The 57671-nt window shown below is 55.7% G+C and carries 53 protein-coding genes and 1 riboswitch (2 of these 54 running past the window's edge); of the genes, 30 read left to right on the top strand and 23 right to left on the bottom strand.

Annotated features, from left to right (window positions below; all coding sequences use genetic code 11):
• From L463_RS04125 to mglC, 7 genes are all read left to right on the top strand, one after another.
• A protein-coding gene (locus L463_RS04125) for a YbfB/YjiJ family MFS transporter (RefSeq protein WP_017383385.1) crosses the window boundary here: on the top strand, window positions 1–630 show its 3' portion. The gene continues 519 nt to the left of window position 1, outside the view; the window shows 630 of its 1149 coding nt (coding positions 520–1149); its start codon lies off the left edge, out of view; it ends in the stop codon at window positions 628–630.
• A gap of 102 nt (window positions 631–732) precedes the next feature.
• Complete coding sequence (folE, locus tag L463_RS04130; RefSeq protein WP_015572317.1) at window positions 733–1401, top strand: GTP cyclohydrolase I FolE; 669 nt, start codon at window positions 733–735, stop codon at window positions 1399–1401.
• 18 nt (window positions 1402–1419) lie between these two features.
• A complete protein-coding gene (gene yeiB, locus L463_RS04135) occupies window positions 1420–2577 on the top strand; it encodes a DUF418 domain-containing protein YeiB (protein WP_015572318.1) in 1158 nt (385 codons plus the stop codon).
• A 155-nt stretch (window positions 2578–2732) separates the two neighbouring features.
• On the top strand, window positions 2733–3755 hold the full coding sequence (gene galS, locus L463_RS04140) for an HTH-type transcriptional regulator GalS (protein WP_003859324.1): 1023 nt from the start codon (window positions 2733–2735) through the stop codon (window positions 3753–3755).
• A 295-nt stretch (window positions 3756–4050) separates the two neighbouring features.
• Window positions 4051–5049 carry a galactose/glucose ABC transporter substrate-binding protein MglB gene (mglB, locus tag L463_RS04145; RefSeq protein WP_017383382.1) on the top strand — a complete coding sequence of 333 codons (999 nt, stop codon included), beginning with the start codon at window positions 4051–4053 and terminating at the stop codon, window positions 5047–5049.
• 79 nt (window positions 5050–5128) lie between these two features.
• Window positions 5129–6649, top strand: coding sequence for a galactose/methyl galactoside ABC transporter ATP-binding protein MglA (gene mglA / locus L463_RS04150; protein ID WP_032103250.1), 1521 nt, complete (start codon window positions 5129–5131; stop codon window positions 6647–6649).
• A gap of 15 nt (window positions 6650–6664) precedes the next feature.
• A complete protein-coding gene (gene mglC, locus L463_RS04155) occupies window positions 6665–7675 on the top strand; it encodes a galactose/methyl galactoside ABC transporter permease MglC (protein ID WP_003859318.1) in 1011 nt (336 codons plus the stop codon).
• Window positions 7676–7801: 126 nt separating this feature from the next.
• Here the strand turns inward: mglC and sanA are convergent, their stop codons facing one another.
• The 4 genes from sanA to L463_RS04175 all read right to left on the bottom strand — a co-directional run bounded on the left by sanA (window position 7802) and on the right by L463_RS04175 (window position 10740).
• Window positions 7802–8512 (bottom strand): outer membrane permeability protein SanA, encoded by a 711-nt coding sequence (gene sanA, locus L463_RS04160; protein ID WP_017383381.1) that lies wholly within the window; start codon window positions 8510–8512, stop codon window positions 7802–7804.
• A 127-nt stretch (window positions 8513–8639) separates the two neighbouring features.
• A complete protein-coding gene (gene cdd / locus L463_RS04165) occupies window positions 8640–9524 on the bottom strand; it encodes a cytidine deaminase (RefSeq protein ID WP_032103253.1) in 885 nt (294 codons plus the stop codon).
• Between the two features lie 128 nt (window positions 9525–9652).
• The gene (locus L463_RS04170) at window positions 9653–10348 is read right to left on the bottom strand and encodes a CidB/LrgB family autolysis modulator (protein WP_015572322.1); all 696 of its coding nucleotides are present in this window, start codon (window positions 10346–10348) and stop codon (window positions 9653–9655) included.
• Window positions 10345–10740: a CidA/LrgA family protein gene (locus tag L463_RS04175; protein WP_003859308.1), complete on the bottom strand. Its 396-nt coding sequence runs from the start codon at window positions 10738–10740 to the stop codon at window positions 10345–10347. Before L463_RS04175 ends, L463_RS04170 begins: the two co-directional genes overlap by 4 nt.
• Before the next feature lie 168 nt (window positions 10741–10908).
• On the opposite strand from L463_RS04175, the gene dusC reads away from it, so the two are divergent.
• The 3 genes from dusC to L463_RS04190 all read left to right on the top strand — a co-directional run bounded on the left by dusC (window position 10909) and on the right by L463_RS04190 (window position 14409).
• On the top strand, window positions 10909–11844 hold the full coding sequence (gene dusC / locus L463_RS04180) for a tRNA dihydrouridine(16) synthase DusC (protein ID WP_015572323.1): 936 nt from the start codon (window positions 10909–10911) through the stop codon (window positions 11842–11844).
• Window positions 11845–12175: 331 nt separating this feature from the next.
• Window positions 12176–13594: a multidrug resistance outer membrane protein MdtQ gene (gene mdtQ, locus L463_RS04185; RefSeq protein ID WP_032103255.1), complete on the top strand. Its 1419-nt coding sequence runs from the start codon at window positions 12176–12178 to the stop codon at window positions 13592–13594.
• A 50-nt stretch (window positions 13595–13644) separates the two neighbouring features.
• Window positions 13645–14409 (top strand): SDR family oxidoreductase, encoded by a 765-nt coding sequence (locus L463_RS04190; protein ID WP_023295053.1) that lies wholly within the window; start codon window positions 13645–13647, stop codon window positions 14407–14409.
• A 77-nt stretch (window positions 14410–14486) separates the two neighbouring features.
• Here L463_RS04190 and L463_RS04195 read toward each other — a convergent pair whose 3' ends face one another.
• Window positions 14487–15059, bottom strand: a complete 573-nt coding sequence (locus L463_RS04195; RefSeq protein ID WP_015572327.1) for a DedA family protein — start codon at window positions 15057–15059, stop codon at window positions 14487–14489.
• Between the two features lie 157 nt (window positions 15060–15216).
• Here L463_RS04195 and L463_RS04200 point away from each other — a divergent pair, with 157 nt between their 5' ends.
• Window positions 15217–15804: a Yip1 family protein gene (locus L463_RS04200; RefSeq protein ID WP_003859296.1), complete on the top strand. Its 588-nt coding sequence runs from the start codon at window positions 15217–15219 to the stop codon at window positions 15802–15804.
• Between the two features lie 167 nt (window positions 15805–15971).
• Window positions 15972–16895, top strand: a complete 924-nt coding sequence (gene pbpG, locus L463_RS04205; RefSeq protein ID WP_023304111.1) for a D-alanyl-D-alanine endopeptidase — start codon at window positions 15972–15974, stop codon at window positions 16893–16895.
• 101 nt (window positions 16896–16996) lie between these two features.
• Here pbpG and L463_RS04210 read toward each other — a convergent pair whose 3' ends face one another.
• Window positions 16997–17551, bottom strand: a complete 555-nt coding sequence (locus L463_RS04210) for a GNAT family N-acetyltransferase (protein ID WP_032103258.1) — start codon at window positions 17549–17551, stop codon at window positions 16997–16999.
• Between the two features lie 102 nt (window positions 17552–17653).
• Window positions 17654–19411, bottom strand: coding sequence for a D-lactate dehydrogenase (gene dld / locus L463_RS04215; protein WP_032103259.1), 1758 nt, complete (start codon window positions 19409–19411; stop codon window positions 17654–17656).
• Between the two features lie 189 nt (window positions 19412–19600).
• On the opposite strand from dld, the gene bglX reads away from it, so the two are divergent.
• The 5 genes from bglX to L463_RS04240 all read left to right on the top strand — a co-directional run bounded on the left by bglX (window position 19601) and on the right by L463_RS04240 (window position 25786).
• Window positions 19601–21898 carry a beta-glucosidase BglX gene (bglX, locus tag L463_RS04220; RefSeq protein WP_032103260.1) on the top strand — a complete coding sequence of 766 codons (2298 nt, stop codon included), beginning with the start codon at window positions 19601–19603 and terminating at the stop codon, window positions 21896–21898.
• Window positions 21899–22034: 136 nt separating this feature from the next.
• Window positions 22035–22952, top strand: coding sequence for a glycine betaine ABC transporter substrate-binding protein OsmF (locus tag L463_RS04225; protein WP_032103261.1), 918 nt, complete (start codon window positions 22035–22037; stop codon window positions 22950–22952).
• Window positions 22953–22964: 12 nt separating this feature from the next.
• On the top strand, window positions 22965–24122 hold the full coding sequence (locus L463_RS04230; RefSeq protein ID WP_032103263.1) for an ABC transporter permease: 1158 nt from the start codon (window positions 22965–22967) through the stop codon (window positions 24120–24122).
• Entirely contained in the window at window positions 24115–25065 is a 951-nt protein-coding gene (locus L463_RS04235) for an ABC transporter ATP-binding protein (RefSeq protein ID WP_015572334.1), read from the top strand. Before L463_RS04230 ends, L463_RS04235 begins: the two co-directional genes overlap by 8 nt.
• Window positions 25049–25786, top strand: a complete 738-nt coding sequence (locus tag L463_RS04240) for an ABC transporter permease (protein WP_017383373.1) — start codon at window positions 25049–25051, stop codon at window positions 25784–25786. Before L463_RS04235 ends, L463_RS04240 begins: the two co-directional genes overlap by 17 nt.
• On the opposite strand, the gene L463_RS23770 is transcribed toward L463_RS04240, so the two are convergent.
• Window positions 25761–25874, bottom strand: a complete 114-nt coding sequence (locus tag L463_RS23770; RefSeq protein WP_017383372.1) for a protein YohO — start codon at window positions 25872–25874, stop codon at window positions 25761–25763. The two genes, L463_RS04240 and L463_RS23770, sit on opposite strands and share 26 nt — an antisense overlap.
• Before the next feature lie 69 nt (window positions 25875–25943).
• The gene (gene mlrA / locus L463_RS04245; protein ID WP_017693055.1) at window positions 25944–26684 is read right to left on the bottom strand and encodes an HTH-type transcriptional regulator MlrA; all 741 of its coding nucleotides are present in this window, start codon (window positions 26682–26684) and stop codon (window positions 25944–25946) included.
• A 218-nt stretch (window positions 26685–26902) separates the two neighbouring features.
• Here mlrA and L463_RS04250 point away from each other — a divergent pair, with 218 nt between their 5' ends.
• Genes L463_RS04250 through L463_RS04260 form a run of 3 tightly spaced genes read left to right on the top strand, consistent with a single transcriptional unit; the run spans window position 26903 to window position 29818 of the window.
• Window positions 26903–28588 (top strand): sensor histidine kinase, encoded by a 1686-nt coding sequence (locus L463_RS04250; protein WP_017383370.1) that lies wholly within the window; start codon window positions 26903–26905, stop codon window positions 28586–28588.
• Window positions 28582–29301, top strand: a complete 720-nt coding sequence (gene btsR, locus L463_RS04255) for a two-component system response regulator BtsR (RefSeq protein ID WP_015572336.1) — start codon at window positions 28582–28584, stop codon at window positions 29299–29301. Before L463_RS04250 ends, btsR begins: the two co-directional genes overlap by 7 nt.
• A gap of 46 nt (window positions 29302–29347) precedes the next feature.
• Window positions 29348–29818 (top strand): YehS family protein, encoded by a 471-nt coding sequence (locus L463_RS04260; RefSeq protein ID WP_015572337.1) that lies wholly within the window; start codon window positions 29348–29350, stop codon window positions 29816–29818.
• Window positions 29819–29927: 109 nt separating this feature from the next.
• Here the strand turns inward: L463_RS04260 and metG are convergent, their stop codons facing one another.
• The gene (gene metG, locus L463_RS04265) at window positions 29928–31961 is read right to left on the bottom strand and encodes a methionine--tRNA ligase (protein ID WP_023304104.1); all 2034 of its coding nucleotides are present in this window, start codon (window positions 31959–31961) and stop codon (window positions 29928–29930) included.
• Between the two features lie 137 nt (window positions 31962–32098).
• Here metG and apbC point away from each other — a divergent pair, with 137 nt between their 5' ends.
• The gene (gene apbC / locus L463_RS04270) at window positions 32099–33208 is read left to right on the top strand and encodes an iron-sulfur cluster carrier protein ApbC (RefSeq protein ID WP_023295046.1); all 1110 of its coding nucleotides are present in this window, start codon (window positions 32099–32101) and stop codon (window positions 33206–33208) included.
• An 89-nt stretch (window positions 33209–33297) separates the two neighbouring features.
• On the opposite strand, the gene L463_RS04275 is transcribed toward apbC, so the two are convergent.
• Complete coding sequence (locus L463_RS04275) at window positions 33298–33777, bottom strand: GNAT family N-acetyltransferase (protein WP_032103267.1); 480 nt, start codon at window positions 33775–33777, stop codon at window positions 33298–33300.
• Window positions 33728–34060: an RcnB family protein gene (locus L463_RS04280; RefSeq protein WP_017383366.1), complete on the bottom strand. Its 333-nt coding sequence runs from the start codon at window positions 34058–34060 to the stop codon at window positions 33728–33730. The genes L463_RS04275 and L463_RS04280 overlap by 50 nt, the downstream gene beginning before the upstream one ends.
• A 482-nt stretch (window positions 34061–34542) precedes the next feature.
• Here L463_RS04280 and L463_RS04285 point away from each other — a divergent pair, with 482 nt between their 5' ends.
• The 3 genes from L463_RS04285 to L463_RS04295 are packed head-to-tail and all read left to right on the top strand — an operon-like array spanning window position 34543 to window position 38329.
• The gene (locus L463_RS04285) at window positions 34543–35682 is read left to right on the top strand and encodes a polysaccharide export protein (protein WP_017383365.1); all 1140 of its coding nucleotides are present in this window, start codon (window positions 34543–34545) and stop codon (window positions 35680–35682) included.
• Window positions 35682–36131 (top strand): arsenate reductase/protein-tyrosine-phosphatase family protein, encoded by a 450-nt coding sequence (locus L463_RS04290; protein WP_017383364.1) that lies wholly within the window; start codon window positions 35682–35684, stop codon window positions 36129–36131. Before L463_RS04285 ends, L463_RS04290 begins: the two co-directional genes overlap by 1 nt.
• Window positions 36131–38329, top strand: a complete 2199-nt coding sequence (locus L463_RS04295) for a polysaccharide biosynthesis tyrosine autokinase (RefSeq protein WP_032103268.1) — start codon at window positions 36131–36133, stop codon at window positions 38327–38329. The genes L463_RS04290 and L463_RS04295 overlap by 1 nt, the downstream gene beginning before the upstream one ends.
• A 44-nt stretch (window positions 38330–38373) precedes the next feature.
• On the opposite strand, the gene L463_RS04300 is transcribed toward L463_RS04295, so the two are convergent.
• From L463_RS04300 to L463_RS24695, 4 genes are all read right to left on the bottom strand, one after another.
• Window positions 38374–39840, bottom strand: a complete 1467-nt coding sequence (locus tag L463_RS04300) for a pyridoxal phosphate-dependent decarboxylase family protein (RefSeq protein WP_023304100.1) — start codon at window positions 39838–39840, stop codon at window positions 38374–38376.
• 18 nt (window positions 39841–39858) lie between these two features.
• Window positions 39859–41235, bottom strand: coding sequence for a diaminobutyrate--2-oxoglutarate transaminase (locus tag L463_RS04305; protein ID WP_032103269.1), 1377 nt, complete (start codon window positions 41233–41235; stop codon window positions 39859–39861).
• A 311-nt stretch (window positions 41236–41546) separates the two neighbouring features.
• A complete protein-coding gene (locus tag L463_RS04310) occupies window positions 41547–41990 on the bottom strand; it encodes a hypothetical protein (RefSeq protein ID WP_032103270.1) in 444 nt (147 codons plus the stop codon).
• Window positions 41991–42175: 185 nt separating this feature from the next.
• Complete coding sequence (locus L463_RS24695; RefSeq protein ID WP_071993140.1) at window positions 42176–43276, bottom strand: YadA-like family protein; 1101 nt, start codon at window positions 43274–43276, stop codon at window positions 42176–42178.
• Between the two features lie 616 nt (window positions 43277–43892).
• A riboswitch (TPP riboswitch) is annotated at window positions 43893–43989 on the top strand.
• 35 nt (window positions 43990–44024) lie between these two features.
• On the opposite strand from L463_RS24695, the gene thiM reads away from it, so the two are divergent.
• The 3 genes from thiM to L463_RS04325 are packed head-to-tail and all read left to right on the top strand — an operon-like array spanning window position 44025 to window position 46381.
• Window positions 44025–44795, top strand: coding sequence for a hydroxyethylthiazole kinase (gene thiM / locus L463_RS04315; RefSeq protein WP_023295038.1), 771 nt, complete (start codon window positions 44025–44027; stop codon window positions 44793–44795).
• A complete protein-coding gene (gene thiD / locus L463_RS04320; protein ID WP_017383356.1) occupies window positions 44792–45592 on the top strand; it encodes a bifunctional hydroxymethylpyrimidine kinase/phosphomethylpyrimidine kinase in 801 nt (266 codons plus the stop codon). Before thiM ends, thiD begins: the two co-directional genes overlap by 4 nt.
• 42 nt (window positions 45593–45634) lie before the next feature.
• Window positions 45635–46381: a GntR family transcriptional regulator gene (locus L463_RS04325; protein WP_003859242.1), complete on the top strand. Its 747-nt coding sequence runs from the start codon at window positions 45635–45637 to the stop codon at window positions 46379–46381.
• Here the strand turns inward: L463_RS04325 and L463_RS04330 are convergent.
• The 3 genes from L463_RS04330 to L463_RS04340 are packed head-to-tail and all read right to left on the bottom strand — an operon-like array spanning window position 46355 to window position 49583.
• Window positions 46355–47308, bottom strand: coding sequence for a PfkB family carbohydrate kinase (locus tag L463_RS04330; protein ID WP_017693065.1), 954 nt, complete (start codon window positions 47306–47308; stop codon window positions 46355–46357). The genes L463_RS04325 and L463_RS04330 overlap by 27 nt on opposite strands.
• Entirely contained in the window at window positions 47305–48309 is a 1005-nt protein-coding gene (locus L463_RS04335) for an ADP-ribosylglycohydrolase family protein (RefSeq protein ID WP_015572351.1), read from the bottom strand. Before L463_RS04335 ends, L463_RS04330 begins: the two co-directional genes overlap by 4 nt.
• On the bottom strand, window positions 48306–49583 hold the full coding sequence (locus tag L463_RS04340; protein WP_003859236.1) for a nucleoside permease: 1278 nt from the start codon (window positions 49581–49583) through the stop codon (window positions 48306–48308). The genes L463_RS04335 and L463_RS04340 overlap by 4 nt, the downstream gene beginning before the upstream one ends.
• 248 nt (window positions 49584–49831) lie before the next feature.
• Here L463_RS04340 and fbaB point away from each other — a divergent pair, with 248 nt between their 5' ends.
• Entirely contained in the window at window positions 49832–50884 is a 1053-nt protein-coding gene (fbaB, locus tag L463_RS04345) for a class I fructose-bisphosphate aldolase (protein WP_032103273.1), read from the top strand.
• 54 nt (window positions 50885–50938) lie between these two features.
• On the opposite strand, the gene L463_RS04350 is transcribed toward fbaB, so the two are convergent.
• The 3 genes from L463_RS04350 to L463_RS04360 all read right to left on the bottom strand — a co-directional run bounded on the left by L463_RS04350 (window position 50939) and on the right by L463_RS04360 (window position 54711).
• Window positions 50939–52246, bottom strand: a complete 1308-nt coding sequence (locus L463_RS04350) for an RbtT/DalT/CsbX family MFS transporter (RefSeq protein ID WP_032648880.1) — start codon at window positions 52244–52246, stop codon at window positions 50939–50941.
• A gap of 96 nt (window positions 52247–52342) precedes the next feature.
• Complete coding sequence (locus L463_RS04355) at window positions 52343–53950, bottom strand: FGGY-family carbohydrate kinase (protein WP_032104900.1); 1608 nt, start codon at window positions 53948–53950, stop codon at window positions 52343–52345.
• Window positions 53951–53961: 11 nt separating this feature from the next.
• Window positions 53962–54711, bottom strand: a complete 750-nt coding sequence (locus L463_RS04360) for an SDR family oxidoreductase (RefSeq protein WP_161799062.1) — start codon at window positions 54709–54711, stop codon at window positions 53962–53964.
• A 162-nt stretch (window positions 54712–54873) separates the two neighbouring features.
• On the opposite strand from L463_RS04360, the gene L463_RS04365 reads away from it, so the two are divergent.
• Window positions 54874–55905, top strand: coding sequence for a LacI family DNA-binding transcriptional regulator (locus tag L463_RS04365; RefSeq protein WP_032104898.1), 1032 nt, complete (start codon window positions 54874–54876; stop codon window positions 55903–55905).
• Here the strand turns inward: L463_RS04365 and L463_RS04370 are convergent.
• A complete protein-coding gene (locus tag L463_RS04370) occupies window positions 55902–56849 on the bottom strand; it encodes a sugar-binding transcriptional regulator (RefSeq protein ID WP_023295033.1) in 948 nt (315 codons plus the stop codon). The genes L463_RS04365 and L463_RS04370 overlap by 4 nt on opposite strands.
• A 211-nt stretch (window positions 56850–57060) precedes the next feature.
• Between L463_RS04370 and dalD the strand changes: the two genes are divergently transcribed.
• A protein-coding gene (dalD, locus tag L463_RS04375; protein ID WP_032104897.1) for a D-arabinitol 4-dehydrogenase crosses the window boundary here: on the top strand, window positions 57061–57671 show its beginning. The gene runs 757 nt beyond the window's last position; 611 of the gene's 1368 nt are visible here — the first part of the coding sequence; the start codon lies at window positions 57061–57063; the stop codon falls past the right edge of the window.

Below are 57671 nucleotides of genomic sequence, written 5' to 3'. Positions count from 1 at the left end.
CTGGTGGCGCGCTACCTGCCGCGGTCCGGGCAGCTCCATCGGCCCGGTACCGCGCCTGAACCGCTGCTGCTGACCGCAGATCTCAAGCGTCTGGTCTGGAGCTACAGCCTGGCAGGGTTCGGCTATATCCTCCCGGCGACCTTTTTATCGCAAATGGCGGCGGTGCGTTTTCCCGGCAGCCTGTTTGCCCAGTTTGTCTGGCCGATATTTGGCGCCGCCTCGGTGGTGGGAATTGCGCTCAGCATTGCCCTGCGGCATACATCAAGCGCTAACCGCAGGCTGGCGATTGTTCTGTGGTTACAGGGGATTGGCGTGCTGGCGGCCTGGCTGCTGCCGGGCATAGGCGGCTTGCTGACGGGTGGGCTGCTGGTGGGCGGCGGGTTCCTCTGCGCCGTGCAGCTCTCTCTTTTGTACGGTCGCGAGCTGGCGCCAGACCACACGCGTTATATGGCGGGACTGCTCACCACCGGGTATGCCATTGGTCAGCTGGTGGGTCCGGTCACGTCGGCACTGTCGACCTGGCTCACGCATCGGCTGGAACCTGCGCTGGGGCTGGCGGGGATCGCGCTGTTCGTTGGCGGAGCGTTAGTCTGGAACCGTCAGGCTGAAAGGCAACAGCAATTGCAATAATTATCGTCGTGAATACTGGATTATGTGCGTCGCCTCACGCACAATGAGCGCACACTTTTGCCACAACGAGGGCAAAAGACGCCACACCTGCAGGAGAAAAGAATGTCATCACTCAGTAAAGAAGCAGCCCTTGTCCATGAAGCGCTGGTTGCGCGCGGTCTTGAAACGCCACTGCGCCCGCCCGTGCAGGAGCTGGACAATGATACCCGCAAGAGTCTGATCGCCGGCCATATGACGGAGATCATGCAACTGCTGAATCTCGATCTGAGCGACGACAGCCTGATGGAGACGCCGCACCGCATCGCGAAGATGTACGTCGACGAAATTTTCTCCGGCCTGGATTACGCGAACTTCCCGAAAATCACCGTCATTGAAAATAAGATGAAGGTCGATGAGATGGTGACGGTACGCGATATCACGCTGACCAGCACCTGCGAGCATCACTTTGTGACCATCGATGGTAAAGCGACGGTGGCCTATATTCCAAAAGATACGGTCATTGGCCTGTCCAAGATCAACCGCATCGTGCAGTTCTTTGCCCAGCGTCCGCAGGTGCAGGAGCGTCTGACGCAGCAGATCCTGACCGCACTGCAAACTCTGTTGGGTACTAACAACGTGGCAGTGTCTATCGACGCGGTGCACTACTGCGTGAAAGCGCGCGGCGTGCGTGATGCAACCAGCGCAACCACCACCACTTCGCTGGGTGGCCTGTTCAAATCGAGCCAGAACACCCGCCAGGAGTTCCTGCGCGCCGTGCGTCACCACAACTAATCAGACAGGGCAGGGACCATGGAGCGAAACGTCACGCTCGATTTTGTTCGCGGCGTCGCCATTCTCGGTATCCTGCTGCTGAATATCAGCGCCTTCGGTCTGCCGAAGGCCGCTTATCTGAATCCTGCGTGGTATGGCGACATCACGCGCAGCGACGCCTGGACGTGGGCAATCCTCGATCTCTTTGCACAGGTTAAATTCCTGACCCTCTTTGCGCTTCTGTTTGGCGCGGGACTTCAGCTTCTCCTCAAACGCGGTACGCGCTGGATCCAGTCGCGTTTAACGCTGCTGGTTATCCTCGGTTTTATTCACGGGCTGCTGTTCTGGGACGGCGATATTCTGCTCGCGTATGGTCTGGTGGGGCTGATTTGCTGGCGGCTGATCCGCGACGCGCCCGGTGTGAAAAGCCTGTTTAATACCGGCGTGATGCTCTATGTCATGGGACTGGCCGTGTTATTGCTGCTTGGCATGATTGCCGATGCTTCCACCAGTCGTTCATGGATCCCGGATGCGGCCAACCTGCAATATGAGCAGTTCTGGAAGCTGAAAGGCGGCATGGAAGCGATAGGCAACCGGGCCGATATGCTCGGCGATAATCTGCTGGCGCTGGGCGCGCAATACGGCTGGCAGCTGGCGGGGATGATGCTGATGGGCGCAGCCCTGATGCGCACCGGCTGGCTGAAAGGGGAATTTAGCCTGCGACACTATCGTCGTACGGGAGCAGGGCTGGTGCTGCTCGGCGTGATCATCAACCTCCCGGCGGTGATGATGCAGTGGCATCTTCAGTGGGATTACCGCTGGTGTGCGTTCCTGTTGCAGGTGCCGCGCGAACTGAGCGCGCCGTTCCAGACTATTGGCTATGCGGCGCTGATCTACGGCTTCTGGCCCCAGCTTTCCCGCCTGTGGATCGTCAGTGCGGTGGCCTGTGTTGGACGGATGGCGTTAAGCAATTACATCCTGCAAACGCTGATATGCACCACGCTTTTCTACCGATTCGGCCTGTTTATGAAATTCGACCGCCTGACGCTGCTGGCGTTTGTTATTCCGGTCTGGATTGTTAACGTGGTGTTTTCGGTTGTCTGGCTGCGTTTTTTCCGCCAGGGCCCGCTGGAATGGGCATGGCGACGGTTAACCGCCCGTGCTTCGGGCGTGTCATTGCGTAATACATCCAGATAACGATCTGGATCACAATCATTAACAAAACGGATGTAAGCGTTTTCATCTGTGTGAGCTTCTTCACGTAGTCTCCTCTCTCTCGCTGCCAGAATAGCCACCTTGCTAAACACAGGGGGTGTCTGTGAGTTGCTGCAATCCTTTAAAGGGTGGTGAATATGATCACCATTCGTGACGTCGCCCGCCAGGCGGGTGTTTCTGTTGCTACTGTCTCCCGCGTGCTGAACAACAGTGCGCTGGTCAGCCCTGAAACGCGTGAAACCGTAATGAAAGCCGTGACCCAGCTGGGGTACCGGCCAAACGCTAATGCCCAGGCGCTGGCGACGCAGGTCAGCGATACCATTGGCGTAGTGGTGATGGACGTGTCGGACGCCTTCTTCGGCGCGCTGGTCAAAGCGGTGGACGTCGTTGCCCAGCAGCACCAGAAATATGTGCTGATTGGCAACAGCTATCACGAGGCTGAAAAAGAGCGTTATGCCATTGAGGTACTGATCCGCCAGCGCTGTAACGCCCTGATTGTGCACTCTAAAGCCCTGAGCGATGAAGAGCTGGCCGGGTTTATGGAGCAGATCCCCGGCATGGTGCTGATCAACCGTATCGTCCCCGGCTACGCGCACCGCTGCGTCGGTCTGGATAACATCAGCGGCGCGATGATGGCGACGCGGATGCTCATCAGCAACGGCCATCAGCGCATTGGTTATCTGGCCTCCAGCCACGGTATTGAAGACGACATGATGCGCCGCGAGGGCTGGCAAAACGCCCTGAAAGAGCAGGGCATTGCGCCGCTGGAAAGCTGGGTAGGTACCGGTTCGCCGGACATGCAGGGCGGTGAAGCGGCAATGGTGGAACTGCTGGGGCGTAATCTTCAGCTGACGGCCGTGTTTGCCTATAACGACAGCATGGCGGCAGGTGCGCTTACCGCGCTGAAAGACAACGGCATTGCGGTGCCACAGCATTTATCGCTGATCGGCTTTGACGATATCCCGATTGCCCGTTACACCGATCCGCAGCTGACAACGGTGCGTTACCCCATTGCGTCGATGGCGAAACTGGCGACAGAGCTGGCGTTACAGGGGGCGGCAGGGCTGTTAGATCCTGACGCAACGCATTGTTTTATGCCGACTTTAGTACGCCGCCATTCGGTCGCTATCCGACAAACTGTGGCTCCGATCACTAACTGATAACATCACGTGATGTAACCGTTTTCAATCTGTGAGTAAATTCACAGTATCTTAACAAGCCGCTGTCTATGATGTCAGCGTTTTAGGGGCTGAAACACAATGTAACGGTGATTATTCACTTTTACCGTTACCAGCATGCCTCAAACAACGAATAAAACGCATTTCTGGAGCGTTACCGAACACGGAAGCTGGACATTTTATAAGTGAACTTCGGCGATCAGTAACGTTTTATTAACTTCTGCCCGCCGACCGTTTTTCACAAGAACTACCCTGCATAAAAAAAACCGGAGATACCATGAATAAGAAGGTGTTGACTCTGTCTGCTGTCATGGCAAGCATGCTTTTTGGCGCAGCAGCACACGCAGCGGATACCCGTATTGGCGTGACTATCTATAAATACGACGACAACTTCATGTCCGTTGTGCGTAAAGCAATTGAAAAAGATGCTAAATCAGCGCCAGACGTGCAGCTGCTGATGAATGACTCCCAGAATGACCAGTCCAAACAGAACGATCAGATTGACGTTCTTCTGGCAAAAGGCGTGAAAGCGCTGGCTATTAACCTGGTTGACCCGGCGGCGGCAGGCACGGTGATCGAGAAAGCGCGCGGCCAGAACGTGCCAATTGTCTTCTTCAACAAAGAACCTTCCCGTAAGGCGCTGGACAGCTACGACAAAGCGTATTACGTGGGTACCGACTCCAAAGAGTCCGGGATTATCCAGGGCGATCTGATTGCGAAACACTGGGCGGCGAACCCGAACTGGGATCTGAACAAAGATGGTCAGATTCAGTTCGTTCTGCTGAAAGGTGAACCGGGCCATCCGGATGCTGAAGCACGTACCACCTACGTTATTAAAGAGCTGAACGACAAGGGCCTGAAAACCCAGCAGCTGGCGTTAGACACCGCAATGTGGGACACCGCTCAGGCGAAAGATAAGATGGACGCGTGGCTCTCTGGTCCGAACGCCAACAAAATTGAAGTGGTCATCGCCAACAACGATGCGATGGCAATGGGTGCCGTTGAAGCCCTGAAAGCCCACAACAAGTCCGCCATTCCTGTGTTCGGTGTGGATGCCCTGCCAGAAGCGCTGGCGCTGGTGAAATCTGGCGCTATGGCCGGTACCGTGCTGAACGATGCCAACAACCAGGCGAAAGCCACCTTCGATCTGGCGAAAAACCTGGCCGACGGTAAAGGCGCCGCTGACGGGACTAACTGGAAAATTGACAACAAAATCGTTCGCGTTCCTTACGTGGGCGTAGACCAGTCCAACCTGGCTGAGTTTATCGGTAAATAAGTTATCTGCATTGTCTTCACTGGGCGCAATTCGTTGCGCCCTTTTATAACGCGATATGCGAGGCCAACAAGGTATAATTATGGTCAGCACAACTACTCAGTCGTCCGGTGAATACTTGTTGGAAATGACCGGTGTCAACAAGTCATTCCCCGGTGTTAAGGCGCTCGATAATGTTAATTTAAAAGTTCGTCCACACTCTATTCATGCGTTAATGGGTGAAAACGGTGCGGGTAAATCAACATTATTAAAATGCCTCTTTGGGATCTATCAAAAAGATTCTGGCAGCATTCTTTTTCAGGGAAAAGAGATCGACTTCCATTCAGCGAAAGAAGCGCTGGAGAACGGTATCTCGATGGTACACCAGGAATTAAACCTGGTTCTGCAACGTTCAGTTATGGATAATATGTGGTTGGGTCGTTATCCAACCAAAGGTGTCTTTGTCGATCAGGATAAAATGTATCGCGACACCAAAGCCATTTTTGATGAGCTGGATATTGATATCGACCCGTGCGCACGCGTCGGGACATTATCCGTTTCCCAGATGCAGATGATCGAAATTGCCAAAGCGTTCTCCTATGATGCGAAAATCGTGATCATGGATGAACCGACATCGTCATTAACGGAAAAAGAGGTTAACCACCTTTTTACCATTATTCGTAAGCTGAAAGATCGCGGCTGCGGCATTGTCTATATCTCACATAAAATGGAAGAGATCTTCCAGCTGTGCGATGAAATCACCATCCTGCGCGACGGCCAGTGGATCGCCACCCAGCCGCTGGAAGGGCTGGATATGGACAAGATCATCGCCATGATGGTTGGCCGTTCTCTGAACCAGCGTTTCCCGGATAAAGAAAACAAGCCAGGCGAAGTGATTCTGGAGGTGCGTAACCTGACCTCGCTGCGTCAGCCGTCTATCCGCGATGTCTCTTTCGATCTGCACAAGGGGGAGATCCTTGGCATCGCAGGGCTGGTGGGCGCTAAGCGCACCGATATCGTGGAAACCCTGTTTGGTATCCGTGAGAAAGCCGAAGGCACCATTACGCTGCACGGTAAGAAGATCAACAACCACAACGCCAACGAAGCCATTAATAATGGCTTTGCGCTGGTGACGGAAGAGCGTCGTTCCACCGGTATTTACGCTTATCTGGATATTAACTTTAACTCGTTAATTTCTAATATTCGCAATTATAAAAATAAAGTCGGGCTGCTGGATAATTCCCGCATGAAGAGCGATACCCAGTGGGTGATTGACTCCATGCGCGTGAAAACGCCGGGCCACCGCACGCAAATTGGCTCACTCTCGGGAGGGAACCAGCAGAAAGTCATTATTGGTCGCTGGCTATTAACCCAGCCTGAAATTCTGATGCTGGATGAACCTACGCGTGGTATCGACGTGGGTGCAAAATTTGAGATTTACCAGCTGATCGCCGAGCTGGCGAAAAAAGATAAAGGGATCATTATTATTTCTTCCGAAATGCCGGAATTGTTAGGGATCACAGACCGTATTCTGGTTATGAGCAATGGTCTCGTTGCCGGTATTGTTGAAACCAAAACGACAACGCAAAACGAAATTTTGCGTCTTGCGTCTTTGCACCTTTAAGATCAGGGGCTCCTCATGAGTGCGTTAAATAAAAAAAGTTTTCTCACTTATCTGAAAGAAGGCGGTATTTACGTTGTTCTTTTAGTCTTGCTGGCGATTATTATTTTCCAGGACCCTACGTTCTTAAGTCTGCTGAACTTGAGTAACATTCTGACCCAGTCTTCCGTACGTATTATTATCGCGCTTGGCGTGGCGGGACTTATCGTTACCCAGGGGACTGACCTTTCGGCAGGGCGCCAGGTGGGTCTGGCGGCGGTCATTGCGGCAACCCTGTTGCAGTCGATGGAAAACGCCAACAAGGTGTTCCCGGAGATGGCGACCATGCCGATTTTCGTGGTGATCCTGATCGTGTGCGCCATCGGCGCGGTAATTGGCCTGATTAACGGCATCATCATTGCTTACCTGAACGTGACGCCATTCATCACCACGCTTGGCACGATGATCATCGTTTATGGTATCAACTCCCTGTACTACGATTTCGTCGGCGCGTCTCCAATCTCTGGCTTCGACAGCGGCTTCTCGACCTTCACGCAGGGGTTTGTTGCGCTGGGCAGCTTCCGTCTCTCCTACATCACCTTCTATGCGCTGATTGCGGTGGCGTTCGTCTGGATCCTGTGGAACAAAACCCGCTTCGGTAAAAACATCTTTGCTATCGGCGGTAACCCTGAAGCGGCGAAAGTGTCCGGGGTCAACGTGGCTCTGAACCTGCTGATGATTTACGCCCTGTCCGGGGTCTTCTACGCCTTCGGCGGGATGCTGGAAGCGGGCCGTATCGGCTCTGCAACCAACAACCTCGGCTTTATGTACGAACTGGATGCGATTGCAGCCTGCGTGGTTGGCGGCGTCTCCTTCAGCGGCGGCGTGGGGACCGTGCTGGGCGTGGTGACCGGTGTGATCATCTTCACCGTTATCAACTACGGCCTGACCTACATCGGCGTGAACCCCTACTGGCAGTACATCATCAAGGGCGCCATCATCATCTTCGCGGTTGCGCTGGATTCACTGAAGTACGCGCGTAAGAAGTAAGATCTTCAGAATGAAAAGGCCCGCTCACGTAGCGGGCCTTTTTTTGCCCGATGGCGCGACGCGTACCGGGCCTACAAAATCGCGATCGTAGGTCGGCTAAGGCGAAGCCGCCACCCGACAAAGTTATTACTTCTTCTGAATTTCCAGCAACTGCTCTGGCGTTACCGCCGGGTAACCCTGTGCATTCTCCGGCACTTCGTGCATCGTTGGGATCGGCACCAGCGGGCCTAAAAAGCGCGGTTCACGTTTGAACAGGTACAGGTCAGCCAGCGCACCAAAACGGGCGCCAAACTCACGTACGCGCACGCTCAGCATATCCTTTGGCGATGGCACCGCATAACACTGCGCCTGAATGCCCATATGCAGGGCGATAAACAGCGCCCGCTCGCAGTGGAAACGCTGGGTAATGATGATGAAATCATTGGTGTCGAACACCTTGCGGGTACGCACGATGGAATCAAGCGTGCGGAATCCGGCGTAGTCGAGCACGATATCGGCCGGGTCGACGCCTGCGGCAATCAGATCTTTGCGCATCGTCACCGGCTCGTTATAGCTTTGCAGCGCGTTATCGCCGCTCAGCAGCAGATAGTTCACCTTGCCGCTGTTATAGGCGTTCAGCGCGCCCTGAATACGATACCGGTAATACTGATTTATGACGCCAGTGCGGTAATACTTGGCGGTGCCAAGCACCACACCAACCTGACGGTAGGGGAGATCCTGTAGGTCATCAAAAATGTAGGGGGCTGTTTTCCAGCTCATCCAGCGGTCGAGGCCCAGCACGATCAACAGCAGTATGCCGACCAGGACAGACAGGCTGTAAAACACGCGCTTTAACATGCAGATGGCTCTTACCGATGATGAAATTTCCCTCAGGCTACTGTACCCGCCTGGTTAGCGCAAGAAACAGCGATTCAACTGAGGGGTTTTTCGTCAGACTGGCGGGCAACTCTGCCCGCCGAACAGATTATGCCAGCAGCACGCGGTCTATGGTTGAACAGCCCAGCGCTTTCAGCGTGGCTGCGGTCGCGTCCCACTGGATCAGCGGCGCATCGGCCTTTTCAGCCAGGATTGCGCGCTGAATATCCGGGTAGTCATACCCGTTCAGGCTAAGCAGGTTCAGGGCACCCTGGAGCGGAGGCAGCGTCGGGTTAAATGCGGCGTTCTCTGCATAGCTGCCGGTGAAGATGCGGCCGTCGCGGCACTGAAGGGCGACGCCGCTTGGAGATTTGCTGTAGGGCGTGTGGCTTTTATTGGCGGCGGCAATGGCCGCTTCGCTCAGCTCATCTCCCGAGAGCGCATAACCGTGGTCCTGCTCGTCCATCAGCAGGGTTTTGATCTCAAGATCTTTCGGGCCGAAAGCATCCGGCAGGTAATCACCCAGCGTATGCGGTGCGCGTCCCGGCAGGTTGATACGCAGTTCAAGACCGCTGTTCAGCTCATTCATAAACTGGCGGCAGTGGCCGCAAGGGGTATAGTTGACGGTGATGGCGCGCAGGGCTTTTTCGCCGCGCAGCCAGGCGTGACTGATGGCGCTCTGCTCCGCGTGGACGGTTTGCTGCATGGTCGCACCAAGAAACTCCATGTTTCCGCCGAAGTACCAGGTTCCGCTCACGCCGCGCGCAATTGCGCCTACGTTGAAATGGGAAAGGTCAGCGCGGGCGCAGGCAGCCGCCAGGGGCAGCAGGGCGAAAGCCAGCGCGTCTTCGTCCAGCCCCGTTGCCTGTTTAAGGGTCGTGACCTGATCTGCCGTCAGCAGGGCGGGGAAATGCGCATCCGCCAGAACCGGAGCCAGGGCTGATTGCAAATTCTCTGCAAGCTGAGAGAAAGCAGCTTGAAAACGTGGATGCATGACGTTGCCTCATCAAGGTTAATGGATCGGTAGTGTACGGAGCCGTACGGCCTTTATATGTGATCCAAATCTCATTATGTGTGCAACTTATGAAATGAAAATGAAATTTGCGCGACGCATCGCAAATTTTAGCCCATGACTGCCAGAATAATCGGGAAGATAAACGGCGCGACCAGGGAAGTGATAATCCCGCAGATCACCAGCGCCAGCGAGCTGAATGCCCCTTCCTGATAATCCAGTTCCGCGCAGCGTGCGGTGCCCAGCGCGTGCGAGGCGGTACCCATCGCCAGACCGCGTGCCGCTTTGGTCCGAATTTTCATGATATTCAGCAGCGTATGACCAAACACCGCGCCCAGGATACCGACGAAAATCACGCACACGGCGCTGATGGCCGGAATGCCCCCGATGCTGCCGCCCACGGCCATGGCAATCGGCGTGGTGACGGATTTAGGCAGGATAGAGGCGGCGATCTGCGGCGACGCGCCCATCAATAAGGCCACCGAGGTACCGGTGATCATCGCAACAAGGCTACCCACAAAGCAGATGGTAATGATGGATTTCCAGCGCGCGCGGATCTGATGCAGTTGCTCATATAAAGGAAACGCCAGCGCCACCACGGCAGGCTGCAACAAATCGTTGAGGATCTTGCTCCCGGCGAAGTAACGCTCATAAGGAATGCCGGTGAGCAGCAGAAAAGGAATAATCACCACCATGGCGACCAGCAGCGGATTGAGCAACGGCATTTTGAAACGCACCGCAAGCTTACGCGCAGCAAAGAACACCACCAGGGTTAACGGCAGGGACCACCAGATATTCGCCATCATTTTTTTGTTTTCTCCCCGACGACCTTGCGTTCGCCATGCACAATGTGTGAACTCCAGCTGACGACCAGGAATACCACCAGCGTACTGATGGCGCAGGAGACCACAATCGGGCCGAACTGCGCTTTAAGCACATCGTAATACTGCATCACCCCAACGCCGATAGGCACAAAAAGCAGGGCCATATAGCGAATGAGAACGAAGCACCCCGGATTAACCCATTTCGCGGGCAGCACCTGTAATGCCAGTAGCACAAACAGGATCAGCATGCCGATAATGCTGCCGGGTATCGTAATCGGCAGCAGCGAAGCGATAAAAATGCCGGCGTACAGGCAGGCATAAATGAGGACGAAGGCGCGAAGGTATTGCCAGATAGTATTCAGTGATTTGCTCATGGTCAAAGTCCTTGCTGAGACGTATTCATCATACAATTAAACCTGAAAATGTGCCACGGATCACATCATGAATTTTGGGCATACCAGACATTCCGCAATGGAACGCCGGGCTTTCAACATACATAGAGAGCAGCTACTATAGCGCGTCTTTTTTCACAGGTACTCAGAATGCGTGTTTTACTGGCCCCGATGGAAGGTGTGCTCGACTCTCTCGTGCGCGAGCTGCTTACCGAGGTGAACGATTACGATCTCTGCGTGACGGAGTTTCTGCGCGTGGTCGATATGTTGCTGCCAGAAAAATCATTTTATCGTCTCTGCCCGGAACTGCATCGTCAGAGCCGCACTCCGTCCGGTACGCTGGTGCGCGTCCAGCTGCTCGGCCAGTATCCTGAGTGGCTGGCTGAAAACGCCGCCCGCGCGGTAGCGCTTGGTTCGTACGGCGTCGATCTTAACTGCGGCTGTCCGTCAAAGCTGGTCAACGGCAGCGGCGGGGGGGCGACGCTACTTAAAGATCCGGAGCTGATTTATCGCGGCGCAAAGGCCATGCGTGAGGCGGTTCCATCGCATCTGCCGGTGACGGTCAAAGTGCGTCTGGGATGGGACAGCGACGACAAGCAGTTTGAAATTGCTGACGCGGTGCAGCAGGCGGGCGCCACCGAGCTGGTGGTGCACGGGCGAACCAAAGAGGATGGTTATAAAGCCGAGCGCATTAACTGGCAGGCGATTGGCGAGATCCGCAAACGGCTTACGATCCCGGTGATTGCCAACGGCGAAATCTGGGATTACGAGAGCGCGCAGGCCTGCCTCAAAGAGACCGGCTGTAATGCCGTGATGATTGGCCGCGGTGCGCTGAACGTGCCGAACCTCAGCCGGGTGGTGAAATATAATGAGCCGCGGATGCCGTGGGCGGATGTGGTGAAACTACTGCAAAAATACACGCGGCTGGAAAAGCAGGGCGATACCGGCTTGTATCACGTCGCGCGCATTAAGCAGTGGCTGAGTTATTTGCGTAAAGAGTACGACGACGCGCTGGGATTATTTCAGGAGATCCGTACGCTACAGACGTCTGCGGATATTGCCCGGGTGATCCAGTCAAAATCCTGAGCGAAGTGTGAAGTGTTTGCCCGGCGTGGAGCCGGGCAACAGAATCAGAAAATCATCTTGAATACGCCGGTTACCACCAGCAGCCCTATCAGAAATATAATCAAAATAACCCACAATAATATTTTCATTCGCCTCTCCTGCGTATGTCTGTCGAAGTAAGTGTAGCAGTCAATTCATAATTAGCATGAATACATGAAATTAAATCATTGTCTTGGGGAATAAATTTCCGGATATGAAAATGTATAACAATATGCGGATTGCCACGCGTTACTAAAAAACGGAACGTTAGTAAGCGTAAGTTGCGCCTTTATTTTTTTGAGTTCATGGCGTAATGAAACGTTCTCTTACTTTATCTCTGAGTGCTCCTCTTGTTTTTATGCTGGCCGCCTGCGCGCCGGAACATGCCACGGTGTCTCCAGTAAAAACGCAAGCCGCCGCCGCAGCTGTAAATACCCAACTGCGTCATGCCGACTGGCCAAAAAGCGAATGGTGGAAAGACTTTAACGACCCCCAGCTCAACGCGCTGATCGACAAAGCGCTGGCGGATGCGCCGGATATGCAAATTGCCCGTCAGCGTATTACCCTGGCGGAAGCACAGGCGAAAGCCGCTGTCGCTGCTGAGGGTCCACAGCTGGATTTTTCCGCAGATGTTGAACGGCAAAAAATGTCGGCAGAGGGGCTGATGGGTCCATTTGCGCTGACCGATCCGGCGGCGGGGACAACCGGCCCCTGGTACACCAACGGCACCTTTGGTCTGACGGCGGGTTGGGATTTGGATTTATGGGGTAAAAACCGCGCCCAAATTGAGGCCCGCATCGGTCAGGTGAATGCGCAAAAAGCGGAGCTGGAGCAGACCCGCCAGCTGCTCGCCAGCAGCGTCGCGCGGCTGTACTGGGACTGGCAGACCGAGGCCGCGGTGGGTGACGTACTCGCGCAAATCAAACGGGAGCAGGAAAATATCATCGGTGCCGATCGCGAGCTTTATCAGCACGGCATTACCTCCTCGGTGGAAGGCGTTGAAACGGATATCAATGCCAGCAAAACCGATGAACAGCTCGCTGACGTGCACGGCAAAATGAAGGTCATTGAGGCGCGTCTGAATGCGTTGACCCATACCCCTTCAGTCACGCTCGCCCGGCATGCCTTACCTGATGCAGAGGCGTCGTTGCCATCAACGCTCGGTTATGAACTGCTGGCTCGGCGCCCGGATTTGCAGGAGGCGCACTGGTATATCGAAGCATCCATGAGCGAAGTGGATGCCGCCAGAGCCGCGTTCTACCCTGACATCAATTTGATGGCATTCTTGCAGCAGGATGCATTGCACCTGAGCGACCTGTTCCGCTCATCTGCGCAGCAAATGGGCGTAACCGCCGGGCTGACGCTGCCAATTTTTGACAGCGGTCGGTTGAATGCGAACCTGGATATCGCCCAGGCGCAAAACAACCTCTCCGTGGCGAACTACAACAAGGCCGTGGTGGATGCCGTAAACCAGGTCGCCCGGACGGCCAGCGAAGTGGAAACGCTGACCGCCAAAAATCAGCACCAGCAGCAGATCGAAAAAGATGCGGCGCGCGTCGTTGCGCTGGCAGAGGCGCGTTTCAGCGCCGGGATCATTGCCGGCTCCCGGGTGAGTGAAGCAAAAATTCCGTCGCTCAAAGAGCGTATTACCGGGTTGATGCTGAAAGGTCAGTACGTGGATGCCACGCTCCAGCTCACCTCCGCGCTCGGTGGCGGATATCATCACGGCTAACATTGCGCATTATCTATACTTACCTCTTTGCAGATTATCAGGAGGTGAGTATGACGCGAGTCGCAATTGTTACCGCATCGGATTCAGGAATTGGCAAAACGACGGCCCTGATGCTGGCCGAACGCGGGTTTGATGTCGGAGTAACCTGGCATTCAGATGAGAAAGGGGCGCTGGCAACCTGCCGTGAAATTGAAGCGCGCGGGCAGCGTGCCGAGGCCATTCATCTCGACTTAAGCAATTTGCCGGAAGGCGCAAAGGCCATTGAAACCCTGATTACGCGTTTCGGGCGGCTGGATGTGCTGGTTAACAATGCCGGGGCGATGAATAAAGCGCCATTTCTGGACCTGTCGTTTGACGACTGGCGGCACATATTCACCGTTGACGTGGACGGCGCGTTTCTCTGCTCGCAAATCGCGGCGCGTCAGATGGTGAAGCAGGGGGAAGGGGGGCGGATCGTGAATATCACCTCGGTGCATGAACATACGCCATTGCCGGACGCCAGCGCCTATACGGCGGCCAAACATGCGCTGGGCGGGTTAACAAAGTCGATGGCGCTGGAGCTGGTTAAACATAAGATTCTGGTGAACGCCGTTGCGCCCGGAGCGATCGCCACGCCGATGAATGATATGGACGACAGCGAAGTGAAAGAAGGCGCAATGCCGGAAATCCCGCTGGCACGGCCAGGGCATACCAAAGAAATTGCCAGCCTGGTGGCGTGGCTGTGTGACAGCGACGCCAGCTACACCACCGGGCAGTCGTTTATCGTCGACGGCGGTTTTATGCTGGCGAATCCGCAGTTTAAGCCTGCGGAATAAGCATTCCCCTCACCCCCAAGGGGAGAGGGTGTATAGCGTTTGGGGAGAGGGGGAGGGTGAGGGGCAGCAGGCCGAACTCACTCTTCATCCCGCCGCTTTTCGCGATGCTTGAGCCACAGCCGTACCACAATCACCACTGCAACAACCAGGATCAACCAGGCCCAGTGTTTAAGATGCTGATCGAGATTATGCAGCCACGGACCTATTACTTCGCCACCCACGTAGCCAAGCGTGGTGAAAATCAGCGCCCAGGCAATCGCCCCGAGAATGTTCAGCGGCAGGAAGATTTTCGGCGGTAAGCGGCTCGCGCCAATCAGTATTGGCCCGATGATGCGAAAGCCGTACATAAAGCGGGTACCAATCACAAACAGCCAGGGACGTCGCTGGATAAGCCGCTGAGCACGGCGAATTTTCTTTTGATGCTTAGCAAAACGTTGCAAAAGCGTTGGGCCAAAGCGCAGCCCCAGAAAGTAGAGCAGCTGATCGCCAATCATACCGCCCAACGCGACGGCGGCGACCACCAGCGAGAATTTCAGCAATCCCTGATGTGCGGCCACCCCGCCCAGCAGCGTGATGGTTTCGCCTTCCGCGACGCTGCCGATCACCAGCGCGGCGTATCCATATTGTTCAATAAGACCGTTGATATCCATTACGTAAACGTCATCTCCCTTACAGTGCCTGCGTTAATCATATACCCCATCCATCAACCGCGCGGCAATCAACGGAAATTTCCCACTGTACATAAAATAATCTAAAGCCTGCATTATACTTAAGCTATCGCTGACGGGCCGACAACAAGGGGGCGTTATGAACCATGTCTGGGGACTTTTCTCCCATCCCGATCGTGAAATGCAGGTGATCCGTAACGAGAACGAAACGGTCGCGCATCACTATACCCACCATGTCCTGCTGATGGCAGCGGTGCCGGTGGTCTGCGCGTTTATTGGTACTACGCAGATAGGCTGGAACTTTGGTGACGGCACCGTGGTTCAGCTTTCCTGGTTTACCGGACTGTACCTGGCCATTCTGTTTTATGGCCTGATGCTGGCCGGGGTGGCGGTGATGGGGCGGGTCATCCACTGGATGGCGCGCAACTATCCGCAGCGCCCGTCGCTGGCACACTGTATGGTCTTCGCCGGATACGTCGCGACCCCGCTGTTTTTAAGCGGTATTGTCGCGCTCTATCCACTGGTCTGGCTGTGCGCGCTGATCGGTACGGTTGCCCTCTTTTACACCGGTTATCTGCTGTATGTAGGGGTGCCAACCTTCCTCAATATCAATAAAGAAGAGGGCCTGAGCTTCTCCAGCTCTACGCTTGCCATCGGCGTACTGGTCCTTGAGGCGCTACTGGCCCTGACAGTTATTCTTTGGGGTTATGGATACCGTCTCTTTTAAGTTCCCTGCATTGCTGGCGTAAATGCCAGCAATGCAGCATCTGGTTATGATTCTCCGCTGGCGACAACGCACGGTGACCGCTATGATGCCGAAGCCAGCCTGTGTTTATCCGTTGACACAGGCGGTGTACGTCATAACGTGCGTGAATCATTATCAGAAGTCTCATCATGCTGAAATTTCGAGTGTCACTCCTTAGTCTTGCGCTGCTGCTGGGCGTCTCCGCTACCGCGCCAGCCATCGCCAAAACGACCGCAGTCGCCACCACTGCTGCGCAACCCCAGATTGCGTCCGGCAGCGCGATGATCGTTGACCTGAATACCAACAAGGTGATCTACGCCAGTCATCCGGATCTGGTGCGCCCGATCGCTTCCATAACCAAAGTCATGACCGCGATGGTGGTGCTTGATGCACGACTGCCGCTGGACGAAAAGCTGAAGGTGGATATCAGCCACACGCCAGAGATGAAAGGGATCTACTCTCGCGTGCGTCTGAACAGTGAAATCAGCCGTAAAAATATGCTGCTGCTGGCGCTGATGTCCTCTGAGAACCGCGCGGCGGCAAGCCTTGCCCACCATTATCCTGGTGGTTACGACGCGTTTATCCGCGCGATGAACGCCAAAGCCAAAGCGCTGGGGATGAAAAATACCCATTTCGTAGAGCCAACCGGTCTGTCGATTCATAACGTCTCGACGGCGCGTGATTTAACCAAGCTGCTGATCGCCAGTAAGCAATACCCGCTGATCGGTCAGCTCAGTACCACGCGTGAGGAGATGGCGACATTCTCGAACCCGGCGTATACGCTGCCGTTCCGCAACACTAACCATCTGGTGTATCGCGATAACTGGAATATTCAGTTAACCAAGACCGGATTCACTAATGCGGCAGGGCACTGCCTGGTGATGCGCACCGTGTTTAACGGTAAGCCAGTGGCGCTGGTGGTGATGGATGCCTTCGGCAAATATACCCACTTTGCGGACGCCAGCCGCCTGCGCACCTGGATTGAAACCGGGAAAGTGCAGCCGGTGCCGGCTTCAGCGCTGGCGTATAAAAAGCAGAAAGCGGAACAGATGGCGACGGCGCAGAACGACTGAGCCGCCTGTCTGTGCCGGGTGGCGGCTTCGCCTTACCCGGCCTACGGCCCAAAAGCGGCCCCGATACGTAGGCCAAGCGAAGCGCCACCGGGCGAAAGCGCCTACTCCGGCAGCGTCCAGTCACCATCGTTGAGTGGACGCTGCATGATCAACGTATCCCGCCAGTCGCCCTTCTTATACCCCACGCTGCGCAGTTGACCGACAACCTCGAAGCCATGTTTTTTATGCAGCCGTAACGATCCCGCATTATTGTTTCCGTCACCAACCACGGCAATCATCTGCCGCCAGGGTCCTTGTTCACAACGGGCGATCAGTGCCTGGAGTAAGGCCGAGCCAAACCCGCGCCCGGTAGTGCTGGCATCCACATAGATGGATTCCTCAAGGGTGTACCGGTAGGCCTGGCGTGGACGATAAAACGTGGCGTAGCAGTAGCCGACAACAATGCCGCGATACAGCGCAACCAGCCACGGTAAACCGCTGTCGGTCACGCTCTTTATCCGCTGACGCATCTCATCGACGGTGGGAGGAACTTCCTCGAAGGACGCACGGCCATGAAGCACATGCCAGGCGTATATCGCCGAGATGGCATGCGCATCGTCAGGAAGGGCGTCGCGCACCTCGATTTCAGTTTCGGGGAAAATTTCTACAGCCGACATGTTCTGCCCGCTCCTTGTTTGGAAAGCCAGAGAAACGTTTCTCTGGCAACAGGCAGATACTCTAGTACGTTTGAGGAGGGCTTAACAATCTCTTAAATTTGGCTATAAGAGTTCATCAGAGGCTTGCGTATTGTGTTCCTCTGTTTCGGCACTCTCTTTCCAGTATTTCTTCCGCGTTGTCTTACCAATGCCCGGGTTCATACTGTTTGTAGGGTCATTTTTGCGATAAAAATGTTTAAGCGTCTCCGGCGCTTTGTACAGGTGTCCTACGTTGTGCTCGGCAGGATATTGCGCGCCACGCTCGTGCAGCAGCGCCAGCATCTGTTCTTTCAGCGCGTGTGCATCAACCCCTTTTTTGACGATGTAATCCTGATGGAAGACATAGCACATAAAGTGGCCGTAATAGAGCTTATGCACCAGCTTGCTGTCGATCTCCGGCGGCAGATGTTCAAACCACTCGGTATCGTTGCGACGCAGGGCGATATCCAGTGCCAGAATATCCTCCACCTCTTCGGAATGCACCGCCTGATAACGGATGGCAGCACCCGCCGCGGCGAAGCGGTGCAGGAAGGCTTTGCTGCCTTCTTCCGGCGTACAGGCAAAGAAATCCCCGTCGGCGGTTTTGAAGAATTCGGTGAGCCAGCTCTGCGCTTCGGCAATTCCGTCCCCGGCCATTTTCAGCAGCAGATGGTGCTCATACTTGTCGCGCCAGGTCTTCATCCGCTCCGGTAAATGCGCCGGGAAGACGTTACCCAGCTTCTGCATAAAGCGGTCGGTGAAGTGCGGTTTGAACAACGATACTTTCTCCAGCATCGCGTCGGTGCGGCCCTTCATAGTGAAGAAGAACGGCATTTTGTCGGTGCCGAGCTTGTCGATCATCAGGAAGGTATCTTTGCCGTAGCGCTCTGCGATGTCGTAAATGTCCCGGTGCATATACTCGCCTGCCACCGGCAGGTGAGTGAACTCGGCCAGAATATGACGACGGATCTCCGTCAGCACCTCCGGCTGATTGGTGCCGATGTAAAACACCTGCTGCTTTTTCTCTGCCGGGAAGGTATCGAGGCGCACCGCAAAAACGGCCAGCTTGCCCGCGCAGCCGGAGGATTCAAACAGGCGATCCGGATCGGCGTTATAGCGCGCCGGCGTATCGGCATTGATATCGCGCACGCGGGTGATGTAATCGTGGTCATGCGCGTGACGGCCATCGTGCTGAACGTCTTCGTCCTTCACGCGGTCATCGTCAAGTTTGCTGAGGATCTGTTCAGGCGTTACGCCCAGATCGATCCCCAGATGGTTAACCAGCGTCAGCTTGCCGTTTTCATCGATACGGGCGAACAGCGACATTTCCGTGTAAGCCGGGCCGCGCTGCACCAGCGAGCCGCCGGAGTTATTGCAGATCCCGCCGATCACCGAGGCGCCAATGCACGATGAGCCGATCACCGAGTGCGGTTCGCGTCCCAGCGGCTTAAGCGCTTTTTCCAGCGAGTAAAGCGTGGTGCCGGGGAAGGCGAGCACCTGTTCGCCCTTGTCCAGCAGGTGCAGTTTGTCGAGGCGCAGGGTGCTGATAATCACGATGTCACGATCGTAATCGTTGCCGTTCGGCGTGGAGCCTTCGGTCAGGCCGGTATTCGCAGCCTGCATTAAAATAATCTTGTCTGCCGCAACGCAGGCGCTGAGCACGCGCCACAGTTCGAGCAACGTACCGGGAAAGACTACCGCCAGCGCGTCGCCCTGGCCGGAGCGAAAGCCCTTCCGATAGCGGGCGGTTTTGGCCGGGTCGGTAAGCAGGTGAGAGTGACCAACCAGGCGAGACAGTTCGTTAATAAATGTAGTGTTATCGTCAGTTCGAACAGAAGACATCTTCCACTCCTTGTGGTGGGGCAAATTTCTCGCTGTAAAGCATAGCGCGATTAGCCGTTGAGCGGTCGGGTATTCATGAGAAAAATCAGAGAATAACCCTGCAAGGTTTTCAGGCTTTATGGCACACTGCGCTTTTCGCACGGTCTGACCGGGTGCTTCCCGCGGTTATTGATGAGAGAGAATAACAACATGAAATGGCTATGTTCTGTAGGTGTCGCCGTCAGCCTGGCGCTGCAACCTGCGCTGGCAGAGGATTTGTTTGGTAATCACCCGCTCACGCCCGAAGCCCGCGACGCCTTTGTCACGGATTTACTCAAAAAGATGACGGTCGATGAGAAAATCGGCCAGCTGCGCCTGATCAGCGTCGGTCCGGATAACCCGAAAGAAGCCATTCGCGAGATGATCAAAGACGGGCAGGTAGGGGCCATTTTTAACACCGTTACCCGCCAGGATATCCGCAAGATGCAGGATCAGGTGATGGAGCTGAGCCGCCTGAAAATTCCACTGTTCTTCGCTTATGACGTGGTGCACGGCCAGCGTACCGTCTTCCCGATTAGCCTCGGCTTAGCCTCCTCTTTTAATCTTGATGCGGTGAAAACCGTCGGGCGCGTTTCGGCATATGAAGCCGCAGACGACGGCCTGAATATGACCTGGGCGCCGATGGTTGACGTCTCCCGCGATCCGCGCTGGGGCCGCGCTTCGGAGGGCTTCGGTGAAGACACGTATTTAACCGCCACGATGGGCAAAACCATGGTGGAAGCGATGCAGGGCAAAAGCCCGGCAGATCGTTACTCGGTCATGACCAGCGTCAAGCACTTCGCCGCCTATGGCGCGGTGGAGGGCGGTAAAGAGTACAACACCGTCGACATGAGCCCACAGCGCCTGTTCAACGACTACATGCCGCCATACAAGGCAGGGCTGGACGCGGGCAGCGGGGCGGTGATGGTAGCGCTGAACTCTCTCAACGGCACGCCTGCCACCTCCGATTCGTGGCTGCTGAAAGACGTGTTGCGCGACCAGTGGGGCTTTAAGGGCATTACCGTCTCTGACCACGGCGCGATTAAAGAGCTGATTAAACACGGCACGGCGTCCGATCCGGAAGACGCGGTACGCGTGGCGCTCAAGTCCGGCATCAACATGAGCATGAGCGACGAGTATTACAGCAAATACCTGCCGGGGCTGGTGAAGAGCGGCAAAGTGACGATGGCAGAGCTGGACGACGCCGCTCGCCACGTGCTGAACGTGAAATATGACATGGGGCTGTTTAACGATCCTTACAGCCATCTGGGGCCGAAGGATTCAGACCCGGCGGACACTAACGCCGAAAGCCGTCTGCACCGTAAAGAAGCCCGAGAAGTAGCGCGCGAAAGCCTGGTGCTGCTGAAAAACCGTCTCGACACGCTGCCGCTGAAAAAATCCGGCACCATTGCCGTGGTCGGTCCGCTGGCCGACAGCAAGCGCGACGTCATGGGCAGCTGGTCCGCCGCAGGCGTGGCGGATCAGTCCGTTACCGTGCTGACCGGCATTAAGAGCGCCGTGGGTGATAATGCAAAAGTGGTTTACGCCAAAGGCGCGAACGTCACCAACGATAAAGACATCGTGACCTTCCTCAACCAGTACGAGGAAGCGGTGAAGGTGGATCCGCGCACGCCGAAAGAGATGATCGACGAAGCGGTGAACGCCGCGAAGCAGTCCGACGTGGTGGTCGCGGTGGTGGGTGAAGCGCAGGGGATGGCGCACGAAGCCTCCAGCCGTACCGACATCACTATCCCGCAGAGCCAGCGCGATCTGATCGCGGCCCTGAAAGCCACCGGCAAGCCGCTGGTGCTGGTGCTGATGAACGGGCGTCCGCTGGCGCTGGTGAAAGAAGACCAGCAGGCTGACGCCATTCTGGAAACCTGGTTCGCCGGTACCGAAGGCGGTAACGCCATTGCCGACGTGCTGTTTGGCGATTACAACCCGTCCGGCAAGCTGCCGATGTCCTTCCCGCGCTCCGTCGGGCAGATCCCGGTTTACTACAGCCACCTGAACACCGGTCGTCCGTATAACGCCGACAAGCCGAACAAGTACACGTCTCGTTATTTCGATGAGGCGAACGGCCCGCTGTATCCGTTTGGCTATGGCCTGAGCTACACCACCTTTAAGGTCTCTGACGTGAAAATGTCAGCGCCGTCCCTGAAGCATGACGGCAAAGTGACCGCCAGCGTGGAGGTGACCAACAGCGGCAAACGCGAAGGCGCGACGGTGATCCAGATGTACATTCAGGATGTCACGGCCTCCATGAGCCGTCCGGTGAAACAGCTGCGCGGCTTCGAGAAGGTCAACCTGAAACCGGGCGAAACCAGAACGGTCAGCTTCCCGATTGACGTGAATGCGCTGAAGTTCTGGAATCAGCAGATGAAATACGATGCCGAGCCTGGCAAATTCAGCGTCTTCATTGGCGTGGATTCCGCCCGCGTGAACAAAGCCGAATTCGAGCTGCAATAATCTTACCTTCCTCCCCATCCCCCGCCTGGCGGGGGATGCCTCTCATCTTGTACGAAAAACGGTTAAATTCGCTGTTTTAAGCTACGCTTTTGTCTCAAGCCTATGAAAAAGGCCACAAAATAATGAGGAAAGCAGAATGACGATTATTAAGGGGATAACAGGATCGGCGGTGCTTCTGGCGGCGCTAAGCCTGCCGCTACAGGCCGCAGAGCCGGTTAAGGTGGGTTCCAAAATTGATACCGAGGGCGCGTTGCTCGGCAATATCATTTTGCAGGTACTCGAAAGCCACGGCGTGAAAACGGTCAATAAAGTACAGCTTGGCACCACGCCTGTCGTGCGCGGTGCCATCACGTCCGGCGAGCTGGATATCTACCCGGAATACACCGGCAACGGGGCCTTCTTCTTTAAGGATGAAAACGATCCGGCATGGAAAAATGCCAAAGCCGGGTACGAAAAAGTCAAAAAGCTGGACGCGGAAAAAAATAAGCTGGTCTGGCTGACCCCGGCACCGGCCAACAACACCTGGACCATCGCGGTGCGCAAAGATATCGCCGAGAAAGGCAAGCTCACCTCGCTTGACGATCTCAGCCGCTACCTGAAAGAGAAGGGCGAGTTTAAGCTCGCGGCCTCGGCAGAGTTTATCGAGCGCGCTGATGCCCTGCCAGCGTTTGAAAAAGCCTATGATTTCAAGCTCGATCAGTCCCAGTTGCTCTCGCTGGCGGGCGGCGACACGGCGGTGACCATTAACGCGGCGGCGCAGCAAACCTCCGGCGTCAACGCGGCGATGGCCTACGGCACCGACGGCCCGGTCGCGGCGCTTGGTCTGCAAACCCTGACCGACCCGAAAGGCGTTCAGCCCATTTACGCCCCAACCCCGGTCGTGCGCGAGGCGGTGCTGAAAGCCTACCCGGATATTGCGGAATGGCTCAAACCGGTGTTTGAAAAACTGGATGCGAAAACGCTGCAACAGCTGAATGCCAGCATTGCCGTTGAGGGGCTGGATGCCAAAAAGGTGGCTGCCGACTTCCTGAAACAACAAGGGCTTGTGAAGTAACGGGACAAGGCTGTGCCAATAAAATGTCATAACCGCGTCCTGCTGCTGTTGGCCTGTGTGGCCATTGCGGCGGTCGCGTTACCCTTTGTAAATGTCGCGCCAAACCGTCTGGTGTCGGGCGAACCGCGCGCGCTCTGGCAGATCTGGTCATTTACGCCGCTACTGCTGGGCGCGGCGCTGGCGAGTACTGTAGCCTTAGCCTTCTGGCCAGGGCGATCCGCCCTTTGGCTGACGCTTCTGCTCAGCGAAGCACTGTTTATCGTGCTGTTCTGGAGCGCGGGACAGGCGGCAACGCAGATGGCCTCCGTTGAAAGCCCGCTGGCGCGCACGTCGATTGGCAGCGGGCTGTGGCTGTGGCTGGCACTTTGTCTGCTGGTCTGTAGCGATGCCATTCGCCGTCTCACGCCGCTACCCGTCTGGCGCTGGCTGCTGAACGCGCAATTCTGGGTCATCCCTCTGCTGATCCTCTTCAGCGGCGATCTGAATCAACTCTCGCTGTTAAAAGAGTACGCCAACCGCCAGGAGGTGTTTGACAACGCGCTGGCGCAACATCTGACGATCCTGTTCGGGACGCTGATCCCGGCGCTGCTGCTGGGCGTGCCGCTGGGCATCGGGTGCTACCGGCATCCCAGCCGCCAGGGCGCCGTCTTTACCGTGCTCAACGTTATTCAGACCATCCCCTCCGTTGCCCTGTTTGGCCTGCTGATTGCCCCCCTGGCCGGTCTGGTGAAATCCTTCCCTGCGTTGGCCGCGGCAGGCATTGCCGGAACCGGGCTGACGCCTGCCCTTATCGCCCTTGTGCTGTATGCGCTGCTGCCGCTGGTGCGCGGCGTGGTGGCGGGGTTAAGCCAGGTTCCGCCTGACGTGCTGGAAAGCGCCCATGCGATGGGGATGAGTGCGCGCCAGTGTTTCTGGAAAATACAGCTGCCGCTTGCGCTTCCGCTGCTGGTTCGCAGCCTGCGGGTGGTGACGGTGCAAACCGTGGGGATGGCGGTGATTGCCGCGCTGATCGGGGCGGGCGGCTTTGGGGCACTGGTGTTCCAGGGGCTGCTGAGCAGCGCGCTGGATCTGGTGCTGCTGGGCGTTGTGCCCACGATTGCGCTGGCGGTCGTACTGGATGCATTGTTTGCCCTGTGGCTCGCGCTGCTCAGGAGAAGAGCCAATGATTGAATTTCATGATGTGAGTAAAACCTTTGCGGGCCGTCCGGCGGCAAGCCACCTCAATCTGCATTTTGCCGAGGGGGCGTTCTCGGTATTGATCGGGACTTCGGGGTCGGGAAAATCGACGACGCTGAAGATGATCAACCGGCTGGTGGAACATGACAGCGGGACGATTCGCTTTGCCGGAGAGGAGATCCGCAGCCTGCCGGTGCTGGAACTGCGGCGGCGTATGGGCTACGCCATTCAGTCCATCGGCCTGTTTCCCCACTGGACGGTGGCCCAGAACATTGCCACCGTGCTACAGCTGGAAAAATGGTCCCGGGGGAAGATCAATGAGCGTGTCGACGAGCTGATGGCGCTGCTGGGCCTGGACGCGTCGCTTCGCGACCGCTATCCGCACCAGCTTTCCGGCGGACAGCAGCAGCGGGTCGGGGTGGCGCGCGCGCTGGCCGCTAACCCGCAGGTGCTGCTGATGGATGAGCCCTTCGGCGCGCTGGATCCGGTCACCCGCGGCGCACTTCAGGCGGAGATGAGTCGCATCCACCGTATTCTAGGGCGCACCATCGTGCTGGTGACGCATGATATCGACGAAGCGCTGCGGCTGGCCGATCGTCTGATACTGATGGATCACGGCGAAGTCGTCCAGCAGGGTACGCCGCTTGAGCTGTTAACCTCGCCGGCGAATGATTTTGTGCGTGAATTTTTTGGCCGCAGCGAGCTGGGCGTCAGGCTGCTCTCGCTACGCACCGTCAGGGACTATCTGCGTCCGCAGGATGCGCAAATCGGTGGTGAACCGCTGCACGATGGGATGAGCCTGCGCGATGCCCTGTCGGCGTTTGTCGCCCGGCAGTGCGAGGTGTTACCCGTTGCGGACGGGCAGGGGACGCCATGTGGGACGATCCATTTTCGCGATCTGCTGGCGGGGGAGGTGACGCGTGAAGTGGGTCCGTGATCCGTTACTCTGGCTGACAGGGCTGTTTATCGCCTTACTCTACCTGATGCCGCACAGCGCGGCGCTGTTTAATGCGCTTATCCCCGGGCTGCCGCGCCCGGTATACCAGCAGGAGAGCTTTGTTAATCTCACCCTGGCGCACTTCTGGCTGGTGGCGGTGTCAAGCGTGATTGCCATCGTGCTGGGCACAGGCGCCGGGATTGCGGTGACGAGACCCGCGGGCAGGGAGTTTCGTCCGCTGGTGGAGACCATCGCCGCAACGGGGCAGACCTTCCCGCCGGTGGCCGTGCTGGCGATTGCCGTGCCGGCGATTGGTTTTGGGCAGGAGCCTGCCATCATTGCGCTGATTTTGTACGGCGTGTTGCCCATTCTGCAAGGGACGCTGGCGGGGATTGCGGCGGTGCCTGCATCGGTGCTGAGCGTAGCGGAAGGGATGGGGATGAGCGCCTGGCAGCGGCTGGTGAAGGTCGAACTGCCGCTGGCCGCACCGGTGATTATCGCTGGCGTGCGAACGTCCGTGATTATCAACATTGGTACGGCAACCATCGCCTCGACGGTCGGAGCCAATACGCTGGGAACGCCGATCATTATCGGGTTAAGCGGGTTTAATACGGCTTACATTATTCAGGGGGCGGTTCTGGTTGCGCTGGCGGCGATTGTGGTGGATCGCCTGTTTGAACGCCTGGCCGGATACCTCAGCCAACACCGCCGCGAACAATAAATGAATAACCTGCAAGCATAACGCCACCGATACCGCTGATGGCCATCAGTGCAAAGAGGGTAATTACGGCCAGTTTCGTTGCCTTCATCATGTGCTCCTGTTGTTAACGGAACAATTATACGGTGAAGCGCAGCTGTTAATGAACCATTAAATGCCGTTACGACGCATTTGGCCCCAGCGAGTAAACGGGATAACCATGTTCGCGCCATTCCGTCAGGAGCTGCTGCTGGGAAGCGGAGGGGACTTCGCCGCACCAGACCAGCAGCGTCTGTCCCTCAAACAGTTCCGGCCTGAGCTGGGCCAGGGAGTGGGCAAGCACGTCAACGCGCCAGCCCTGCTGGGTGGCAATCCAGGCTTCGAGCCACAGCCGGGTGGTATCGTGTACGTTCCAGCCGATCACCAGCGCATCTTTGCTGTTTTTATTCCGCGCTGAGGCAAGACAGACGGAAATATAGTTAATCAGCACGCCATCAAGCATGCTGAGCAGTGCCTGTAAGGTGGTTTGCTGACACTGAAGCCGACGCCGTAGGGGAATAAAAAGATGGGTGATCAAGGTTTGCGCCGGGTAGTCTCGACCCTGTTCTTTGATCCAGCCGCGCAAACGCTGCAAATTGCCACTCTGCAACAGCCTCAGCAGCGTTTCCTGCTGCTCGCGCCAGAGAAGTTGCGTATCTGGATCGTCCTGGCTCAGAAGCGATTTTACCTTGCCGACCTGTACGCCATTGTCGATCCAGCTTTTGATCTCGCGGATCCGGTCAATATCCGCATCGTTAAACAGGCGGTGCCCGCCGTCCGTTCTTTGCGGCTTAAGCAATCCATACCGTCGCTGCCACGCCCGTAGCGTAACGGGATTGATATCACACAGGAGTGCCACTTCACCTATTGTGTAAAGCGCCATTTTCGCCCCCAGGCTTGCGCGTCCCCAGCTTAACTGTAGACCCACTTTGCGGAACCAGGAAGATTTGATTCTTTTTTGTACAAATTATACGAAAGACAGGTTATCTCCGGCAAAAGGTGTGATGGCGGACACGATTTATCGCTTTTTTGGCACGTTTCAAAGAAAGTTAACCGCTATCAGTGTATGTTACGCGTTTTTAGAATGTGCGGTTTGTGAGTATGTACGAGTTTAATCTGGTGCTGCTGTTGCTTCAGCAGATGTGCGTGTTCCTTGTCATCGCCTGGTTGATGAGCAAAACGCGCCTGTTTATCCCGCTGATGCAGGTCACCGTCCGTCTGCCGCACAAATTCCTCTGCTACGTCGTATTTTCCATATTCTGCATTATGGGGACCTGGTTTGGTCTCCATATCGAAGATTCCATCGCCAATACGCGCGCCATCGGCGCGGTAATGGGCGGGCTGCTCGGAGGCCCGGTCGTCGGCGGTCTGGTGGGGTTAACCGGCGGCCTGCACCGCTATTCGATGGGCGGTATGACGGCGCTGAGCTGCATGATCTCCACCATCGTCGAAGGGTTGCTCGGTGGTCTCGTCCACAGCTATATGATTAAGCGCGGTCGCCCGGATAAAGTGTTCAGTCCCTTTACCGCAGGGGCGATTACCTTCGTGGCGGAAATGGCGCAGATGGCGATCATCCTGCTGATCGCGCGCCCGTTTGACGATGCGTTACATCTGGTCAGCAGCATTGCCGCACCGATGATGGTCACCAATACCGTAGGTGCGGCGCTGTTTATGCGCATTCTGCTCGACAAACGCGCCATGTTCGAAAAATACACCTCGGCATTTTCTGCCACCGCCTTAAAAGTTGCGGCGTCGACGGAAGGGATCCTGCGGCAGGGATTCAACGAGGAGAACAGTATGAAGGTGGCGCAGGTGCTGTATAAAGAGCTGGATATCGGAGCCGTGGCGATTACCGATCGCGAGAAGCTGCTGGCGTTTACCGGTACCGGCGACGACCACCATCTGCCGGGCAAACCGATCTCCTCGGCCTATACCCTGCGCGCTATTGAAACGGGTGAAGTGGTGTATGCCGACGGAAATGAAGTGCCGTACCGCTGTTCCCTGCATCCGCAGTGCAAACTCGGCTCTACGCTGGTCATTCCCCTGCGGGGTGAAAACCAGCGCGTCATGGGCACTATTAAGCTTTACGAAGCCAAAAATCGCCTGTTCAGCTCCATCAACCGCACGCTGGGGGAGGGGATCGCCCAGCTGCTTTCGGCGCAAATCCTGGCGGGGCAGTATGAACGGCAAAAAGCGCTGCTGACGCAGTCAGAAATTAAGCTCCTGCACGCTCAGGTGAACCCGCATTTCCTGTTTAACGCGCTCAACACGCTGAAGGCGGTGATCCGCCGCGACAGCGATCAGGCCGCGCAGCTGGTGCAATTTCTCTCGACCTTTTTCCGCAAAAATCTGAAGCGACCCTCGGAGATCGTCACCCTCGCGGACGAGATTGAGCATGTAAACGCCTATCTGCAAATTGAAAAAGCGCGCTTCCAGTCACGTTTACAGGTGTCGTTATCCGTCCCGGACGATCTGGCGTATCAGCATCTTCCGGCCTTTACCCTGCAACCGATTGTAGAAAATGCCATTAAGCATGGGACGTCGCAGCTGCTGGGAAGTGGAGAGATTATGATTTCCGCTTCCCGTTTTAACCACCATCTGGTGCTGGATATTGAAGACAACGCGGGGCTATATGAAGCTTCCGCGTCAGGCGGTCTGGGCATGAGCCTGGTGGATAAACGCCTGCGCGCGCATTTTGGTGACGACTGCGGTATCACCGTCGCCTGTGAGCCAGACCGCTATACCCGAATTACTTTACGATTGCCGCTGGAGGAGAACGCATGTTAAGAGTGCTGATTGTCGATGATGAGCCGTTAGCACGGGAAAACCTGCGTGTTCTGTTGCAGGAGCAGAGTGATATCGAGGTTGTGGGGGAATGTGCCAATGCGATTGAAGGCATCGGTGCGGTGCATAAACTGCGCCCGGACGTGCTGTTCCTCGATATTCAGATGCCGCGCATCAGCGGGCTGGAGATGGTCGGCATGCTCGACCCGGAGCACCGTCCCTATATCGTCTTTCTGACGGCCTTTGATGAGTACGCGGTAAAGGCGTTTGAAGAGCACGCATTTGATTATCTGCTGAAGCCGATTGAAGAGAAACGCCTTGAAAAGACCCTGACCCGCCTGCATCAGGAGCGTACCGTGCAGGACGTGACGCTGCTGCCGGAGCATCAGCAGCCCCTGAAGTTTATACCCTGTACCGGGCACAGCCGGATTTACCTCCTGCAAATGGACGACGTTGCCTTTGTCAGCAGCCGTCTGAGCGGGGTATACGTCACCAGCGCTGAAGGTAACGAAGGCTTTACCGAGCTGACCCTGCGCACGCTGGAGAGCCGCACGCCGCTAATCCGCTGCCATCGTCAGTATCTGGTGAACATGGCGCACCTGAAAGAGATCCGTCTGGAAGATAACGGCCAGGCCGAGCTGGTGTTACGTGCCGGGCAAACCGTTCCCGTCAGTCGTCGCTACCTGAAAAGTTTGAAAGAGGCGATAGGGCTGTAAAACTGGTACACTGCGCGCCATTGCATCATCGACATTCGAAGGCTCTATGCTAAGTAACGATATTCTTCGTAGCCTGCGCTACACCCTGAAAGCGAACAATAATGACATGGTGCGCATTCTTGCGCTCTCCGACATGGAATCCACGTCCGCCGGGTTCGACACCTGGATGACTAAAGAAGATGAAGAGGGTTTTGTTCGCTGCCCGGACATTATTCTGTCGGGCTTTCTGAATGGCCTGATCTACGACAAGCGCGGCAAAGATGAATCTGCGCCTGAGCTGGCGCTGGAGCGTCGGGTGAATAACAATACGGTGCTGAAAAAGCTGCGTATTGCTTTCTCCCTGAAAACTGACGACATTCTGGCGATCATGACCGAGCAGAAATTTCGCGTGTCGATGCCGGAAATCACCGCCATGATGCGCGCGCCGGATCATAAGAATTACCGCGAGTGTGGGGATCAGTTTCTGCGTTATTTCCTGCGTGGGTTGACGCAGCGGGTGCATAACCAGAAGGGGTGATTTTAGCCGGATGGCGGCTTCGCCTGACCCGGCCTACAAAACCCGTAGGCCCGTGCAAGCGTAGCGCCGCCGGGCAAAAAAAAAGCCGGATTCTCATCCGGCTTTTTTATTACTTCACCTGCTGACCCGGCTTCGCGCCTTCGTCAGGGCTTAACAGGAAGATATCTTTCCCGCCCGGGCCTGCGGCCATCACCATCCCCTCAGAGATGCCGAAGCGCATTTTGCGCGGCGCCAGGTTTGCCACCATCACGGTCTGACGACCAATCAGCACCTGCGGATCAGGATACGCGGAACGAATGCCGGAGAAGACGTTACGCTTCTCGCCGCCCAGATCCAGGGTCAGACGCAGCAGTTTGTCAGAACCTTCCACGAACTCCGCGTTTTCGATCAGCGCCACGCGCAGGTCGACTTTGGCGAAATCATCAAAGGTGATGGTCTCCTGAATCGGATCGTCCGCCAGCGGGCCGGTCACCGGTGCGGCAGCCGCTTTCACCTCTTCTTTGGATGCTTCCACCAGCGCGTCAACCTGCTTCATCTCGATGCGGTTATACAGCGCCTTGAAGGTGTTCACCTTGTGGCCGAGCAGCGGCTGCTGGATGGCATCCCAGGTCAGTTCGGTGTTCAGGAATGCTTCCGCGCGGGCTGCCAGCTGCGGCAGAACCGGCTTCAGCCAGGTCATCAGCACGCGGAACATGTTCAGACCCATGGTGCAGATCGCCTGCAAGTCGGCGTCGCGGCCTTCCTGTTTCGCCACCACCCACGGCGCCTGCTCGTCCACATAGCGGTTGGCCACGTCTGCCAGCGCCATGATTTCGCGAATGGCTTTACCGAATTCACGGCTTTCCCAGGCTTCGCCAACCGCAGCGGCGGCGTCGGTGAAGGTTTTATACAGCTCAGGATCGGCCAGTTCGGCAGAAAGCACGCCGTCAAAGCGTTTGGCGATAAAACCTGCGTTACGGGACGCCAGGTTCACCACCTTGTTGACGATGTCCGCGTTCACGCGCTGCACGAAATCTTCCAGATTCAGGTCGATATCGTCGATGCGGGAAGAGAGCTTCGCGGTGTAGTAGTAGCGCAGGCTGTCCGCGTCAAAGTGGTTTAGCCAGGTGCTGGCCTTAATAAACGTCCCGCGAGATTTAGACATCTTCGCGCCGTTCACCGTTACGTAGCCATGTACGAACAGGTTGGTCGGCTTGCGGAAGTTGCTGCCTTCCAGCATTGCTGGCCAGAACAGGCTGTGGAAGTAAACGATGTCTTTACCGATGAAGTGATACAGCTCGGCATCGGAATCTTTCTTCCAGTATTCGTCGAAGCTTACGGTGTCGCCGCGCTTGTCACACAGATTCTTGAACGACCCCATGTAGCCAATCGGCGCATCCAGCCAGACGTAAAAATATTTGCCCGGCGCGTTCGGGATTTCGAAACCAAAGTAGGGCGCATCGCGGGAGATATCCCACTGTTGCAGCCCGGATTCGAACCACTCCTGCATTTTGTTCGCGACCTGCTCCTGCAACGCACCGCTGCGGGTCCACGCCTTCAGCATTTCGCTGAACGACGGCAGGTCGAAGAAGAAGTGCTCGGAGTCACGCATCACCGGCGTCGCGCCGGAGACCACGGACTTCGGTTCGATAAGCTCGGTCGGGCTGTAGGTTGCGCCGCACACTTCGCAGTTATCGCCGTACTGGTCCGGGGATTTACATTTCGGACAGGTGCCTTTGACGAAACGGTCCGGCAGGAACATGCCTTTTTCCGGATCGTACAGCTGAGAGATGGTGCGGTTTTTAATGAAACCGTTCTCTTTCAGACGGGAGTAGATCAGCTCTGACAGCTCGCGGTTTTCGTCGCTGTGCGTGGAGTGATAGTTGTCATAGCTGATGTCAAAGCCAGCAAAATCGGTCTGATGCTCCTGACTCATTTCGGCGATCATCTGTTCCGGGGAAATGCCCAGCTGCTGCGCTTTCAGCATGATCGGCGTGCCGTGGGCATCGTCCGCACAGATGAAGTTCACCTCGTGGCCGCGCATTCGCTGGTAACGGACCCAGACATCAGCCTGGATATGCTCCAGCATGTGGCCGAGGTGGATTGAGCCGTTGGCGTACGGCAGGGCGCACGTTACCAGAATTTTTTTCGCGACTTGAGTCATAGTAGGCATTACTTCTTTTAACTGTGAAAAGGGTTTTCGATATTACCAAAAGGGGCATTATTAAGTAAGCACAAACCGCGGCCTTTCAGGTAAACTTGTTTGTCTAAGGTCTTATTCACAAGAACAAAGGAGTCGGGATGAGTTCTCAATCCCAGGCCAAATCACCGGAAGCCTTACGAGCAATGGTCGCCGGGACGCTGGCTAATTTTCAGCATCCAACCCTGAAGCACAATCTCACGACGTTGAAAGCGCTTCATCACGTCGCATGGCTGGACGATACGCTGCACATTGAGCTACAGATGCCGTTCGTCTGGACCAGCGCCTTTGATGCCCTGAAAGAGCAAACCAGCTCTGAGCTGCTGCGCATTACCGGCGCAAATGCAATTGACTGGAAGCTAAGCCACAGCATCGCCACGCTCAAGCGCGTGAAAAATCAGCCGGGCGTTAACGGCGTGAAGAACATCATCGCCGTCAGCTCGGGCAAGGGCGGGGTGGGTAAATCGTCGACCGCTGTGAACCTGGCGCTTGCGCTGGCGGCTGAAGGGGCGAAAGTCGGCATTCTGGATGCGGATATCTACGGCCCGTCCATTCCAAACATGCTGGGGGCGGAAAACCAGCGTCCAACTTCGCCGGACGGCACCCACATGGCGCCAATCGTGGCGCACGGTCTGGCGACCAACTCCATTGGTTACCTGGTCACGGACGATAACGCAATGGTCTGGCGTGGCCCGATGGCCAGCAAGGCGCTGCTGCAAATGTTGCAGGAGACAATGTGGCCTGACCTCGATTATCTGGTACTGGACATGCCGCCGGGCACCGGTGATATCCAGCTGACGCTGGCGCAGAACATTCCGGTTACCGGCGCCGTCGTGGTCACCACGCCGCAGGATATCGCGCTGATCGACGCCAAAAAAGGCATCGTCATGTTCGAGAAGGTGGAGGTGCCGGTACTGGGTATCGTCGAGAACATGAGCATGCATATTTGCAGCAACTGCGGGCACCATGAGCCTATCTTTGGTACCGGTGGCGCCGAAAAGCTGGCGGCGCAATACCACACGCAACTGCTGGGGCAACTGCCGCTGCATATCACACTGCGTGAAGATCTGGATAGCGGTAAGCCGACGGTGGTCAGCCGTCCGGATAGCGAATTCACGGAAATCTATCGTCAGCTGGCGGGGCGCGTTGCGGCGCAGCTTTACTGGCAGGGCGAAGTCATTCCGGGTGAAATCGCCTTCCGCGCGGTGTAACGCCTCTGCGCGTTAGTGCCGGGTGGCGGCTTCGCCTTACCCGGCCTGGCTCGATTTTGTAGGTCAGGTAAGCGTAGCGCCACCTGACTTTACCCAAGCCGATAGTGCATCAAATAATACTCTCCGTCCGGAGAATCTCCCGTCGCCTCAATGTGCCAGCCGTGGCGCTGGTAAAACGCAACCGCCCGCTCATTCTTCACCAGACACTTGAGTGAACCCGTGCTGGTAAAGGTCTTCTGTACGTGTTCAAGCAACACATGTCCGACGCCCAGGCTCTGATAGTTCGGATCGACAAACAGGTTGTGCAGAAAATTATCGTTCGTCCAGACTGAGGCAAAGCCAAGTCGGTGCCCATCCTGCTCCGCCACCCAAATCCCTTCGTCCAGGGTTGCCGCGTCAAAATCTTCAAGCTGCCACGCAGAACTGTCCAGCCACGGCCAGGCTTCACGTCGGGCGTGGAGGAAGAGCGTGCGCAGGAAAGGGCGATCGCTCTCCTGCCACGGACGGATTAGGATCGTATCAGCGGTGATAGAAAATATCTCCGTTATAGGCTTTGTAGATTTTGCCATCGGCATCGCCAATCAGTACATAATTCTCACCCATGTAGGTCCAGTGTGTGCCGGCATCGGGCGCGGGAAGGTTACGCAGCTGGTACTGTTTGATGGTGTACTCAGGCGTCTGATACTGCGCGGGCGCGGTGTCGCCGATTTTAAACTTCGTAAAATCGGCAATAAACTCTTGCTCTTCATAGGCCTTGATGCCGGAAGGCGCTGTCGATGTTTGCGGTGCAGCGTGCGCGGCCCCCGCCAGTGACAGTAATACACCCAGAAGCAACAATTTACGCTTAGCCATTTTTTCTCCAGTCATATCGTTACTGATACTTTTTGTGTGCAGATCCGCTAACGGATGGCAGACAGTTCATTTTAAGTATCCTCACAGGGTGAGTTTGCAAAAAATGTAACAAAAGTGCACGGTTTTGTGTAGTCGCAACCGTCATTAATTATTACTTCGACGAATAAATATGAGCTTATACAGATAACATAATTATTGGTTTATTAATTAATTCTGAAAAAACATTTTCAAGGCAAATTTACTAAGATTCAGGCATGCATTCAACAAATAGAACATTTAAGATTGCCTGAAACCCTCTTTCCGAAAGCCTGATTAAGACAATGCAGGGCTGTAAAGTCTGCCCAAAGGAATGTCGTGTGGTTTTATAAATACTCTTTGCGTTTCTGTTAATTCATTGAATAACAGCAACTTGTGCTTGACTGAAATGTTACTGTTTTATCCTGTATACGATAATCACTACTATAGAAGATATTATGTAATAAATGAAAAACACAACAGTTGTATCGATATTATTTTTAATTATTACCCCCTTATCTGGCTGCGTATTTTACCCTGGCCAGCATCTCGATCTCGCTGGGAAAAAGATAATTGCCGCAGAAGATGCAAATGATCGTCTTGAGAAACGGATTGATGTTTATCCTCTTACGCCTTCGTTAATTGAAAAATTGCGGCCATCGGTTTTGAAATCTCAGGCAAATCCTAATCTGGATGAACAGGTCAAAAACTGGGAATACCGTATCGGCGTTGGGGATATTCTGACCGTCACCGTCTGGGATCACCCTGAACTGACAACCCCGGCAGGGCAGTATCGTAGCGCCAGTGACACCGGTAACTGGGTCAATGCCGACGGCACACTTTTCTATCCCTATGTCGGTAAATTGCCGGTGGCTGGCAAAACGGTCGCACGGGTACGCGAGGAGATCACGGCCCGGCTGAACAATGTTATTGAAAGCCCGCAGGTGGATGTCAGCGTCGCCTCTTTTCGCTCACAAAAAGCCTATGTGACGGGCGAGGTGGTGAAGTCAGGGCAGCAGGCTATTACCAATATCCCGTTAACGGTCATGGATGCCGTGAACGCCGCTGGGGGGCTCTCTGCCGACGCGGACTGGCGCAATGTCGTGCTGACGCATAATGGGAAGGACACGCGCCTCTCGCTATATGCGCTGATGCAGCATGGCGATCTCACGCAAAATAAGCTGCTCTATCCCGGCGATATTCTGTTTGTCCCCCGTAACGATGCGCTGAAAGTGTTCGTCATGGGCGAGGTCGTTAAACAGAGCACGCTGAAAATGGATCGCAGCGGCATGACCCTGGCCGAAGCGCTGGGCAATGCCGGTGGGCTGAACCAGAATATGGCCGATGCCACCGGAATTTTTGTCATTCGTTCGCTGCCGAAAAGCGAGCGTTCAGAAAAAATTGCCAACCTCTACCAGCTCAATGCTCAGGACGCATCAGCCATGGTGTTAGGCACCGAGTTTCAGCTTGAGCCCTATGACATTGTCTATGTCACCACTGCACCACTGTCCCGCTGGAATCGCGTGATATCACAGCTTGTTCCGACCATCAGCGGGGTGCATGACCTTACCGAAACGGTTCGTTACATCAGATCGTGGCCGCAATAATGTTCAAATCAATACTCGTGGTTTGCACCGGAAATGTCTGCCGTTCTCCGATTGGGGAGCGGCTTTTGCGCCAGCACCTGCCCGACAGATATATCGCCTCGGCGGGCATATTCGGGCTTGAAGGGTGCCCGGCGGATGACAGCGCCCAGGACGTAGCCTGGCGGCATGGGATTTCCCTCGACGGTCATGTGGCGCGCAGGCTGACACGCAATTTGATGCAGGGATCCGATCTTATCCTGGTTATGGAGCCGGAACATCTTCGCTTCATTGCGGCCATGGCGCCGGAGATTCGAGGAAAGTCGCTGCTTTTTGGGCAATGGCTGGAGCCGCAGGAGATCCCCGATCCCTACCGTCAAAGCCGGGAAGCGTTTGAATATGTGTTTGGGTTATTGGGTAAAGCCAGTCAGGAATGGGCACGTCGTTTAGGTCAGAAAGGAATGAAGCATTAATGTCGTCTTACACAACAGACAATTATGGTGCAGCGGCACCCCAACAACATGAAGTCGATCTCGTTCGTTTGCTCGTCGAGATGATCGACCACCGCACGATGATTCTGTGCGTGACGTTCCTGTTCATCCTGTGCGCCGGTCTCTATGCCTGGATTGCGCCACCTGTTTATCAGGCGGATGCCATGGTGCAAATTGAAAACAAACAGGATAACAACCTGCTCAAAGGTTTGAGCCAGCTGGGCACCGATGTGTCGCCGGATGTTGCCCCTGAAATTTTACTGCTGAAATCCCGCATGATCCTCGGCGAGACCGTTGACAAATTAGCTCTGACACAGCAGGCAAAGCAGCGCGTTTTGCCTGTGGTGGGGCGTCTCTGGCAGCGTCTGCAAGGGCGTGAGCAGGGCAAAATCACGTTAGGCGAACTCCAGATCCCGCAGGTGGAAGGCAAAGCGCAAGAGCTCACGCTGACCGTACAGGAAGCGGGAAAATATCACCTGACGGGCGAAAACATTGAGGCCGACGGCCAGGTTGGGAAAACGCTGGTTACGCAAGGGATCGTTCTGCTGGTGACGTCGATTGAGGCGATGCCAGGCACGCAATTTTCGCTTAAGTCGTTGACGCGGCTTGAGACGATCAACGCGCTGAAGAAGCGTCTCACGGTTGCGGAATCGGAGAAACAGAGCGGTATCGTGACCTTAACCCTGACGGGCGAAGATCCTGACAGCATCGCCCGGGTGCTGAATGCAATTGCTGAAAATTATCTCCAGCAAAATATCGCGCGCCAGGAGGCTCAGGATTCTCGTAGTCTGGATTTTTTACAGGCGCAGTTGCCGAAAATCAGCGCGGACCTTGATCAGGCAGAAGCGCGGCTGAATGCCTACCGGGCGCAGCGAGACTCGGTGGACCTGTCTCTGGAGGCAAAATCTGTCCTGGATCAGGTTGTTAACGTTGAGAATCAGCTAAATGAGCTGACGTTCCGGGAGGCAGAGATCTCCCAGCTCTTTAAAAAAAGTCACCCTACCTATCGTGCATTGCATGAAAAGAGACAGACCCTTGAGCGGGAACGGGAGCGTCTCAATAACCGTGTGTCAGCTATGCCCTCCACGCAGCAGGAGATTTTACGCCTGAGCCGTGATGTTGAGTCGGGTCGCACGATTTATTTACAGCTATTGACGCGCCAGCAGGAGCTGAATATTTCCCGCTCCAGCGCTGTCGGGAACGTGAGGATCATTGATGAGGCTGTTACGCTGCCGGACCCGATAAAGCCGCGTAAAGCGTTAATCATCGTTCTTGGCGCGCTGTTCGGGCTAATGCTCTCAATGGGGACCGTGCTGGTACGTCAGGCGTTCAAACGTGGGATCACGCTTTCCGAACAGCTGGAAGCGCAGGGGATGCCGGTTCTGGCTACGTTGCCACGTTCACAGTGGCTGTGGAGTAAAACGCAGTTGCGCAGAAAAAATCCGTTTTCTCGTCGCTGGAAACACAAAACCTCGGATGTGCCTTTCCTGCCCGTCGATCGCCCTGCTGATATGTTTGTTGAAGCGGTGCGCGGGCTGCGGACCAGTCTGCATTTCACCATGATGGAGGCTGAGAACCGCATTGTGATGATTTCTGGCCCCACGCAGGACTGCGGAAAAACGCTGGTGGCGACGAATCTGGCGGCCATCGCCGGGCAGAGCGGTCAGCGGGTGCTGTTTATTGATGCGGATATGCGCCAGGGCTATGTTCATAATATTTTTGGTCTGGAGAACCGCCACGGATTGTCCTGCCTGCTCGAAGGGAAACGCGACTTAGCGGAGGTCATTCAGCATGCTGAAAAAGGGGGAATTGACGTCATCACCTGCGGCCCGGAACCCCTGCGCCCGTTAGAATTGCTGTTAAGCGAACGATTCCTTTCCGTCATGTCCTGGGTTAACGAGCAATATGACATCGTCATCATTGATACACCGCCGGTCCTGGCCGTCACCGATGCCGCGCTGGTCGCCAGAGCAGCCGGAACAACGCTAATGGTTGCCCGTTTCGATAACACCAGCGTGAAAGAGATGGAGAATACCGTTAAACGGTTACAGCACGTTGGCGTGAAGGTCAGCGGCACAATCCTCAACGATATTGTTAAATCCGCAGCGCTGTATTACAGCTCGGGGTACAGCCAGTATGAATACGGTTATGCTTCGAGGAAAAAAGGGGAAAGGCGTTAGCGCGGGAAAAACAATCCCTCTCCCGGGTGGGAGAGGGATAAGTATTACTTCGCCATCACTTCCTGCGCGGTACGCTCAACCAGGGACAGCAGGATTTTTACGTCCTCCAGCGTCACGGTTGGGTTCAGCAGGGTCAGCTTCAGGCAGGTGATACCGTTATGCTCGGTCACACCGACGTTTGCACGGCCAGACTCCAGCAGCGCATCGCCAATTTTCTGGTTCAGCAGGGCAATACCGGCGTCATCCATCTGCGCCTGCGGACGGAATCGGAACAGCACGCTTGCCAGCTGGGGTTGCATCACCAGTTCCAGAGCAGACTGCTCTTTCACGTAAGCCGCAACCTGCTGTGCCAGCGTCACGCCGTGATCGATGATTGCCGCGTATTGCTCCTGACCCAGCGCTTCCAGGCTCATCCACAGTTTCAGCGCGTCGAAACGGCGCGTGGTTTGCAGAGATTTGGAGACCAGGTTAGGTACACCAGCTTCTTCATCGAATTCAGAGTTCAGATAGGCCGCCTGATAGCGCATCAGTTCATAGTGACGCGCTTCTTTCAGCAGGAACGCACCGCAGCTGATGGTCTGGAAGAACTGCTTGTGGAAGTCCAGGGTGACAGAATCCACCAGCTCGATACCGTCCAGGTAGTGACGATACTGCTCAGACATCAGCAGCGCGCCGCCCCAGGCCGCATCAACGTGCACCCAGATATTCTGTTTCGCAGCCAGCTCAGCAATAGCACGCAGCGGATCGATAGCACCCGCATCGGTCGTACCGGCCGTGGCCACAATCGCCAGGATCTGCTCGCCGTTCGCGTTGCACTGTTCGATTTTCGCCGCCAGATCGGTGAGATCCATGCGGGAGAATTCGTCAGTTTTCACCTGCACCACGGACTGGTAGCCCAGACCCATCAGCGCCATGTTTTTCTGCACGGAGAAGTGGGCATTTTCTGAACACAGCACGCGGATCTTACGCAGATCGCCTGTCAGACCGTCCTGCTGAACCGAGTGGCCCTGACGCGCAAAGAACGCGTCACGCGCCAGCATCAGCCCCATCAGGTTACTCTGGGTGCCGCCGCTGGTGAAGACGCCTGCGTCGCCAGCCTGATAACCCACGCGGGTACGCAGCCATTCGATCAGTTTGATCTCAATGATGGTTGCGGACGGGCTTTGATCCCAGGAGTCCATACTCTGGTTAGTGGCGTTGATCAGCACTTCCGCCGCCTGGCTAACCACCAGGCTTGGGCAGTGCAGGTGCGCCACGCACTGCGGGTGATGAACGGACAAACTGTCTTTCAGGAAGAACTCCACGGCGCGTTCGATCGCCGCTTCGTTGCCCAGCCCTTTCGGGTTGAAATCCAGCTTAATACGGTCGCGCAGCTCCGCGACCGTTTTGCCCTGGTACATCTCAGGCTGTTTCAGCCACTGCATCACAGCCTGAGTGCTTTGTTCAATCGCCTGCTGGTAAGCTTCAATGCTCTGCGCAGAGGAGAACAAAATTGGGTTTGAATCAGACATCGTATTCAACAACTCCGGTTACGCCGGGCTAACGCCCGCAGCAAGCAGTGCCTGCTCGAATTTATCCAAGAAGACTTTCAGCTCGTCATCGCTGATCAGCAGAGAAGGCAGCAGACGCAGAACGATACCGTTACGGCCGCCACGCTCCAGAATCAGGCCGGCTTCGAAGCATTTCTTCTGGATCAGTGCAGACAGCTCGCCATCGCCCGGGAAGCAACCCATGTGATCGGCGGCTTCATGTGGCTTAACGATTTCAATACCGATCATCATGCCCAGACCGCGAACGTGGCCGATCACCGGATAGCGTTTCGCCATCTCTTTCAGCTGGCCTTTCAGCCATTCGCCCTGTGCAGCTACTTTGCCCGCGATGTTCTGGTCTTTCAGGATCTTCAGCGTGGTCAGACCGGTAGCCATCGCCAGCTGGTTGCCGCGGAAAGTACCGGTATGGTGACCTGGCGCCCATGCATCGAACTGCTTTTTGATACCGAGCACGGCCAGCGGCAGACCGCCACCGACTGCTTTAGACATCACGATGATGTCTGGCTCAATGCCAGCGTGTTCGAAGGCAAAGAATTTACCGGTACGGGCAAAGCCAGCCTGGACTTCGTCGAGGATCAGCAGGATACCGTGTTCCTGAGTGACTTTACGGATGCGCTGCAACCACTCAACAGGCGCCGGGTTCACGCCACCTTCACCCTGAACGGCTTCGAGGATCACCGCGGCAGGTTTACGCACGCCGCTTTCGACGTCGTTAATCAGATTTTCGAAGTAGTAGGTCAGCGCCTTCACGCCCGCTTCACCACCGATACCCAGTGGGCAACGGTACTCGTGTGGGTAAGGCATGAACTGGACTTCTGGCATCATACCGTCAACCGCTTCTTTCGGAGACAGGTTGCCGGTGACGGACAGTGCGCCGTGGGTCATACCGTGGTAACCACCAGAGAAACTGATGATACCGCTACGACCGGTCACTTTTTTCGCCAGCTTCAGCGCCGCTTCAACGGCATCAGCCCCGGACGGGCCAGTGAATTGCAGGCAGTGCTCTTTGCCCTGACCAGGCAACAGAGAGAGCAGGTATTCTGAAAACGCGTCTTTCAACGGCGTAGTCAGATCCAGGGTATGTAACGGCAAGCCGCTGGTAATGACATTTTGGATGCTTTTCAGCACATCAGGATGATTGTGTCCAAGCGCGAGGGTGCCTGCGCCTGCTAAACAGTCAAGGTATTCTTTATTATCTGCATCGGTGATCCACACGCCTTCTGCTTTCGTAATCGCTAAAGGCAATTTGCGCGGATAACTCCTGACGTTAGATTCAAATTCGGCCTGACGGGCCAGATAGGTTTCGTTGCTTTTGTGGGCATCTACGGTGTCAATACGGACTTTATCCGTCATCATATCACTCCTACAACCGCCGCTTCGTTATGAGCAACGATTGAATAAAAAGTTAAAAAACAGATGGGGCCTGAAAAAAACGCCGCCAATATAGAGCCTTTTGTCACCGGGCTCAATGGTTAATTTGCTTACTGTTTTGTGACACAGGGCACAGGGCAGGGAAGAACGCCGTTTGTATGGGGGAGATTGCACTTTATGCTAAATAAAAACAGTAGCTTACGTATGATTTATCCGCATTGTAAAATCAGACAAAAGAGTGTGACAAATCGTGCGATTGTCAGGTGAAAAGGAGGCAGTGAGCCTCCTTACGCTGTTTATTTCTGGCTAACGCGTAAAATACCGTGTTCGCGTCCCTTCGTTTTATTCCACGACGCGTCCGTAATACCGTTTTCATCCAGGCTTAGCGATATCACAAAACCATTACCACGGATCTCATAGAAATTCGCATTCAGGCGTTTAACGCTGGCTTTCTTGCCGTTAACGGTGGCGCTAAAAAAGCCGTTAGAAAGCGTGGCGTTAACCGTGTCCGACGAGAACGAGGCTTCACGCAGGGGATCGTGAATGGATGTCGCTGGTTCGTGTTGTGCCGCGTTTTCCGCTTTGGTTTTGCTGATATCACAAGAGCCATCGCCAGCGCTCATTTGCGTGCATCCCGAACGCTCTAATTGAGCGCGATAATGGGCGTTTATGGCGTGCGCCGGCGAGACACAACCTGCAAGCACGGTGGTACTTATAACGAACATCATTACTTTTTTCATTTTATCGCCTTAAAAACGACACAAATACCATGAGACATACATCACGCCGATCCAGATCCCGACCGAAATCAGCATCAGATACAGGGCTACCGAAATAAAAATATATTTAGACATCTTTTTGTATTAACAAAATGCCCATCCGCTAAAATGAGGCATTCTATTTTTCCCGATGATTATTTTACGCGTTAAAAGCCCATTCCAATCCCAACCGAAGCGCCCATATTATTCGCGGTATCATCTGAGAAGCTCACTTTCGCGATGACATGGGAATTAAAGTTAACGGACGCACCGACAGCAAGCGCGCTCTCGCCGTTGTAAGTCGCGCCGCCAGCAGAGAACATGACGCGCTGATTGGTTTGCACTTGTGGCAAACCCGCCATCGCCATCGCCCCTGAAATACCGGCATTGGCCTGCTTCTTATTATTGTCCACTTCATCACGCAGAGATTTAAATTGCTGGCTGGTGGTAGTATTCATTGCCTGTAATGTCTGCCTGGTGGCTTGCAGATCCTGCGTGGCGGCAGTAACAGCCAGGCTATTTTTAGCGACCTTCGCCTGGATAGCCGTATCCAGCTGTCGTTGTGTCACGGTGGTTGTCACACCATCTTTACCGTTATGACCGTCTACACCGTCGCGACCGTTTCTTCCCGCAATGCCTTGTGCGCCAGTATCACCCTTATCACCCTTATCACCTTTCATGCCTGTCGCGCCAGCATCGCCTTTTTCACCCTTCGCGCCGGTTGCACCGATATCCCCTTTTTCACCCTTTGCGCCAGTCGCGCCGGTATCCCCTTTATCGCCCTTTGCGCCAGTCGCACCGGTCTCCCCTTTATCACCTTTCGCTCCATCTGTACCGTTGATGGGTTTAGGTGCATTTTCTAGAGCAGTAAGGCGGCTATCCTGAATATTATCGACGTGTTGAAGGTTGATAATGGCTGCGCCGTTAGTCGCCACACCCTGTAGGGCCGTCTCACTTTTCAGACTGGCGGTATCGGCAAGCGCGCCGGCAAGCAACGCTTTCTGATGTGCGTCGTTAGCCATTTTATCCACGACTAACACGCCTAATTTTGTGGACTGAAGGTCGTCATTAACCTGCGTTAAGCGGTTATCCGTTGCGATATCACGGTTAATGCTATCAGCGTTGTTTTGTGCAATCTGATCCTGATGGTCATTTACAATATTAGTGATTTGCTGATCGTCCCAAACCGTATTCGCGGCTTCAGCCTGGCTCATTGTACCCGCTAAGACAATGCCCATTACAAAAATAGCAATAAAGGTTTTATTCATAGATTTCATTTGAAAAGCTCACATCATTAATTGTCGAAAAATACTGAAGCTGAATCGCTTTGTTTTGTGGATTTAAAAAACGGGTGAACGTTGTCTAAATCTTATTTAGTAACGCGAGTAAACTATCAATTAAACGCAAACCAATGATGTTGATCTAAGTCATAAATATTATGAATAGTTCCGACGGCGTAAAAGTCATTTTGCGGTTGTTATTAATGTAAACATTAAGGTGAAAATGAGGTGGTAAATGAGAGAGTTAAATTAAGTGTTTGACAGAGATAAAATTCTGCAAAATAAATGTTTACATTAATATGTGGGTTTATTTCATACGAAAGAAGGTGGGCTGTCTTATAAAAGCACTCCCGGTGCGTCATTATGGATAAAAATAATATTTCTCAGCACAGTGAGTAAATAATATTTTTCATGTGTTCTTAACAAATCTGGCGGGATAATTAACTGAACAATAATGTATACATATAGAGGGTAGTTAATATCTTGTCGTTTATTGTTCGTTACAGGGGATTAACGGACAGCCCAAAACCCCTTGCACCCGGGTTACCCCCCGGTTACACTACATGACTACGAATTGCTATTTCGTAAATAGCTGTTTTATAAGTAATTTGACTCGGGGTGCCCTTCTTTGTGAAGGCTGAGAAATACCCGTATTACCTGATCTGGATAATGCCAGCGTAGGGAAGTCAGATGCCTGCCCGGTCATCGCTTCTTCACGCACGGCAGGAGCGAAACCATGCAGCCTGACCTGCTCGATTCACACGTTTTACATCAATTCCGAACCCGTTCCCCGCTCACGCACTGTATGACCAACGATGTCGTGCAGACCTTCACCGCCAACGTTTTGCTCGCGCTGGGTGCTTCCCCGGCAATGGTGATCGAAGCCGAGGAAGCGGAACAGTTTGCCGCGCTTGCCGATGCTCTGCTCATCAACGTGGGAACACTCACCGCGCCGCGCGCCCAGTCGATGCGTCGGGCCATTGAGAGCGCGGTAGCCGCGGGTACGCCCTGGGTTCTGGATCCGGTTGCGGTTGGCGCGCTGGCGTATCGCACCCGATTTTGCCAGCAAATATTGTCCCTCAAACCTGCGGCCATTCGTGGAAACGCCTCCGAAATCCTCGCCCTTGCCGGAATGAGTGCGGGCGGGCGCGGGGTTGATTCCACCGATACGGCGGCGAGCGCGTTGACCGCTGCGCAGACGCTCGCCCGCCAGACCCACGCCGTTGTGGTCGTCACAGGAGAAGTGGATCACATCACTGATGGTCAGCGAACCCGTACGGTCGCGGGCGGCGACCCGCTGATGACCCGCGTGGTGGGAACAGGCTGTGCGCTCTCGGCGGTCGTCGCCGCCTGCTGTTCGCTGCCTGGCGACAGGCTTGATAATGCGACGGCAGCCTGCGGCTTTATGAAGCGCGCAGGGGCAGCTGCACTGACTCACAGCCGGGGCCCCGGCAGCTTTGCCCCGGCGTTTCTGGATGCGCTTTACGCGCTGGAGGAGCTGGTATGACACGCATTAATGCCCTGACTATTGCGGGAACCGATCCCAGCGGCGGAGCGGGGATCCAGGCAGACCTGAAAACCTTCTCTGCGCTCGGCGCTTACGGATGCTCGGTTATCACCGCGCTGGTGGCGCAAAACACGCGCGGTGTACAGTCGGTATATCGTATTGAGCCGGATTTTGTCGCCGCACAGCTGGATTCGGTATTCAGCGATGTACGCATCGACACCACCAAAATCGGCATGCTTGCAGAGGCGGACATTGTTGAAGCGGTCGCTGAACGTCTCAAACGTTATCAGATAAAAAACGTGGTGCTCGATACCGTGATGCTGGCCAAAAGCGGCGATCCGTTGCTCTCCGCCTCTGCCGTCGACACCCTGCGTAAAAAGCTGCTGCCGCAGGTGGCGCTGATCACGCCAAACCTCCCTGAAGCCGCCGCGCTGCTGGATGCGTCACACGCGCAAAACGAACGTGAGATGAAAGAGCAGGGCAATGCGCTGCTGGCGATGGGATGCAGCGCGGTGCTGATGAAAGGCGGTCATCTTGATGATGCAGAAAGCCCGGACTGGCTCTTCACCCGCGATGGCGCTCAACGTTTCACCGCCCCGCGGGTACAGACCAAAAACACCCACGGCACGGGATGTACGCTCTCGGCGGCGCTGGCGGCGCTGCGTCCCCGAAACGCGAACTGGGCGGATACGGTGCAGGAGGCGAAGATCTGGCTCTCGTGCGCGCTGGCAAAAGCCGATTCTCTGGAAGTGGGTCACGGTATTGGGCCGGTTCACCATTTTCATGCATGGTGGTAAGCCGTATACTGGCATAAAACCTTATGCCAGAGAAAAACAGAGATGGAACAAGCGCATACCCGGTTAATTGCTCAACTCAAGGAACGAATTGCCGCACCGGACAACACGCCGTTGTACCTGAAATTTGCCGAAACGGTTAAAAACGCGGTACGCAGCGGCGTGCTCGCGCACGGTAATATTTTGCCGGGCGAGCGCGATCTGAGCCAGCTGGCCGGTGTGTCGCGCATTACGGTGCGTAAAGCGATGCAGGCGCTGGAAGAGGCCGGCGTCGTCACCCGCGCGCGTGGATACGGTACGCAAATCAACAATATCTTTGAATATTCGCTAAAAGAGGCGCGCGGGTTTTCTCAGCAGGTGGTGCTGCGGGGCAAAACGCCCAACACGCTGTGGGTTAATAAACGCGTCGTGAAATGTCCGGAGGAGATCGCCCGCCACCTTTCCCTTGCGCCGGACAGCGATGTATTTCTGCTTAAGCGCATCCGCTACGTGGATGACGATGCGGTATCAATAGAGGAGTCCTGGGTACCGGTAGGATTAATCCCCAATCCGGACGACATCGGCGTCTCGCTTTACGATTACTTCCGCAGCCAGAATATCTTTCCGCAGCGCACCCGTTCCCGCGTCAGCGCCCGGATGCCGGACAGCGAGTTTCAGGCGCATATCAAGATGGACGATAAGATACCGGTGCTGGTGATCAAGCAAGTCGCGCTCGATCAACAGCACCGGCCAATTGAGTACAGCATCAGCTACTGCCGCAGCGACCTATACGTCTTTGTGTGCGAGGAGTAGGGCCTCGCGCGTGGGGGCGCAGTCGCCACCGCGATGGCTGACTACCCAGGCGGCTACGGCATTGCCAAGCTGCACCGCCTCTGGCAGTGACCATCCCGCGGCCAGCCCGGCAAGGGTACCTCCCGCATGGCTGTCACCCGCGCCGATGGTATCGACCACGGTAGCAGGAAACGCCGGAACGTGTCCGGAAGCGTCACCGTCGTACCAGACCGCCCCGTCTTTATCATGGCGTACGATCAGCGCAGCGCCAAACCTCTGCTGCCACCGTGTGCCGAGCTCTTCCACGTTTACGCCAAGCCATTCGGCGGCAAGTTCCGCCTCCTGACGATTGAGCGAGACGATTGGTTTGCAGGCCATGATCCGCGCCATCAGCGGGTCGGGAATATCCGCGATGCGCGGACCGAAATCGATAAAGAGCGTCACATCCTGAAGACTTTCCAGCCAGGCCGTCAGCAGCTCACCGCTGGGGGACGCCAGCTGGTAGCCGGACAAAGAGATCAGGCTCCCTGCCGGCACGCTTAACCCGTCCAGCCAGCGCTGCTGCCACTGGTTCTCCACGCCGCTAAACGACATAAAGGTCCGTTCACCGTCAGGCTCCACCAGCGCCAGGCACCAGCCGTTATCGCCCGTTTCCGCTTCCACGGCGCTGTGCAGATCCTGCTTCGCCATGGCGTTACGGATAATATCGGCCCACACGCCGTGGCCGACGGGAAGGGCGTTTTGCGCAGCAATGCCGAGCCGCTTCAGGGCGATGGCGATATTCAGCGCGCAGCCGCCAATATTCACTCCCTGTTGCTTCAGCTCGATATCACACCCGCGCCAGGGCAGGGCGTAGGCGTCGGCAATCACGTCGATGACCGCCGCGCCGAGTACCGTTACGGGGCGCGTGGCGTGAAGGGTTTCGAGACGGCGGGCAAAAGCACTCATACGCCCTCCCTTTGCTCCCGGAAGTGCAGCAGTTTTTCGCAGTAGTGGCCGAAATCGAGCCGGTTTACGGCATCAAGTTCGTTTTTGAGTGCCGGATCAATGGCCTGTACACCGTGCAGCGCGCCGCAGATGGCCGTTGCCATCGCGCCGATAGTGTCAGTATCACCGCCCAGGTTGGCGCATAACACCGCGCAGCGGTTCGGATCGGTACCCGCGAGTTCGACCATCGCAATCGCCGCCGGAACGGACTCAAGCGTGCTCGTGCCCGCGCCAATAAGCTGATAGATCTGCTCGCTGGCGGACTCGGTACCGTTGGCTTCGCGCACGGTTTTCAGGGCCAGCTCAATACGAGCGGAAAGCGATGCGCTGAAGGTGGTCGTGTTCGCCTCCTGCGCCGCACGGGCAATACCCGGCAGGGCATCGGCGATGTGATGCCAGCGCTCGCCGTCGATAGCGCGTGAAACCGCCCAGGCGATCACCACCGCACCGGCGATGGCGAGATCCGATTTATGGGTCGGGCTGGAGGCTAACGCAACCTGTTCCACAAAGTGCGCCAGACGCGTGGCTGGCAGGAGGCATCCCAGCGGGGAGGCGCGCATCGCCGCCCCGTTGGTGACGCCGTTGTTCTCCAGCTGGCTCACCGGCTTGCCGTCACGGATGGCGTTCAGGGCAATTTTGGAGGTCGGGCCGAGCACATTCTTATTGAACGCGTCAAAATCCAGCGCCCAGTCCAGAATATGCTTACCGATAACGTCAGGGTTAATTTCCCCGTCGCATTCGATAATCGCGTCGGCCAGGCACAGCGCCATCGACGTATCATCCGTAAATTCGGCCTGCTTAAAGTAACAGGCGGCATTATTCTCAGCCGGGCCGGGTAAGAAACGGTCGATCCAGCCGAAGTGCGCTTTCACCCGCTTGCGCGGCCACAGCTCCGACGGCATCCCCATCGCATCCCCTAACGCCTGCCCGTAAAGAGCACCGAGAATACGGTCTTGTTTCATTTAACTTCCCCTCGTGTCAGCGCGGTATCGCCATCAACCACCTCAATTGCGGTGATCTCTTTATCCGATTCGCGGAAAAACAGCATAAACAGCACGGCAATCACCACAATCATGATTGCACCAAACGTCCACATTCCGGCCCAGTTGAAGGTCAGCCCATTCACCGGCTCTTTATATGCGAACATTTTTTCCATCATCACGCCGCCGAGACGGTAACCCAGCAGGCTACCAAAGCCCTGACAGCACAGCGTGATCAAGCCCTGCGCCGCGTTGCGCATGTGCACGGGCGCTTTTTTATCCACGTAGATGTACGCGGTTACGTAATAGAAGTCATAGCTTACGCCGTGCAGCAGAATGCCGAGGAACAGCAGGGCGTAGGTGAAGTATTGCTCGGCGCCGCCGTAAACAAAGAAACCGTAGCGAATGGCGGCGGTGATCAGGCCCAGCAGCAAGACCTTCTTAATACCAAAGCGTTTGGTAAAGAATGGCAGAGCGAGCATGAAGAAGATTTCAGAGAACTGGCCGAGGGTCATCCAGCCGGTGGCGTTTTTCATCCCCACTTCGGTGAGATAGCCGTTGGCAAAGATATAGTAGAAGGCCAGCGGCATGGCGAACAGGAACGAGCAGAAGAAGAACACCAGGAAGTTTTTATCGCGGAGCAGGATCAGCGCATCCAGCCCCAGCATCACTTTGAAATCCAGCTTGCCGGTACTCTTCGGCGGGGTATTCGGCAGGAACAGCGCGAAGACGCCAAGCAGAAGGGAGCTGGCAGCGGTCATCAGCAGCGGGATATTGGTGTCAGAGATGTCGCTATAGCCCATCATCTGCGGCAGGAAGCCGCACGCCAGGCCGGAGGCAATCCAGCCGATGGTGCCCATCACGCGGATGCGCGGGAAATCAGCCTCCACGTCATCGACGTTCGCAAAGGCGATGCTGTTGGTCAGCGCGATGGTCGGCATATAGGTCAGGGAGTAGGCCAGCAGCAGCGGGAAGAAGGTGCTGAACTGGGTTTGCTGTGCTGCGAAATACATCAGAATCGCGCCAGCGAACATCAGCACGGCCAGCACTTTCTGGGCGGCGAAGAAACGGTCCGTCAGCGAGCCGACCAGGATGGGAGAGAGGATCGCGGCAATCGCGGTACAGGCATACGACCAGCCAATTTCCCCGGCGGTAAACCCGCTCTTACTCAGCCATAGCCACAGCGGCACAAACCATGCGCCCCAGATAAACCATTCAACGAACATCATGAATGACAGTTGGACTTTCGTTTTCATTTTTTAATCCTGCATGTCAGAGGTACGCATGTAACATACCATGTGATAATACCTTTTAAATACCTTTAAGGCGATTGTTTGATCAGTGTAACAAAAATGTTGTACACGAAACGAGCCAGCAGATTGTGCTTAAAAAAGTTGCAAATGGTGGAAAATAGGTTAAGTCGGTACCAGGCTTAGTCTGCCTGCAAAAACGTGGGCTTGGATCACACGCTCCGACATCATGTCGGACTTACGGGAGCATCACTATGACTGATATTGCGCAACTGCTTGGCAAAAACGCCGACAGCCTTTTACAGCATCGTTGTATGACCATTCCAGCCGACCAGCTTTATCTGCCTGGCCATGATTACGTAGACCGCGTCATGGTCGACAACAACCGTCCGCCTGCCGTACTGCGAAACATGCAGACGCTTTACAATACCGGTCGTCTGGGCGGGACCGGGTATCTCTCCATTCTGCCCGTTGACCAGGGCGTAGAGCACTCGGCGGGAGCGTCGTTTGCTGCTAACCCGCTCTACTTTGACCCGAAAAACATTGTCGAGCTGGCGATTGAAGCGGGCTGTAACTGTGTGGCATCGACGTATGGCGTGCTGGCCTCCGTTTCCCGCCGCTATGCTCACCGCATTCCGTTCCTCGTCAAGCTGAATCACAACGAAACCCTGAGCTACCCAACCGAATACGACCAGACACTGTACGCCAGCGTCGAACAGGCGTTCAACATGGGTGCGGTAGCGGTCGGGGCGACTATCTATTTTGGCTCTGAGCAGTCGCGTCGGCAGATAGAAGAGATCTCTGCCGCGTTTGAGCGCGCGCACGAGCTGGGGATGGTGACCGTATTGTGGGCCTATCTGCGTAACAACGCGTTTAAGAAAGACGTCGTGGATTACCACGTATCAGCGGATCTGACCGGTCAGGCAAATCACCTGGCGGCAACCATCGGCGCGGACATCGTGAAACAGAAAATGGCCGAGAATAACGGCGGGTATAAAGCGGTGAACTTTGGCTATACCGACGACCGCGTCTACAGCAAGCTGACCAGCGACAACCCTATCGATCTGGTGCGCTACCAGCTGGCTAACTGCTACATGGGCCGCGCCGGGCTGATTAACTCCGGCGGTGCAGCAGGCGGTGAAACCGATCTGACCGACGCGGTGCGCACGGCGGTGATTAACAAACGCGCCGGTGGAATGGGGCTGATCCTGGGCCGCAAGGCGTTTAAAAAATCCATGGCCGACGGCGTGAAGCTGATTAATGCGGTTCAGGATGTCTATCTGGACAATAAAGTGACGATTGCCTAATCGCACGCATCTTCCTGCCGGGATAAGCGTGACCCGGCAGGAAAGTTCTCTCGCTTACTCCTTCAGCGTTTCAGGATGAGGAGTATTCAGCAGACCCGCCATCCTTCTCTTGCTGCTATTTGCTTTTTCTAAACCCGGCTGCGTGACGCGGATAAAGGCACACAGAACAAAAGCCAGCAGATAAAGCACCGTATAGGCGATGACCACGCCGAGCGTGCTGAACCAGGGCAGCAGCACCACGGCAATCGCCGGCGCAAGGAAGTTAGACAGACCGGCTGAAAGGTTATACACCGAAATCGCCGCCCCCTTGTGCCGCGGCTCCAGCGCCGGGAACACCGCCGCCATCGGTACGAAGGCCGCCACAAAAATCCCCAGCGCGATGGCCGGGACCAGCGCCATGGCAAAGTTATGCCCGAAGTGCTGCGGAATGTAGTAAAACGCCAGGCTCGAAAGCGCCATCCCGATGCAGCCAAACCAGCGCACCACCCGCATCCAGCCCATTTTTTCCGCCACCACGCCCCAGAAGACGTTCGAGAAGATGGTGGTGAAGAAGAATACCGCCCAGACCTGAAGCCACTCGGAGGTGGTGAAGCCCAGTTCGTCAACAAACATCATCGGCATGATGACGGCAAACCCGAACAGGGAGAGGGTGTTGATGATACGCACCATGCTGGAGAGCAGAATACTGCGGTTGGTGTAGAGCAGCGTCGCTGCACGGCCCAGCTCGGCGAATTTTTCCCGGGTGGAGAGATTATGCATGTGCGTTGGGGTTTTGACGCTGCGCAGGGATACCATGGCGATGACTCCCCCCGCCAGACAAAACGCCAGTGCCAGCCACAGGGTGCCCATCTCCCCGATGTGCGGAATGGTAAAGCTCGGAATGTAGCTGCCGAACACGCCGATGCCGATAGAGTAAACCGCCCAGTACCAGCCCAGCGCCGAGCTGGATTTATCGCTACGCACATTATGAATAATGACCACGATGAAGGCGTACAAAAATAACGGGTAGGCCAGACCGCGGATCCCATAGAACAGCAGAATTAATGCGTAATTTGCCTGACCCAGACCAAAAACGAGAAACAGGACGTGGAAAACGCACCACAGGACGAAGCCAATCAGCATGGTTTTTTGCGGGGTGATGATTTCAGCCACCACGCCGGAGATCCACGCGGAGAGCGCCGCCGCGAGACCGTAGAGCGTGAAGGCGAAAGAGGCTTCAGCAGGCGTGAAGCCCAGTGATTTAATATAGTGCGACAGGAATGCCAGCTCGAAACCGTCACCCGTCATAAAGACCGCGATCGCCAGATATCCCCATAGCAGGTTCAGCGGCAATCCCAGCCACTGTTTATTTATTTCGGACATATTGACCTCGTTTGTAGCGTACAGGTAAGCCCACACCGGAAATATTCCGGCGTGAGTTTTCTTATTGTCTTTTTCTCTAAATATACTGACGTGTATTTATTCTCTGATTACTGTCGCAGTCTGTTGTAACTGCTTATAAGCCTCGTATCGACGCAGATGAAGGGACTGAAAGTTCGCTTGCGGATAGAAATATTTATCCACGTGGGTAAATTGTTTCATGGCATCGGTCACTGAAGGCGCTATATTTCCCGCCACCGCCCCGAGAATGGCCGAACCCAGTAATACCGGTTCGCTGCATTGGGTCGCTAACACCGGCAGCCCGCAGGTATCTGCCAGCAGCTGGCGAACGAAAGGGTGCTGGCCCGCGCCGCCGCTGATAACGATATTTTCGGTCTGTACGCCGCATTCACGCTGGGCGTCAATGATTTGTCGCAAACCGTAACCGATACCACACAGACCTGCCACATACAGTGCCATCAGGTTATTGATATCGTTCTCCATGCCCAGCCCGCAGATCGTGGCCCGCGCATGGGGATCGGCAAAGGGCGCGCGGTTACCCAGAAATTCGGGTACCACGTGCAGTCCTGCTGCCAGGTTCACCGCCTCTGAGGCGGTGGAGAAGGTCTGTAAAAGTCGGTCCGCCAGGTAAACCGGCAGCGGCAGGTCTGACTCCTGTGCCAGCTGGCGCGCTTGCGGTGCGGCAGGATGGAAACTTAATAACCGCTCGATAGCGGCACCCGCGGCGCTTTGTCCGCCCTCAATCAGCCACAGTCCAGGTACCATCGCGCTAAAATAAGGCCCCCAGACGCCGGGCACAAAAACGGCGCTCTCGGCGCTGGTCATGGTGCACGATGAGGTGCCAAAGACATACGCAAGATTGTTCAGCGCGCCGCCGCCAACGCCCAACGTCCCGATGCCGCCAGCGTGGGCATCAATTAACCCTACCGCCACCGGCGTGCCTGGCAGCAAGCCCATCTCACGCGCGGCCTGCTCCGTTAAGCCCTCGCCGCAAGGGGTGCCGGGGGCGGCAATATGCTGCCCTATGCGGACAAAATCTTCTCCGGCCAGCTCGTCCAGGCCAACGGTGCGGAAATAGTCCGGGTCCCAGCGATTCTCATGGGCCAGCCACGTCCATTTACAGGTTACGGTACAGATGGAACGGGTGACATCGCCCGTCGCGCGCCAGGTCAGGAAATCGGCCAAATCGAAAAATTGCCAGGCGCGATCGTAGACCTCACGATGCTTTTCTTTCAGCCACAGCAGCTTGGGCGTCTCCATTTCGGGCGATATTTTTCCGCCAACATAGTCCAGCACCGGATGATGGGTGGCGTTGATGCGCTCCGCCTGGTCTGTCGCACGGTGATCCATCCAGACGATGATATTGTTTTCCGCTTCACCGTCAGGGCTGACCGCCAGCGGTTCGCCATTGTTGTCCAACACCACCAGCGAGCAGGTGGCGTCAAACCCGATGCCGGCAACGCTCTGCGGAGTCGTCCCGGAGCGCGCCAGCGCCTCGCGGATGCAGCGGCAAACGGCCTGCCAGATCTCGGCGCTGGACTGCTCCACGCGGCTTCCGCTGCGGTGCACGGTGGCAATTTTCTGCGTCGCGTGGGAAAGCAGCCTGCCGCTGAGATCGAAAATGCCCGCGCGGACGCTGCCGGAGCCGACGTCTACGCCGATAACGGTTTCTGGTGTACTCTTCATCCTTGCGGCCCTTAAAGATCGACGCTGTTAGGCAGAATCACCAGATCCCGGACGGTAACGTTCTTCGAACGGGTCACCATGAATAACACCGATTCTGCGACTTCAATCGGCTGCATCAGGCTGCCGTTTGCCAGCGCTTCATCCATTTTGGCCTGCGGCCAGTCGTCGAGCAGAGCCGTCACTACCGGCCCAGGCAGAACGGCTCCGACGCGTACGCCATGTTCCGCGACCTGACGACGGGTGGTATGCACGAACGCCTGAACGGCAAATTTGGACGCGGTGTAGATCGGCTCCCAGATAACCGGCACCACGCCCGCAATGGAGCTGGTGAAGATAATATCGCCTGACTTCTGCGCAATCATATGCGGCAGTACGGCGCGAACGCAGCGGAAGGCGGCGTTGATATTCAGGTTCAGTACGCGATCCCAGACGTCCGGGTCGCCTTCAGCAACCGGCCCGCCGATGTAGGCGCCTGCATTGGCGTGAAAAATATCCAGGCCGCCGGCGAGGCCGACAATGTCGCTCAGCATCGCGTCGACTTGCTCGGGTTTGAACAGATCGATTTGCAGGGCAAACGCGTTCTCGCCCAGCTCGGCGACGATGCGCTGAAGCTTCTCGCCTTCACGGTCGATTAACACCACCTTAGCGCCAGCGCCGAGCAGCGTTTTTGCACACTCCAGGCCAATACCTGAGGCGGCGCCAGTGATAGCAGCGACTTTGCCCTGAAGGGAACTATTCATGGAGGGGACAGAGTGATTCATTTTATAATCCTTTATGCAGAGATGATTTTTAGGGTGTGTCTGCTTTCGCGTGAAGAACGGGGGTTCTGACTGACGCGTGAAGCAAACTGCTCAATCGATGAAGCAGATCTAGCACTTGCTTATTTCTCCAGCAAGAGACATTCAAAATGAAGAGGCGATTTTGTGACGCGCGTTGAGAAAACGAAGAAAACGACCATTTACGATCTGGCGGAACTCACCGGCGTTTCTGCCAGCGCGGTGAGTGCTATTTTGAATGGCAACTGGAAGAAACGCCGCATCAGCGCCAGCCTGGCAGAGAAGGTAACCCGCATTGCACAAGAGCAGGGCTACGCGGTTAACCGTCAGGCAAGCCTGCTGCGCAGCAAGAAATCGAACGTTATCGGCATGATTGTGCCGAAATATGACAACCGCTATTTCGGCTCTATAGCGGAAAAATTCGAAGAGATGGCGCGTGCCAGAGGGCTGTTGCCGATTATTACCTGCACACGCCGACAGCCGGAACTCGAGCTGGATGCCGCCCGTGCCATGCTCTCCTGGCAGGTTGACTGGGTCATTGCCACGGGGGCGACACACCCGGACAAAATTGCTGAACTCTGTCATCAGGCGGGCGTACCTACACTAAATCTTGATCTGCCGGGTACCCTGGCGCCCTCTATCATTTCGGATAACTACGGCGGCGCGAAGATGCTGACAGAGCGGATCCTCGCCAGCAGCTTTAAACGGTTTGGTTTGCTGACTCCGCTGACCTTCGTGGGCGGACGCCGGAGTGATAACAACACCGCAGAGCGCCTGCGCGGGTTCCTTGATGCCCATCAGGCCCATGGGCTGACCGTTCCGGAACAGCAGCTGCTGGTCACCGGATACTCGTCATCGCGCGTGGAGGAGCAGCTCAGAGCCACCTTCCCGTCGCCATCGACGGCGCTAAAGGGGCTGTTTGTCAATTCGACCATTTCGCTGGAGGGGGTGGTACGTTGGCTGGCCCAATACGGGCAGACCGGCCAAAATCAGCCGCCGATGGGTTGTTTTGACTGGGACCCATTTGTCTCTCTGCTGGGACATGATATCGACATGGTGCGCCAGGACGTCCCGGCGATGCTGGAGAAGGTATTTGAAATTCTCGATTCCGGTGATACCTCGGTCAGGCGTATTGAGATCCCACCGGAACTGATTGGCAGCCAGAGCGTCACGGGCTAGCCCTGACGCGTCAGCAGCCAGCGCGCGGTCTGTTCATCCGTCACCAGACCGTTTACCCAGCCGCCTTTGAGGGCGGCAAGGATCGCCGGGCGTTTATCCTCGCCGCAGGCGGCCGCAATACGTGGACACTGGCTCTGGCGAATATCGTAGCTGGTAATAAAGCGATTAATCTGGCTGTCGATGACGTTGCCGTCGGCATCGATAAAGCGTCCGAGTATTTCGCCAACGCCACCGCGCTGGGTCAACTCTTCCAGCTGTGCCTCATCGATAAACCCGTCTTTGAAGATAGGGCTCTGCCTGCCCAGCGCCCCGATGCCGACAAAAATCACATCGGCCGCATCCGCCACGGCGCAGACGTTACGGAACAGGCGGTTTGAGCACCACATCTCATGCTCCTCGCTGGACTGAGCATAGCGCGGCGCCGGCCACTGGTAATATTTTCCCTGAATTTTACGCGCCAGCAGCAACGGCACATCATCGTAATAGTTACATTGCCCGTGCTCGTTCATGGCGCTGATCAGGGCGACACAGCGGGTGTTGTGGCTGTCAAAATCGATACGCTTGATGGTTTTTTTTAGCGTCAGTCCGGAGCCAATTCCGACAACCGTGGGTTTATCACCTTGCAGGTAGCGGGCCATCAGCTGATAACAGCCAAACGTCACGCTATCCAGCGCGCTTTCATTGCGGTAGACGGGCACAATGTTGCAGTGGGTCAGGTGATATTTTTCCGCGAGAAGTTGCGCATAATCGAGGCAGTTAGCGACAGGGTGATGAAGCCCAATCGAGACAATGCCTTCCTCTTTCGCGGCGGCAATCAGCCGCTGCACCACCGGTCTTGATGTGCCGAGCTGGCTGGCAATTTCGCTTTGATTAAGCCCGGCGATGTAATACATCCATGCCGCCCGCACTTTTTGATCGAGCCTGATGTCATCTTCTTTGCTCACGTTTCCCTGCCTCAAGAATGGGGTTGAGGGCGGTCAACACCCACAACAATTGTCTGTCATTCTGGCGGGTGCTCCGCGCTGAGGCAAGCGGTTTGCTCTTTATTGGTCATTTGTTATTTAAATGGTCATTTGTTCTTTTGTGATCTGTAGCTCTTATTTTAAGCAAATGATCATCTACAGTTCAGCCATAACCTCACTGGAGAACAGAACAATGACCGAGAAATACACATGGCTACATATTGGGCTGGGGTCTTTTCATCGTGCGCATCAGGCGTGGTATCTGCACCGCCTGATTGCCGGCGGCGATACGCGCTGGCACATCGCTGCGGGCAACATACGCAACGATGCTGAACATGTGGTGCAGGCGCTGGCCGCGCAGAAGGGGCGATATGTACTGGAGACCGTCAGCCCGGAAGGCGAGAGAGACTATGAAGAGATCGCCTCGATTCAGACGCTGATCCCGTGGCAGGCGGATTTGCAGCCGCTGATTGCCGAAGGGGCGAACCCGCAGACTCGGGTCATCGCGTTTACCGTGACGGAGGGGGGCTACTATCTGGATACCAGCCACAGGCTGGATGTGGCTAATGCCGATCTGGCGAGCGATATTAAGGGCGGCTGTAAAACCATCTACGGGACAATTGCCCGCATCCTCGAAGCGCGTATGGCGAACGGAGCGGGTCCGGTAACCTTGCTTAACTGTGACAACGTGCGGCATAACGGCGAGCGCTTCCACGACGGGTTGATTGAATTCTTAACCCTCAGCGGCAAACAGAGGGTCATCGACTGGCTGAGCGCTAATGCGACCTGTCCGAATACCATGGT

Origin of the sequence: Enterobacter sp. BIDMC 27, from assembly GCF_000534415.1 — a bacterium.
Taxonomy (GTDB): domain Bacteria; phylum Pseudomonadota; class Gammaproteobacteria; order Enterobacterales; family Enterobacteriaceae; genus Enterobacter; species Enterobacter hormaechei_C.
Note: the sequence above shows the minus strand (reverse complement) of the source record. Positions and strands in the feature narration are given on the sequence as shown.

Excerpts from the sequence above, each read along its gene's own strand:
- folE (WP_015572317.1), top strand. The coding sequence starts at position 733 with ATGTCATCACTCAGTAAAGAAGCAGCCCTTGTCCATGAAGCGCTGGTT.
- yeiB (WP_015572318.1), top strand. The coding sequence starts at position 1,420 with ATGGAGCGAAACGTCACGCTCGATTTTGTTCGCGGCGTCGCCATTCTC.
- galS (WP_003859324.1), top strand. The coding sequence starts at position 2,733 with ATGATCACCATTCGTGACGTCGCCCGCCAGGCGGGTGTTTCTGTTGCT.
- mglB (WP_017383382.1), top strand. The coding sequence starts at position 4,051 with ATGAATAAGAAGGTGTTGACTCTGTCTGCTGTCATGGCAAGCATGCTT.
- mglA (WP_032103250.1), top strand. The coding sequence starts at position 5,129 with ATGGTCAGCACAACTACTCAGTCGTCCGGTGAATACTTGTTGGAAATG.
- mglC (WP_003859318.1), top strand. The coding sequence starts at position 6,665 with ATGAGTGCGTTAAATAAAAAAAGTTTTCTCACTTATCTGAAAGAAGGC.
- sanA (WP_017383381.1), bottom strand. The coding sequence starts at position 8,512 with ATGTTAAAGCGCGTGTTTTACAGCCTGTCTGTCCTGGTCGGCATACTG.
- cdd (WP_032103253.1), bottom strand. The coding sequence starts at position 9,524 with ATGCATCCACGTTTTCAAGCTGCTTTCTCTCAGCTTGCAGAGAATTTG.
- L463_RS04170 (WP_015572322.1), bottom strand. The coding sequence starts at position 10,348 with ATGATGGCGAATATCTGGTGGTCCCTGCCGTTAACCCTGGTGGTGTTC.
- L463_RS04175 (WP_003859308.1), bottom strand. The coding sequence starts at position 10,740 with ATGAGCAAATCACTGAATACTATCTGGCAATACCTTCGCGCCTTCGTC.
- dusC (WP_015572323.1), top strand. The coding sequence starts at position 10,909 with ATGCGTGTTTTACTGGCCCCGATGGAAGGTGTGCTCGACTCTCTCGTG.
- mdtQ (WP_032103255.1), top strand. The coding sequence starts at position 12,176 with ATGAAACGTTCTCTTACTTTATCTCTGAGTGCTCCTCTTGTTTTTATG.
- L463_RS04190 (WP_023295053.1), top strand. The coding sequence starts at position 13,645 with ATGACGCGAGTCGCAATTGTTACCGCATCGGATTCAGGAATTGGCAAA.
- L463_RS04195 (WP_015572327.1), bottom strand. The coding sequence starts at position 15,059 with ATGGATATCAACGGTCTTATTGAACAATATGGATACGCCGCGCTGGTG.
- L463_RS04200 (WP_003859296.1), top strand. The coding sequence starts at position 15,217 with ATGAACCATGTCTGGGGACTTTTCTCCCATCCCGATCGTGAAATGCAG.
- pbpG (WP_023304111.1), top strand. The coding sequence starts at position 15,972 with ATGCTGAAATTTCGAGTGTCACTCCTTAGTCTTGCGCTGCTGCTGGGC.
- L463_RS04210 (WP_032103258.1), bottom strand. The coding sequence starts at position 17,551 with ATGTCGGCTGTAGAAATTTTCCCCGAAACTGAAATCGAGGTGCGCGAC.
- dld (WP_032103259.1), bottom strand. The coding sequence starts at position 19,411 with ATGTCTTCTGTTCGAACTGACGATAACACTACATTTATTAACGAACTG.
- bglX (WP_032103260.1), top strand. The coding sequence starts at position 19,601 with ATGAAATGGCTATGTTCTGTAGGTGTCGCCGTCAGCCTGGCGCTGCAA.
- L463_RS04225 (WP_032103261.1), top strand. The coding sequence starts at position 22,035 with ATGACGATTATTAAGGGGATAACAGGATCGGCGGTGCTTCTGGCGGCG.
- L463_RS04235 (WP_015572334.1), top strand. The coding sequence starts at position 24,115 with ATGATTGAATTTCATGATGTGAGTAAAACCTTTGCGGGCCGTCCGGCG.
- L463_RS23770 (WP_017383372.1), bottom strand. The coding sequence starts at position 25,874 with ATGAAGGCAACGAAACTGGCCGTAATTACCCTCTTTGCACTGATGGCC.
- mlrA (WP_017693055.1), bottom strand. The coding sequence starts at position 26,684 with ATGGCGCTTTACACAATAGGTGAAGTGGCACTCCTGTGTGATATCAAT.
- L463_RS04250 (WP_017383370.1), top strand. The coding sequence starts at position 26,903 with ATGTACGAGTTTAATCTGGTGCTGCTGTTGCTTCAGCAGATGTGCGTG.
- btsR (WP_015572336.1), top strand. The coding sequence starts at position 28,582 with ATGTTAAGAGTGCTGATTGTCGATGATGAGCCGTTAGCACGGGAAAAC.
- L463_RS04260 (WP_015572337.1), top strand. The coding sequence starts at position 29,348 with ATGCTAAGTAACGATATTCTTCGTAGCCTGCGCTACACCCTGAAAGCG.
- metG (WP_023304104.1), bottom strand. The coding sequence starts at position 31,961 with ATGACTCAAGTCGCGAAAAAAATTCTGGTAACGTGCGCCCTGCCGTAC.
- apbC (WP_023295046.1), top strand. The coding sequence starts at position 32,099 with ATGAGTTCTCAATCCCAGGCCAAATCACCGGAAGCCTTACGAGCAATG.
- L463_RS04275 (WP_032103267.1), bottom strand. The coding sequence starts at position 33,777 with ATGGCAAAATCTACAAAGCCTATAACGGAGATATTTTCTATCACCGCT.
- L463_RS04280 (WP_017383366.1), bottom strand. The coding sequence starts at position 34,060 with ATGGCTAAGCGTAAATTGTTGCTTCTGGGTGTATTACTGTCACTGGCG.
- L463_RS04285 (WP_017383365.1), top strand. The coding sequence starts at position 34,543 with ATGAAAAACACAACAGTTGTATCGATATTATTTTTAATTATTACCCCC.
- L463_RS04290 (WP_017383364.1), top strand. The coding sequence starts at position 35,682 with ATGTTCAAATCAATACTCGTGGTTTGCACCGGAAATGTCTGCCGTTCT.
- L463_RS04295 (WP_032103268.1), top strand. The coding sequence starts at position 36,131 with ATGTCGTCTTACACAACAGACAATTATGGTGCAGCGGCACCCCAACAA.
- L463_RS04300 (WP_023304100.1), bottom strand. The coding sequence starts at position 39,840 with ATGTCTGATTCAAACCCAATTTTGTTCTCCTCTGCGCAGAGCATTGAA.
- L463_RS04305 (WP_032103269.1), bottom strand. The coding sequence starts at position 41,235 with ATGATGACGGATAAAGTCCGTATTGACACCGTAGATGCCCACAAAAGC.
- L463_RS04310 (WP_032103270.1), bottom strand. The coding sequence starts at position 41,990 with ATGAAAAAAGTAATGATGTTCGTTATAAGTACCACCGTGCTTGCAGGT.
- L463_RS24695 (WP_071993140.1), bottom strand. The coding sequence starts at position 43,276 with ATGAATAAAACCTTTATTGCTATTTTTGTAATGGGCATTGTCTTAGCG.
- thiM (WP_023295038.1), top strand. The coding sequence starts at position 44,025 with ATGCAGCCTGACCTGCTCGATTCACACGTTTTACATCAATTCCGAACC.
- thiD (WP_017383356.1), top strand. The coding sequence starts at position 44,792 with ATGACACGCATTAATGCCCTGACTATTGCGGGAACCGATCCCAGCGGC.
- L463_RS04325 (WP_003859242.1), top strand. The coding sequence starts at position 45,635 with ATGGAACAAGCGCATACCCGGTTAATTGCTCAACTCAAGGAACGAATT.
- L463_RS04330 (WP_017693065.1), bottom strand. The coding sequence starts at position 47,308 with ATGAGTGCTTTTGCCCGCCGTCTCGAAACCCTTCACGCCACGCGCCCC.
- L463_RS04335 (WP_015572351.1), bottom strand. The coding sequence starts at position 48,309 with ATGAAACAAGACCGTATTCTCGGTGCTCTTTACGGGCAGGCGTTAGGG.
- L463_RS04340 (WP_003859236.1), bottom strand. The coding sequence starts at position 49,583 with ATGAAAACGAAAGTCCAACTGTCATTCATGATGTTCGTTGAATGGTTT.
- fbaB (WP_032103273.1), top strand. The coding sequence starts at position 49,832 with ATGACTGATATTGCGCAACTGCTTGGCAAAAACGCCGACAGCCTTTTA.
- L463_RS04350 (WP_032648880.1), bottom strand. The coding sequence starts at position 52,246 with ATGTCCGAAATAAATAAACAGTGGCTGGGATTGCCGCTGAACCTGCTA.
- L463_RS04355 (WP_032104900.1), bottom strand. The coding sequence starts at position 53,950 with ATGAAGAGTACACCAGAAACCGTTATCGGCGTAGACGTCGGCTCCGGC.
- L463_RS04360 (WP_161799062.1), bottom strand. The coding sequence starts at position 54,711 with ATGAATCACTCTGTCCCCTCCATGAATAGTTCCCTTCAGGGCAAAGTC.